Source organism: Sinorhizobium sp. (assembly GCF_059070375.1).
Window position 1 is genome coordinate 228531 of sequence record NZ_JCACWC010000001.1, and the last position, 55765, is coordinate 284295.

Consider the following 55765-nt stretch of genomic DNA (forward strand, 5'->3'; position numbering starts at 1 on the left):
AACCGGGCGAGCTCGACCTGAAGGAGGCGCGCCATGCGCTCGAGGCTGCCGAGCTCCAGGTCGTTCTCGCCGCCCGCGTCAACCTGCAGCGCAATCTTTCGTCGGATGATCCGGGCGCGCATCGCGCCGGCGTCGACTACCTCAAATATGCGGCCGATTGCGCCGCAGCTCTCGGCGCCACGATCGTCGGCGGGCCGCTCACGGGCAACCCGCTCGTCTTTGCCGGTCGGCCGCCGCAGCCGGTGAGCGAGGAGGAGCGCTTTTCCCGCAAGACTCGCTGCGTCGCGGGTTTGAAGGAAGCGGGCGATCATGCTGCCAGACTGAACGTCGTACTGGCGGTCGAGCCGCTCAACCGCTTCGAAAGCGACGTGCTCTGCACCACACAGCAGGCGATTGAACTGCTCGACGCTGTCGATCATCCAGCCATCCAGCTCATGCTCGACACGTTCCACATGCACATGGAGGAAGCCTCCATTGCCGAAGCGATCCGACTCGGCGGAAAGCGCGTCGTGCATTTTCAGGCCAACGAGAACCACCGCGGCTTTCCCGGTACCGGGGCGACGGATTGGGTCGAGGTATTCCGCGCGCTCCATGATATCGGTTATGGCGGCCCGATCTCGCTCGAACCCTTCCGTCGCAACGACGACCGCTTCGGCGTTCCCTTTGCGCAGTGGCGTGCTCCGCACGAGGACGAGAGCGAGCGTCTCGCCGCGAGTGCCGCATTCATCAAGTCCCACATCCTGCTTACGGAATTTCGTCGATGACACTCAAAATCGGTTGGATTGGCTGCGGCGTCCACGCCACTCAAATGCTGCTTCCGCAGCTCGTTCGCCATGATGTGCAGATCGGCGCGCTCTGCGATATCGACCGCAATCGTCTGACCTCCGCCGGGCGGCAGTTCGGCGTCTCAAACCTGACGAGTGATGCGGAGGAGCTCATACGCCGCTCCGACATCGACGCCGTCGGCATGGCGGTGGGGCCGGACCAGCATCTCCTGTTCGGCAAGATGGCGCTAGAGCGGGGCCTTCCCGTCTTCATGGAAAAGCCACCGTCCGGTAGCGCCGCCGGGGCACGCGAACTGCTCGCTGCCTCGGAAAAGTCGGGCAAGCCGCTGCTTCTCGGCTTCATGAAGCGCTATTCAGCAGGCAACAAGATTGCGGCTAACATCCTGCGGTCTGGTCATTTCGGGGAAATCTACGGCCTTACCGGCTACTACATGACCGCGCCCGGCTATTTCGCAGGCAATGTCGACTATACCGGCTTCTTCCTGCATCACTGTGTGCATTACATGGACCTCGTCTCCTTCCTCGTCTCGCCGGTCACCAAGCTGACGGCGCGCAAGGTCGAGAAGGGCAGGGGCAAGGTGCTCTTCCATGTGAACTTCGATTTCGAATGCGGCGCCATCGGCACGATCGCCATGGGCACCGCGCAATCGCGCGGCGCGCCCGTCGAACGCATCGAAATTATGGGCGATCACCAGCGCATCGAGGTCGACAACGTCATCGACGTACGCTGGAACCGCAACCCGCCCTTTAAGGTCGACGATCCCGCTGCCACGCTTAACGATGCCGTCGACACTTTAATCTGGAAACCCAACTTCACTGCGGCCGCCAACGAGGACCCAAAGGGTTACCATTCGCTGCTCGCCGACGTTATCCCGGCGTTAGCGGGACATAAAACTTCGGCCCCGACCATCGCAGACGGCGTGATTGCCATGGAACGTCTCGAAGCATTGCGCCGCGAGTTGGCGTTGTAGTGTTGGGTCAAGGCATGACAAGGTTGCGTCACAGCGGACACTGTCGAAGGGCGTCGCCGCGCGAGCGCATCGAGATCAACCTCAACGCCGTAACCTACGGCAGGGTGCCCGTCTCAGCCTCTCAGTGTTGCTAAGACTATGACGATCGCGAGAGCAGTGTCCAGCACGAAGCAGAACTCGGCCATCGACCGTACGACGACTTTGTTTTTGACGTGGTGATAGACGTCCCAGCCGGCATGCGCGACCAGTCCCGCCGCTACCAGCAGCGCTCCCACAAAGGGGCTGATAAAGAGGGCCACGGTGGCTAAACCGCCGAAGGCACTCATTGCGATGGCTTGCAGCGGCAGTTCGCGGTTAGGACGTCTCAGAGCGCGGATCACGCCATAGACCGCAAAGAGGGCGGCGAGGATAAGCATCGCCCATGTCGCATCGAAAGGTATGAGGCCGAACCTTGCGACGGTGATCACTACAACCGATAGCAGGAATACCGGCCAGGAAACCCACGGAATCTCCAAGGCAGCCGCTGCCAGGTACACGAGGCCCGAGGCGACGACGATCGCAGCCAAGTCCGTGCCGTGCTCCGAACCATTGAGCAGATCGACCGAAACGAAAGCCGCGAATGCCAGGCCGATAGCCGTGGGCCACCATTGTATCGACTGCCAGCCCGACGTGGGGGATTCGGGCGCTGACTTTGATGGTTGCGATGCTTCAGTCATGATTACTCCTCCCTGCGGTGGTGGTCCTTGGCCGACCACCAGTGTGAACACTAGCAGGCACACAGAGTTGGCAGGAATGACAAAAAGATGGTAATTCCTGCCAGTGCCTTATCATATCGTCATTGTCGTCTATCAAGACTTCGAATTGCTGGATGCGACCGGCCCGGCTTCCGTTTTCGCATCCGCCAACCACGCACTCGCAGAGGATGGAGAGCCTGGACGCTATGCCGTGCATTTGGCCTCGCCGACCGGCGGTGCGGTGCCGAGTAGCAGCGGGGTCATCGTCGAAACCAAAGCATTGGCGAAGGTGCCACGAGAGGTTGACACAATCCTGGTGGCCGGGGCCGACGCCGGCGCGGTCACGGCAGCAACCCGGACGCCGGAACTAGGGCGGTGGTTGTCGCGGATCGCCTCGTCCGTCAGACGACTCGGGTCGGTTTGCGCCGGCTCCTTTGTGCTCGCAGCGGCGGGACTGGTGGACGGTAAACGTGTTGCCACACACTGGAGCGCCTGCGAAGCGCTCGCGCGACTCTACCCCTCCCTTGCGGTCGACGCCGATGCACTCTATGTCGTCGACGGCAACGTCTGGACATCGGCGGGAGTGACCACCGGTATTGACATGGCCCTCGCCATGGTCAGCGAGGATCTCGGCAGCGCGCTTGCCAGTCGGGTCGCCAAGCGCCTAGTCCTCTACGCACGCCGTCCCGGCTATCAGTCTCAGTTCAGCCCGCTGCTGCTTGCCCAGGCGAAAGCCGATGCTCCTCTCGCAGATCTCCTGGTGTGGGCACAAGCCAATCTCGATACCGCGCTGGATGTGCCGAGCCTTGCGGCCAGGGTTGGCCTCTCGGAGCGGACGTTTTACAGACGGTTTGTCGCCGCGATCGGCGAGACGCCGGCACAGTATATCGAGACCGTCCGGCTGGACGCGGCGCGTATCTTGCTCTCCCAAGAACTTCCGTTGAAGGAAATCGCAAGGCGGGTGGGGCTTGCGCCGACCGCACGCTTCACGCAGGTCTTCCAAAGACGCTTCGGGGTGACGCCGCGACTCTTCCGTGAAACCCATACGAACAGGTGAGCCATGTTAGACGCAAAGCTCAGCTGAACTCATACTCAAACAAATGTCCGTCAATTGGCCTAATGAGGCGAGTGAAGTGAAACGAACGGAAATGATTATCTCTTCAAGCGCAGGACCATGATTAACTCGTCATTCTCCGCATCGTGACCCAGTAAGCCGTTCGGAATGCGGCCAACCTCTAGGAATCCGTGACGCTGATAGAAGCGTATCGCTGCCGAATTGTCGGCATTTACGGCAAGCTCCAGCTGCTGGGCTCCGCGGTCTCGTGCATGCTCCGTAACCTCATGCAAAAGGGTTGCCGCAACCCCGGTCCCTCGTTCGCCTTTCCGCACATACACGCTGACAAGCCTTGCACGATGCGCCATTTTCCTTGCACGCTCAAATCTTAGCCCCATCATGCCGACGGGCTGCCCGCTTCGGAACGCGACAAAGATCGGCTGGTCGAGATGTCGGCGCCACTCGCGGTCGGAGAGATGGACCCAATCGCCATATACACTCGCAAACGAAAGCGGTTCATGTGAAAGCGCCTCCAGGCGTATGCGGCGAAATACGTCTACGTCCCGGACTGACAGGCGTCTGATTGCCGCCTCTTCTTCAATCGACACATCGACCTCCAACAAAAGTTCCAGGTCAGGTCGGACGAAATCCCAGCATCGAAGCCGCTCAGCATCCTCGATCACGAGCCCGACCACTGCCACTCCTCGGACCCCAAGGTGATAGCTCCGCTGACGATGTGCCCTGAAAGGTCCGCCCAAATCGGATCGCTGATGAAACTTGCGAGGTCACCGCTCGATTGCACCAAAGGCATCGCCGCGTATGTTTCAAGAGGCGTCTCGGCTCCTCTGAAGAGCTTGATCTCCCGGAAGGGATTGCCGTTGAGAGGCTTCAAGACACGATGGCCCCAAAGCCCAGGTTGGTCGTCTTCACGCATTTCGGTCAGGAAATCGAAATCACCCGATTGCTCAAGCCCGATGACGGTGAGATAGCGCATAAGCGGGTAGTAGATCGTCTGGCGACATCCCCCAAGCGCTCTCACGCCGGGCAAAATGGAAGTCACCAGGAACACAGTATAGAGGCTCGGCACGATCGCTCGCTGCCGAAGCGCCGCAGCGATGCTGTCCGGCCGGAACTTCACTTCGAAGTCCGACGGACACTTGGCCCTGAGGGCGTTGTCCTGGAGGCGGAGCGGAACAATCCTCCCTTTTTCCATGCGCCAGAAGAGAATCGGTCGTCCTGCGGACCCAACCCTGCCACGGTCCAATGTTCAGGCGATCCATGGCATCCAGGATGCTCTCGGCGACCTTTCCGTCTCCGATGAAATCAGCCGACATCCAGGATCCAGCGTCTTCGAGATGGTCGGCGACCAGGTCTGCGATGTCGAAATCATCGAGCTGAAGCAGCTTGATGGGGGAGGGGAGCTTGCCGCGCCAGAGGGTTTGATTGGCCGCCCTGATTGCGTCGGCCGCAGAACCAAATTCCTCCGACGGCAGTTCGCCGAGGAGGCCGGCGGCAGTGGCATTTGGTGCCGGATCGCCTTTGGCATTCGAGAGCGCGAAGCGATAGGGACCATTCAACCCGCAGATGCTGAATGAATCCATTCGGCTCCGGGGTAAGCCGAAGACGTTGAGGGGCTCGTCTTGAAGCCAGAGCCAGCCCGGACCCTTCTTTGCCTTTTCCGAGAAACTGACCGTCGAGGCATGATAGGTGATGTACCATTCGCGGCCATGGGCCTGCAGGCCTAGCAGGCTGAACAGATGCGTGTAGAACGCATCCGGCTCGATCAGCAGCAGGCAATGCGGACCGGTCTGCAGTATCGGTGACCCCATCAACTGAAGGCTGGCGCTTCGAGCTTCCTCAGGGTCGTAACCGGATCTGAGAGCTGCCCGCTCGACGCAACGGCATAGCAGCTCCATTGCATGGCGACGCGCGCAACACTCGGAATGGAATTTCTCGACGTCGTGGGCAACCGACGCGTAGTGTCGAAGGGGACATTCCCAATAGGAGGTAAGATGCGGCATCAAGGCAGACAACGTGCGGCGCACGTCGGCTGCGCTGCAATGCTCGCCGGCCTTTCCGATTATCCTCATTTCATGACGCCGAGCTTGGGGGCGAGCAGCATCATGGTATTCGCGCTACGCCACGTCAGATCAGGAGCCAAGGCCTCTGCCTCGGTATCGATGATCGCCGCTGGCAATCGTTCGTAGCAATAGTTCGGTGGAATTGCCGGCTTCACCATCAGCGAAACCAGTTCCAACATGGAAGCGCGGGAGTTGGATGACACGATGGTGTAGAAATTCCCGCTGTTCCAGGTCAGCACTGAGTATCGGAAAAACGCCCGCAGAGCGGCTACCGTGGTCGCCAGATCGACTTGAAGATCCGTCATCGTGTTAAGGACTTCATCCTTTTTCTTGGAGATGCGACCTGTGGAGAAGAATCGGGACTTGAAAAGCTCGTCCTTCTGCCGCTCGCGTTCCTCATAGATGTCGCGGTCTTCATGCGCGAGCTTCTGCACCTGCACGAGGAGGCCGCCAGACCGGATGCGAGGAACAACGAACTCCAGCTGCTTTAGCCGATCACGGTCGTACATCTGAAACGTCGTGTCTTCCAACAGCACGTCAAAGCCGCCCCGAAATGGGAGAAGATCCTTGTCGGTCGCGTATCGATCGTCGTCCAACTCAAAGAATGGGCCGTGGAAGAAGTGCGCGTGCTCGCTTCCCCGGTTCGCGAAGAACGACGCTCGATTGGCTGCGGTTGGACTGCAGCAGAGCGCCTCGATGCGACCATCGCCAAGCGTGGCGAGCGTGCGCGCGAGGCAACCGGTGCCCGTGCCCAACGTGTATATTGTCGTTGGGGAGGCGTTGCGCGCCCAGGTCCTTAAGGCGAAGGAAAGTAGTGCAGCACCCAGACGGCACTCCTCTTCAAGCCTATAGGGAATACTGGCAAAGTAATGGCTGTCAAAATGGCCCCAAAGACGCCGATGCGTATCCGCGAAAATTGCACTCTCGAGATCAAAGTCGAGCAGGCTCATGTCGATTTTCGGTTCGGCAAGGTCCGGTGCTCCACCCTTTCCGCTGGCGGTTCTTTCGAAGAACTCTGCGAACGCGGTAAGTCTGGGAGCATTCCGCCAATGTTCAATAGTTATTCGATCCACCATCGCTACCTCCCGATATAGCCGGCGGGTGGCGTGCTTCATCTCAGCCATCGTCGAGATGTTTTATTTGCCGCCCGCATCTGCCATGCGTGAGCTTCTGATCTCATCTGTGGACCGAGCGGAGCGGGTAGCCAATCTACCTAATTCGGGAGGTTGACCGTTCCGGGAATGTCGAAAGAGAGGGACGGGCCGCGAATGCGATCGGGCGCGGTCAGATTTTGATCAACTCGAGGAAGCTTGCCTTGGCAACGGCGTGATAACTTGTAAAAGCACCGAGTTTTTGTCTTGCCGATCGCAGGTACAACTTCACCGCGTTTTCTGAGATGCCTAGATCCGCGGCTATTTGTTTGGAAATCCGACCTGTTGCAAGAAGCTGAAGGCACTGGCTTTCGCGCCTGGAGAGGTTCCGGTAGCGGCCAATCTCTCGAAGACCGCTTGCAGACAGCATCGTCTCATGAAGGTAGTGGGAAAGGATCTGCAGCTCGTGAATGCTCGAAGCGCGTAGCCGCGACCAGTCGCGCTTGGGCAGGTTCGAGGTCACGGAAAAGAGAGACCGTTCGCCTTTCGAGCCTCGGATGGGGATCGTCAAGCCATAGGGGCCAATATCGTACGAACGCGCTTCCTTAAACAATCGGTAGACCTGTGCTGACCGCCGATCAAGAGAGGACCAGTCCACCGGGAGGAACCCCCAACGGACGACGTCAATCACCGGGTCTATGTCGAAATAGCCCTTGTCGATGTATATCTCAGTCCACGTATCTGGATATGTCGTGCAGTAGTCAGGGTACAAACCCGACCTACCTCCGTTGCGAACCACAAGCAATGTCATGTGCGACAGGCCGTGTCGCACGCAAAGTTCGCACAATGCGGGGTGAAGGTCCTCGCGATGCTTCGCTGCGTGGAGCGTCCTCAGGGACAGTGAGAGTCTGCGGTTGTCGACCATCGGTGGAAATTTCAGTTTGCTGCCAACGCTCTGTGTTTCGACCCTGACTGTTCAGATCGGAGAACCGGATCTTAGTGGCAGCGCTCGGGCAGCGAAATTGTAGGAAGATGCAAGTGGCCGAACTCGTCGCCAGTGCGCAATCTCATTGGGTTCACGTTGGATGAGGTGCAAGGACTTTGGGTAAAAACGGGGAGCTGGTGTTCTTACCTTCGGCGTCGGCGTCAGAGCTAACAAGAACTCAGGAGGGGGTTCGGCGGGTAGGTATTGAGCTGGCATCCAGTTCTTTCGCATCGTCACGGTCGGGGTATTCAACCGCTCTCGAACCTCCAGGTAACGCTCGGCCACTTGGCCGAGCTGACAATCCTCTATCTCGAGCGGCAGATCACTGGCGAGGTACGCCCATGGCGCCGCTGCCTAAGCCAGCTTGCGGGGTTTGACCCGCCATGGCTGCGGCACCATCACCCGCGGTCGCGTCGGGAGCCTCGTTTCTCGTCCCTGAAGCTTGCGCCGAGAGGACAGATCATCCGGGCGCCCTAACGGGCGATCTCATAAAGCGTCGTTGAAAGGCGCCTCGGCAGCGCGCGATGCCTTCGCCACCACCACCCATCAAACGCCGAGGCTGTTGTTCTTCAACGGCAATTGTCGGATGCGCTTGCCAGTGGCCGCAAAGACCGCATTCAGAACCGCTGGTCCCGCTACCGCGATCGTCGGCTCGCCGACGCCGCCCCAGAAATTCCCCGATGGCATGAGAATGGTTTCGACGGCCGGCATCTGGTCCATACGCATGACCTCGTAGGTATCGAAATTCTCCTGTTCGACGCGACCGCCATTGATCGTGCACTCTCCATAGAGACAGGCTGAAAGACCATAGACGAACGAGCCCTCCACCTGCCGCTCGGCTTGGGCGGGATTTACAATGTGGCCCGGGTCCGTCGCCGCGACGATGCGGTGGATCTTAAGCTGACCGTCTGTGACCGAGACTTCCGCCGCGGCTGCGACGTAGCTGCCGAATCCCATGATCTGGGCAAGACCGCGATGGATCCCGTTTCCTGCCGGCTTTTCCCAGCCGACCCGTTCGGCGACTGCCTCGAGAACGGCAAGGTGCTTGGGATGGTCGACGAGCAGCTTGCGGCGGAATTCGAGTGGATCGATGCCGGCCTCATGCGCCAGTTCATCGATGAAGCACTCGACGTAAAGCGCGTTCTGATTGAGGTTGACCCCACGCCAGAAACCGGGAGGAACTGGCGGATTGCGCATGGCGTAATCAATCAGGAGATTGGGAATGGTGTAGCCAAAGGCGCCCTCCGTCCCGCCATCGTTCAGACCTTGGAAGACGGCCGGATCGCGACCGGTTTCGCGCACTTCGGCGCGAAGTGGCCACAGAATTGACTGGCCGCTGATCCGCATATGAAGAGCAGCCACGTTACCACTGGCGTCGAGCGCAGCTCTGAAACGACATTGCGTTACCGGGTGGTAGGCACCGTGAAGCATGTCCTCTTCGCGCGACCAGATCAGCTTCACCGGTGTGCCCGGGAGTTCCTTGGCGAGCTTTACGGCCTGACGGACGTATTCCTGATAGTTGCCGCGCCTGCCGAAGCCGCCACCGAGGTGGAGCTTGTAGACCTCGCATTGCTCGATCTGCAGGCCGGATGCTTCGGCCGCGGCGGCAAGGCTCATCTCTCCGTTTTGTGTTGGCACCCAGACTTCGCATTTGTCCGTCGTATATCGCGCCGTAGCGTTCATCGGCTCCATGGTGGCATGGGCTTGGTACGGAAAGGAGTAGGTCGCCGTGACCACTTTGGCGTCGCCGTCAAGCGCGGCTCGCGCATCGCCGATCGCCGTGCCAGCGACGACGTCCTCCGCATCCAGTCCTTCTCTCAGCATCGCGGCAATCATTTCGCTGGTGACGTTCGTGTTCGGGCCTTCATCCCAAACGATCGGCAGCGCATTAAGGGCGGAATGCGCCTGCCACCACGTGTCGGCAACGACGGCAACGGCCGTGTCATCGACCTGGACGACCTTTCGTACGCCGGGCATTCCAGATACGACCGTCGCGTCGAAGCTTGCAACTTTGCCTCCAAAGACCGGGCAGACCTTGATCGAGGCGTTCAACATGCCCGGTAACGTCAGATCGACGCCATAAATCTGTTTGCCTATGAGCTTGTCGCGCGTGTCGAGCCTCGGTAGCGGCTTTCCGGCGATCTTCCACTCCCGCGGTGCTTTTAGAGCGATGTTCGTCGGCAGCGGCATCTGTGCGGCTAGCGAGGTGACCGTGCCGTATGTGACGGTGCGACCCGAAGAAGCGTGGGTGATGACACTGTTCGCGGCCGAGCACTCGTCAGCGGGCACCTCCAAAGGCTCGCGGCAGCTGAGATGAGCATTTGCCGTGCGGCCGCTCCGCCCTCGCGCACATATTGGTGTGACTCACGAATACCGCGGCTGCCGCCGGTCGAAAAGCTGCCCCAAACGCGGTTTCGCCTTAGGCTGTCCCCGGGAGTGGGATATTCGGTGGTCACTTTCGACCAATCGCACTCGAGCTCTTCGGCCACAAGTTGTGCGAGACCTGTCAATGTTCCCTGGCCCATTTCCGAACGAGCGATGCGGATCACCACGGTGTCATCCGGGCGGATGAGCACCCAAGCGTTGATCTCAGGAAGGACGGCGGAGCGCCCCTCAGCCTGCGCCGCAAAGGGCACATGGAAGCCGAGCGAGAGGCCGCCGGCCGTGGCGGCGGTGCCAATGAGGAATTTGCGGCGCGACAAGGTTGCGACTGTCATGGTCAGGTCCTCATCTTTTCTGGGATGCGCTGGCGGTTTCAGCGGCGAGTTTGATGGCGGCGCGGACGCGGTTATAGGTCCCGCAGCGACAAATGTTGGTAATCTCGGCGCTAATATCGTCGTCGCTCGGGCTTGGCGTGCTGCTGATGAGGGCGGCGGCCGCCATGATCATGCCAGCTTGACAGTATCCACATTGTGGAACGTCGAGCGCCAGCCATGCCTGCTGGACCGGATGGGAGCCGTCCTCGGACAGGCCTTCGATCGTGACGATCTTTTGACCTGATTCTACTGCACTGACCGGCAACGCGCAGGAGCGCGTCGCAACACCGTCTATATGGACTGTGCAGGCGCCGCATTGCGCTATCCCGCAGCCGAATTTGGTGCCGGTCAGACCCACCTGTTCGCGTAGTACCCAAAGAAGGGGGGTCTCGGGATCTACCTCAATATTCCGCGTCTCGCCGTTGATGGTCAATTGAGCCATGATACCTTTCCTTGCCGGGTTAGCGGCGGCGAACCGCCAGCGATTGCTTGAACGTTGACCAGTCGCATGCTTGCCTCACTGGGTCGTCTCGCCAGGATTACTCCGCAGATAGGAGATGATCGCCGATCGCTGCGCCGCGTCGCGAATGCTGACGCTCATCGTGGTGCCCGGCACAGCCTGGCGTGGATTGTTTAAGTAGTCTTGCAGACGCTCTTCGTCCCAGACGAATCCCGATGCGCTGAGTGCCTTCGAGTAGCGAGCGCCTTCCACACTACCGGCTGAGCGGCCAACGAGCCCGGATAGATGCGGACCGACACGGTTTTCGCCCGGATTCAGGCTGTGGCAGGAGGCGCAGCGGGTGCGAAAAAGTCTCTCGCCTGCGGTAGCCGCCGGTTCCTGTGCCGGGCTCGCGCCAGGCCAGAGCAGGGCACCGAGAATGGGAGCGGAGATCAGATGCTTGTTTTTCATGAACAATCCTCGGAGTTGGCGGCTGCGAGGCAGGGCACGAACACCTCCCGTGCAGATCGCTTCGACAACCGAAGGATAGTTGGCGTTTGTCGCAGAGATTTGCCGGTGGAACTGCCGAGTTGTAACGAATTATCTCAAAGCATGCTGGACGAGGCCGCGTACGAGACAGGCTGGCCTGGTGCCACAGGCGCAGGGCGATCGAGTTCCCACGCCACGACGGTTGGTTTGGCGCTGCGGCTTTGCTCCGCCCGCGCGAGTTTCCCTGGTGAAAGTGTCAAGCTGAATTTCGGCTCTGCTGAGCTTTGTTTTTGACGCATATTAGGCCGCTACTCGGATTTGAATTATATTTCCGGCACCTTACACTAAGCTGTCCGACACATGCCGATACAATTTACCATAGAATCTGGGAAAATATTGCGACAAGTTGCGGCTAAGCTTCAACCGTCAAATAATCCCTCAAGAAAGTTCTGAAGCATGAAACGTAAACTCGTCGAGAGTGAGCCTGGGTATCTTCGTGATCGCCGTGAAGCTGGTGCGCGGCCAGCGGCGAACGTATTAGCGGGTTTACTGCTGAGTGCAGCTTCGATCCTTTGCGCCGCGATGATTGTTCTGGCGGCTGACCTTACCGAAGAGACTTGCGCGGCTCAGACAGCAAGTGCCGAAAAACAAGCGCCGTGCCTGAAGCTGGCGCCGGCTCAGGCCTACGGCGTGCAAACGTAATTGCGGCACACAAGCTGAAAAGCCGCCAATCAGGGAAGGGCGCGGCTGCACACATCGCCATTGCACCGCCGGCATGCGGTATGCGCTCGTCGCCGATCCGGACGGTAGGGTTGCCGCTATCCGCGCAAGGGCCGCCGGAACGCCTTATCCACAGCCAAGGTAGCAGCGCTTCAAGCGCCTCGATCCGACTTGGGAAGCGTTATCGTCGCGCTCAGGCCATTCTTCAGTCGCGACAGGGTGATGTCGCCGCCGTGGTGGCGAACGGTTGCCCGGGCGATCGACAGGCCTAGGCCAACCCCGCCTGTTTCGCGATTTCGCGAGGACTCCAGTCGGAAGAATGGCTCAAAAACACGCTCGAAATCTGCTTCGGGAATCCCGGGCCCCTTGTCCTCAATTACGATTCGAACGGAGGAGGGCGTCTCATTGAGCTGGACGCGAGCCTCGTTGCCGTAGCGCACGGCGTTTTCGATCAGGTTGCGGACGGCGCGCCTGAGCCCGTCCGGACGGCAGCGATAGGTGATCTTGGGGCTATCGAGAAATTTTACATTCTGCCCGAGGTCAGCAAGGTCGTCACAGAGGCTTTCGATCAAAGCCGTCAAATTGACGGTACGGGTTGGCTCCGTCACGGCCTCCTCGCGCGCAAAGGCAAGCGCTGCCTCGGTCATCGTCTGGATCTCGCCGATCGTCGCCATCATTTTCTGCTGAGCGTCGCTATCCGTCACGAATTCGGCCCGCAGACGCAGCGAAGTAAGCGGCGTGCGAATATCGTGACTGATCGCAGCGAGCATGCGCGTCCTATCCTCGACGAAGCGCGTAAGTCGCGCCTGCATCCGGTTGAAGGCCTCCGTCGTCCTGCGGATATCATCGGGACCCGTTTCCGGCAGTGGCTCAACGGACTGGCCTCTGCCGAGAGCCTCCGCGGCGCCGGCCAGCCGGCGCATGGGTCTTGCCATGCGGTTAGCTACGAAGACACCGATCAACGCAAGCGTTGTCGCGGTGACGGCGAGCGAGACGAGGGACTGCGTGTTCCAGAAAGGATTCGGCATCGTCTTGCGATAGACGGAGTTCAGCCAGCGCCCATCGCTGAGTTGGACCGCAAGCCCCATGCCGTGGGAATCGCCCAGCGGAAGAAACTTGGCAAACCGGGGCAGGCTCCATACGTCAGTCGAAAGTCGCGTCCAGCCCTCAGAGGCAATTGCCCTTTCGAAAAGCTGGAGGCCCTTGGCTGACGGCGTCTTGGCTGGCCCAGCCGAGGTTAGCTCAGGCGGGCGATAGGCTGGGAGCAGGTTGGGTAGCGGTTCCTCCAGTTGCGCGACTGCCTGTTTTCGCCAGGCGAGCGTATCGACGGGATCGTGTCCCGACATCCAAAAGCGTGTGTACGTTGTTCCGCTTGCCCGCAGGACATCGGTATGGAAACCTGGAGGAATGGACTCGAGCAGAGTTGCAAGCGACGCCGTACGGCTCAAGAATTCACCCTTCGATGCCGCACGCAAAGCCTTGTCGCGTTCGTCCCAAGAGATCAGAAACCCGATCGCTTGCGACAACACAAGCGCCATCAACAGAAAACAGATGAACTGAGCCGCGAGGCTCTTCCTCCACCACCGCATCAGTAGGTTTCTACCTCCGCCACGAAGCTGTATCCTCCACCCCAGTGCGTCTTGATCAAAGATGGATTTTTCGGGTCGCTCTCGATCTTCTTGCGCAACCGACTGACCTGGTTGTCGATGCTGCGATCAAAGCTCTCGGCCGCACGCCCAGCCGTCAGGTCAAGCAGCTGGTCACGGCTCAACACCAGACCGGGGTGCTCCAGGAAGGCATTGAGCAGCCGGAACTCCGCCGTGCTCAACGCCACGCTCACGCCATCGCGCCCGAGGAGCTCCCGGCGGCCAGTGTCGAGTTCCCAGACGTCGAAGCGAATCGATTTGGCCTTGATCCTTCCGCGCTGGGGCGGGAGGCTGTTGACGCGCCGCAGCACCGCCCGGATCCTTGCCAGGAGTTCGCGCGGGTTGAACGGCTTGGTGATGTAATCGTCGGCGCCGAGTTCCAGGCCGACGATCCGGTCCGTCCCGTCTGCCATCGCCGTCAGAAAGATGACCGGCAGCTCCGTCGTCGTGCGCAACTGACGGCAGACGGTCAGGCCGTCCTCGCCAGGCATCATGATGTCCAGCACGACGAGATCGGGGGCGCCCTTCTCCAAGAGGCGTCGAAGCGCTTCGCCGTTTTCCGCGACGGAAACACGGTAGCCCTGTTGTGTGAGATATTTCCCGACCAGGTCGCGAATATCGCGATGATCATCCACAACGGCGATGTGAGGCGTCGGTTGCATATCGCTCCAGTCCGGGGCGGAGTTGTCTTTACAAACACATATCGCCAGCGCCCAGGCTCCGCATTCAAAAAAGTGTATCAAACAGTGTCAACTGCGAAACCTCGGCCTCGACGATGGCATTCTGTTGTACGCCCCATATTGCCCGGCAACATGACTAAATCGGGAAATTTGCGGCGGCACGAGCATCCAAGACCACCCAACGGCGTTGATACACTTTGCCCCGAACAGCACATTCACTCGCATAACCACGCGACAACTTACCTCTAGGGTCTCTCCTGTCCGACGCCTCGCGGTTCCCTCGCATCTGTTCGGACTTCGTCGCCATCGCGCTCTGACACCTCCCGAGCCAGGGCTGCGATAGCGAACACGCACAAAGGAGAATTCAATGACTACCAAGCACTATATCGCAGCCGCCATCGTCTCGTTTGGGACGCTTACGAGCTTCGGACCCGCGCTCGCCGCCTTCGACTACTACGAAGGCGTTGATATCAATGCGAAGAGCCGAGCCGCTTCGCCCGCCAAGAAAACCGACGATAGCGCGACCGGCGGCATCAGGACAAATTCCGCCACATATGGCTTCCCAAGCACGGTGAAACCGGTTCAACGGGTCGTGAAGGGCGGTGAAGGTGGATACTACCAGGGACTCAGCCGCCAGCGTTGAGAGCATTCAGAAGAGCGTCGCTTGCTGACCAGCTTCTGTTTGCTGGCCAACCGGCAGCAACGTCATCGCCTCTACAGGGAACGGCCTCTGCAGCGCCTTGGCGTCCTTCCAATCGGCCATCAGCCACAGCTCGATTTCCTCCGGCTCGGTCAGGATGATGGACATTGCTTTCGGATGGATCGGCTTGACGACTGAGTTGGCCTCGCAGGTGAGAAGGCGAACAGTTCGTGCTCGCCGACCCGCGGGGCCAAGGGGAAGAGTCGAGGTTGCGAATGTTGGTGACGCCGTAATCGGGCCTACCATTTGTGACCGTCGGCGGCGACGGCATGCCCCAGGTCAGATTGACCAGCTCGCGCTCGCCATCGGCGTTGTTGCGGATCACACGCCCTACTTGTCGGGGAGTACCTCCGTTGTCGGGCTGGCCCGGTGGTCATGTCGCTATGCCGGCGCGCCGCATGCCACAACTCATCAAGTTCGACTTCGATGCGGTATCGATTGCACATCCACGCACTCCGAACGCGGCCGATCCTGCCGAGCCGCCAACCATTGTTGCTCTTGTTTCCGCAGCGTGAACATCGGAGCTTCGACCGTAATTCGTCACGGGTGCTCTGGCTGCCGAACCTGGAGGCGATCTCCCAGCGGTTCACCCAATTGCGAAAATCACACGCAGCGCGCGCCAAGGATTTTTGCAGGATGGCTCACCGCGTGCGGGCAAAGCAGACCCACGTATCACCGCAACTACGCGCTGTTCAGTCAGGCACTCGGTTGATCTTGTTTAAAACTGCGTGGACTCGCTTGTCAGACTCGACGGAGCGATCTGCCTCATCCACTCACCGTCCTATCGCGGCCATCGGCGGGCGGGTGCTGAAACGGCCAAGGACGCAACTGTCACCGCGACCGCACGGGCAGGACAGCATCTCACTCTACATCGCGCACGCCAACTGCCTTTATAGCGCTTGATACATAACGAAGGCGTCAACGTAGCCATGCGTCGGGTGCCTGAACGCGCCGGGCAATGTGCCCACGACTTCAAAACCCATTTTCTGCCATAGCGAAATGGCCCGCAGGTTGGTGCTCACGACGAAGTTGAACTGCATCGCCCGATATCCGTTGGCGCGGGCGGTTGCCATTGAGTGTTCGCACAAACTACGTGCGACGCCTTTACCGGTCGCATTAGGTGCTGTGACGTATCCACAGTTGCAAACGTGCTGACCACCGCCCGCCTGATTGGAACGAATGTAATAGGTGCCGAGGATGGCGCCCGCTTGCTCGGCTACGTACACTTCCTTGTCTGCTCCCATCCAGTACGCGAGAGCCTCTGCCCGGCTCAGGTTGGGATCAAGCGCATAGGTTTCTCCCGCTCGGATTATGGGTTCAATAATCGACCAGACGGCGGGAGCGTCTGCGGATGAGGCGGGGCGAATATACATGGCGGCATCATTAGCCTTGGCGGTAGGCGCTGAGAAGCGGGTCATGGTGTTTTATCCTTTGCGGACTGGCAAATGGCGGCTCCGCCTCGGCGCTTCGAGGTTGCATCACCCCTCCACGCGAAATCGAAAGAGCCAACCTGACCTTTCGTCCCGAGTTTGTGCTGATGGGCCGAGGAATCCGGCCGGTACGCGGCTGAGGCTCTGCGGCTTGAGCGTCATCCGCACCGTCATGGCATCGACCAGCATCTTGTCCCAGCCGGAGAGGAAGCACCCGAGATGGTGCTTGCTCCGCGCCGAACCGGCGGCGGCGGCATCCACAGCGTCGCTTGGCCGGTTATGGGCGCGGAGCGCTGGTCAGCGTTGATCGAGCAATTTGATCTGGAGATCTTCCCAGTGCTCCTGGAACGCCTCCCGCGCCGTATCGTAGTGTCGGCTTTTTAAGCTGTTGATGAGCCGCTCGTGTTCTTCCGCCATTTCTTCGGCAGTGGCGTAGAAATCCTGCCGCTGTGCGAGGAGCAGCTCGATCTCGCCCTCGAGGTCTGAATAGGTTCGCTTCAGCCGAGGGCTGCCGCTGGCGGCGATAATCGCGCGGTGGAAGTCACGGTCCGCGCCAACCAACAGGGATCTGTCGGTGGATAGAGTCGACCTGTGCATAACCTCGACCGCCTCCAGCGCCTGAGATGGGATGATGCCGGTCAGCACGATCAGACGAATGGCCTCGCCTTCGATGGCGCCGCGCACGCGTGTGATATCGACGATATCGTCGGGCCCGAATTCAGGCACCACAAAGCCTCTGTTCGGTATCTGCCGCAGTAGGCCCTGCGTGACGAGCACCTGGGCTGCTGTACGGAATGTATGCCGCGAGGTCGAATGCTCCTCGCACATCCTCACGTCGCGAAGGAACTCGCCCGGATGGAAATCTCCCGACAAGATGCGCCGTCGCAAGGCGTGTGTCAGGGTTTCCACCGCGCTAGCCGGCATGGGCTCGACTTTCATCTCAAGATCATCGGCTTGATTCGTGGCGTGCAGCGTCGGCATGGCTGTGGCTTTGCTCGTTGATTTTGTTTTCATACCTACGCCACATGCGGCGGCATAGGGCAAGGGAGATGATATTGTGCCCCCCGGCTGCATGGGGGTGAGATCCTAGATCTGCACGGACCGAAGCGCCTCGTCGACGCCCTCGAGGAGACGCGCCGCGTTGGCCGATGTGAAGATGAGCGGGGGCCTGATCTTCAGGATATGAGCGTCCGCTCCCGTCGCGGAAATGAGGATGCGCCGGTCGCGCAATGCATTGACGGCAGCAAGTGCACGGTCCATGTCCGGCGTTTTCCGGTCTCTGTCCCCGACGAGTTCGACGGCGAAATAGAGGCCGGCCCCGCGAACATCGCCGACGAATTCATATTTCTTCTGCAAGTCCCGCAGGCCGTCGAGGATTTCGCCGCCGACCTTGGCGGCGTTGTCCAACAGGCCCTCTTCGAGGATCGTGTCGAGCACGGCCCTTGCAGCGGCGATAGCGACGGAGTTGCCGCCAAACGTGTTGAAGTAGCGCATGCTGGAACCGAATTCGGCGATGAGTTCAGGCCGCAGGACTACGCCGGCAACGGGATAGCCGTTGCCCATGGGCTTGCCCATTGTCACGATGTCCGGATCGACCTTGTGACGGGAGTGACCCCAAAAATGGGTGCTGGTCCGCCCGAATCCGGACTGCACCTCGTCGGCGATGAACAGGCCGCCTGCCTTGCGCACCACTTCCGCCACTGGCGCCAATACGTCCGTCGGATCGACATAGAGGCCATCGGAGGAGAAGACGGAGTCGGCGATGAAGGCCGCTAGGCCGCCGCCGTGCCGCTCGATGTCCGCGATCTGCCGTGCGACGTCCTCCGCCATCCGCCGGCCGATTTCCTCGACGGGTAGGCGGTAGGAATCGGGCGCGGCGACCGTGCGGACATAGGGATCCAGAGCCGACTTCTTGCCGAGCGACGGCGAGATTGCCGCCACCGCGCCGCTGTTGCCGTGATAGGCTTCGGCCGTGACAATGACGCCGGTCTTGCGTGTGTGGTAACGCGCGATACGCAAGGCGAGATCGTTGGCTTCCGAGCCGGTGCATGTGAACATCGCGCATCCGGTTCGGCCGAGTTCGCCACCGAACGTATTGATCAGGGCTTCGGCATAGTCCAGCAGGGGCTCCTGCATGTAACGCGTGTGGGTACAGAGTATCTCGAGCTGCTTCTGGATCGCCTCGATGACGCGTGGATGAGAGTGACCCAGCGATACCACGTTGTTATAGGCGTCGAGATATTCGTCGCCGTGCCTGTCATAGAGGAAGACGCCCTTGGCACGGAAGATCTCAACCGGCGACTTGTAGAAGAGCCGATAAGCGGGCCCGAGCAGCCTTTGCCGCCTGGCGATATGCGCCAAATCTTCACTTGTGAGATGAGACGTGTCCTGGGGGTTGAAGCCATTTGGCATGTCGCCACGGAAGCCCTTGGGCAGGGTAGTCGATTGCTGGGGCATCACGGTTCCTATCGTGTCAGAAGATCGGAAATCTGTGCGGTCGAAATCGAGTGGAACCACTCGAGGTGGGTCCAGCCGACTTCGGTATTGCGCAGGATATAGCGGCTATTCTCGGGGAATATTCCGGCGCGCCAGCACGTCAACAGCGCACGGACCGCAAGACGGCCCATCGACAGGAAGGGGATGAGCCGGAGTTCCTCGTCCGTCAGTTCGGCGTGGCGGAGATAGCCGCGCAGAACGTCGCGCGGTTCGTCGAACAGGTCACGCCGGTTCCCATGGTCGAACGTTTTTGGCATTTGATTCATCAACGCCGTGGAGACATCAACGGCGACAGCGGTACGGACCGCATCGCCGAAGTCGATGACGCCGGTCAGGAACTGCGGGCTGGCGTGATTGACGACTAGGTTCGACGTATTGAAGTCGTTGTGGAGCACCTGCCGCCGGCACAGGTCGAGGCTCGGCTTGACTTCGGCAAACCGCTCGAGCGCGCGGACGGTCCAGGCCCGCTTGCCGCCCCTGGGGATGAAACTCAACAGATCGGCGAGATCGAGCAGATGGGTGACGTCCCATGCCAGCGCCCGGCCGTCTGCGGGATGCGAGAAATCGGCCATGGAATGACGCAGCTTTGCCAGGATTTCACCGATCCGCTCGCGCTGTGGGGCTGTGGCAGATGTCCGGTCGAGCGGCGTACCGGGGAGGAAGGTGATGAGCCGCACCACCCGCCGCTCGCCGGCCCTGGTGGTGACGCTGGGCAAATCCACACCGTCGGCGTCGCGAAGTGCACGGGGGACGGGTAGATCTGGCGCCCGCTGCTCGAGATGACGCAGCAGGGCGACCTGAAAATCGAGCTCCTCCATCCGCTCGGAAGGATGAGCGATCTTCAGCACAAACTTCCCCCGGGCCGCGCAGTTGAGGAGGAACGTGTCGTCTTTCTCGGTTTCAAAGCGCGTGGCCGAGCCTCGCGCGCCATATAGCCGTTCGGCGATTTCTTCGGCTTCCGCAGCGCCCACGGGGTGGCACACCTCGGAAAGCTCAGGGACGCGGGCTGGCCCGCACTGATGCTTGTGACCCATCTTTAACTCATTCAGATACTGCCTCTGGAATGGGCAGCTCGAGGCCTTAGTATCTCACTTTCCAATTTTTGTACAACAATTTATTTTTTGATTGAAATTTCTTGCCGTTTGAATGGTCTTTCTCTGCCCAAGGAAGATTAACGAATTCGCGAGATTTTTGGTAAATCCGTACACCAAAACAAGCGAATACCAGGGATTTGCGTCGCATCACCGCGCAATTTGTGTTGTGTGAATAACGACGCACTCAAGCTGCCGGAAAGCAGCAGGACGATCAGTCTTGAAAAATTGTTGGACAATTTAATTGCCATTGCCACAAAGTTATGCCAATGTCCTCCCCACTGGCCGGAGTGCAGCAAGCAAGTTGGAGTGCTCCGCTGGGTGAATTGGCCCGATACCAAAAGAGGCGAAGGCAATGAAACTGATCAGATACGCTGCCGCATTGCGGTCTATCGGCACCGCGACTCTTTAGACGAGGCGGCATGCCCAGCAACCTGACCTTGTATAGGCACACTGTGCCGTGAAAATTGGAAGGAATACACGCCATGACTCGATTTCGACCGAAGTACGTCACCTTCGACTGCTACGGCACACTCACCAATTTCGATATGGCCGGCGCTGCGCGACGCGTCTACGCCGAGCGCCTCTCCCCAGAAGCGATGGCCGGCTTTGTCGAGGCTTTTAGAGGCTATCGCCTTGACGAGGTGTTAGGGCCATGGAAACCTTTCCTCGAAGTGGTGCACAATTCCATCGAACGCACTTGCAAACGCATCGGTATCCCGTTCAAACCCGAAGACGCGCAACGCGTGTATGACGAAGTGCCAACCTGGGGTCCGCACCCGGACGTCCCGGCTGGCCTGTCCAGGGTGGCCGAGGAAATTCCGCTGGTCATCCTGTCGAACTCCATGAACAGCCTGATCATGTCGAACGTGGAAAAGCTGGGCGCGCCCATCCATATGGTCATCACGGCGGAAGAAGTCGGGGCATACAAACCTCTGATGAAGGGCTTCGAATACATGCTCGACAAGCTCGGCTGCGGGCCCGAAGACATTACTCATGTGTCCTCATCCTTCCGTTACGACCTGATGACCGCCTATGACCTGGGCATCAAGAGCAAGGTCTGGGTCAACCGCGGCCATGAGCCAGCCAATCCCTATTACGAATATACCGAGGTCGAGGATATCGGCGGGTTAGCCGCCGCCGTTGGCCTGGAGCCCGCACTCAAGCGCGCCTGAAAAAATAACGCTCAGGCACTGTTGCTACGATGAGACCGGGGCGGTTCATTCGCCCCTTCTCTTTATCGTTCGAAGGGGAGCAAAGCACGGCCTTTCCGGGGACCCCTTCCGCACGAGTGACCTGCTGGCGTTAGAGGATGGTGTGATCCGAACGTGACGCAACGGCACGTCGCTCTCGGGACGCGTTCGTTGCACGGCCGCTATCGAGTCCGCTTCGAATAACAGGGGCTGTTCCTCAACGACCGGGGCGTACAGCGGTCGTCCGCGAAGGGTGCGGGAATGACTGGACCGGGTGGCAAGCGGTCGCTCGCAGCGATTAGCATGAAGGGGCGCGATGCGAGACGAGCCGCCGTTCAGCGTGACCTGCTTCATTTCGGATCTGCGAGGATCCTTGGGGCGACGGCAAAGATCAGAGATTTGCCAAGGTGGAATTCTGGGAACCTATGACTGCAGAAGGAAGCGAGCGGGCGCTAAACCAAAGTTTTTCCAGGCCCGGACGCACCTCTTGGAACGCGATGTCGATGCCCGTTTGCTCGAGAAACTGGCACGCAAATTGCCACTGTCATACTCCAGTTAAGGCACCCGGTCAGGTGCAACTATACCGCCTTCATTCTCAAGAATGTCGATGCGTTTAGCTTCTGATCCAGTAAATTTCAGGCGCACACCAATGCCGGCGCCATTGTCAGGAATGAAGACGGCGCCGGCTCTTTCCAGAGCCGATTGCAAGGCAAACATTTCATCATCACCCGGTTTGTCGAGCTTGCGCTCAAAACGAAGCACGGTTTCCACGCCCACGCCGGCAGATATTGCGAGACGCTCGGGCGAGAGGTCGGTAAGTGCACGTGCCGCACGACATTGGGAGCCAGTGATCATGGTTATTCTCCTTTTCTACAAACAAGACCGCCCCAGCATCGGGGCGATCAATCGTAGCCATTCGGCCAGCAAGGTGGCGAATTTGCCACGCTCGAGCTGATCGGGGAAAGGATCCCGATGCCAGCGATAATCGTTCTCTACTTTATGCAAGAAGGCTTGACGTCTCGGAGGAACGGAGGACTTCGCTTTCCGCCCGATGTTGAGTAACCGCAAACACCGTCAGCTTGTGCCCCCTATCATCCCGTCCGCTCCAATCCATGGTCTTACCGGCGGACAAGCCGAGAAGGCCAGTTCCGATGGGGGTCAGGATGGATATCCTGCCTTCGGAAATATCTGCGTCTATCGGGAACACGAGTGTCACTGTTCGCCCATCAACGGTGTCAGCTTCATACTCAACCGTCGATCCCATTCGAACGACATTCGGAGGCCCCGAGGTGCCCGCAACCACGAGTGCGCGTTCGAGCTCAATCAAGAGACCATCGGAAACCTCGGGAAGGCGATCAGCCGCAGCAAGAGCAAGTTTATTCAATCGCTGGTGATCCGTCTCGCCAATCACGATCGAAGGCTTTTGTGAGTTCTGGAGGTGCTTCTTCATTTCCGTTCCTCAGTGTTCATCTTAGTGCCACCGAATGCGCGACATTGGTCCGCCATGGGATACCGTTGACCTGCCTTGCCTCGATCATAAAAATCGCCATCACCTCCTCGGGGGATTGGGCCAGCCGGAGCCCCTCCCTGATCAGCGGCGCGCGCACCATACGGAATAGTCGCGACAGCGCAGGCAAGAAGGTACGAGCCTCAGAGCGGGGCCAAAGCACGGTAAAGACGAGATCGACGGGATCGCTGTCGGGGGTGTTGAAATCTATCGGAGGAGCCAGTCGCGTAAATGACGCTACAGGCGACGAGATTGAGCGCAGCAATGCGTGCGGGACGGCGATGCCACGCCCGATGGCGGTTGAGCCGAGCCGCTCCCGCCTCCAAATGCTCCGAAGAATCGCTTGGTCATCAAGCCCGGTTCCTCGCGCAAATTTGACAGCGATCCTGGACAGCGCCGAGTGCTTTCCCTTTGTCGCAAGGTCAAGAGTAATATTTTCTTCTGACAGGTTGCCGAACGTCATCATGGTTGCTTCTTAGCCGATACGCGCGAGCGCAAACGAACTGCGTTTGGCACGCCGTCTGCTGCGCTTATTGATTGAATCGAGGATGTGGCTGACCCGGACGCGAAGCCGGTAGAGTTCACGTCCGGGCTAGAGGCCTGCTTTGAGGCGTTGTGGCTCTCTCTGTGGTGCGAAAGTATTCATAGTAACTAAAACATGGGGACGGAATTCTCGAAATCAAGCGCGCGGCTAGGACGTGGATCGCTCTGAATTCGTGGATATCTCGCGTTCAGTAGACTTCCGGCCATCAGAGGGCGGTGAGGCCGAAAATTCGGAGGGATGCAGAAATACTGCACTGAAATGCCAGTTTATTTCATTGGACTAATATTACCGCCTGGTTCTTGAATGGCTGCACGCGACAGGTCGTACGAGCAGCCATTAGCCGCCGGAATTTCCGCGATCTCGGCTTTGAACGGAGAAAAGGATCTCCCCGATGAAAAAACTCTTCCTCGTTCCTGTTCTGACACTGGCCAGCACGCTTGGTGCCATGGCTGCGGATGAAGCCGCAAAGGCGCCGCCGGCCGCCCCTTATCAGCAGGTCAGCAAGCTGGTGAAGTTACCCGATTTCCTCCCCGGCATTGGCCAGCTCTTCGTCGATCCGGCGACACTGCCGGCTGGTCCGTTCCTCGCATATAATCATGACGGAAAGCTTGTCAGCACGATCTACATGCTGCCGACCAAGGATCTCAATCCGGACAGGTCGTTCGATAATCTTGCAGCGCCCGGAGGCAGCGTCGACCATGTCGACGTCTACTACAATGCCGGCCATCCAGGCGTGGAAGAGCCGCATGTCCATGTCGTCCTGTGGCATGTTGCAACTGCCGGCGAAGCGAGCGTCGCCAAATGAGTGTCGCGCGGCGTGAAGTGCTGGGTCTCGGTGGCGGGCTCGTCGCCGTCCTTTCCCTGTCCGGGCGGGACGTATGGGCCGAGGAGGTAGTGGAGATCCGGATGCAAGGGCGCGCCTATGGCTCACATGCCTGGTTTGACCCGATCGGTCTCCTGATCAAGCCGGGTCAGATGGTCCGCTGGACCAACACCAACCCCGGCAATTCGCATACGACGACCGCCTATCATCCAGCAAATTTCGGGAGGCCGCGGCGCATTCCTGAAAGGGCTAAGTCCTGGGATTCGGACTATCTCCTGCCCGACGCGAGCTTCTCGGTAACCTTCACCGAGCAAGGAGTTTATGACTACTATTGCGTTCCACATGAGCTGGCGGGAATGGTCGGACGCATCATAGTCGGCGAACCAGAACCGCATGGCGGCTGGATGGAGGCGATCGCTTCAGGGAGCGGCCTACCGGATCAGACCCTCAAGGCGTTTCCAACGGTCGAAGAAATAATGGCAAAGCGGATAGTCCGGCGGGTTTAGAGCCCCCGCGTTTCGACGCTGGCCAGCCAACAAGCGAACAAATGAGTCCGATGGCGAAGGGACCGTAGTCCGCGCACCGGCAACCACGAGGGGCTACCATGACAGACACTGCGTTTCGGGCAGACCTGCAGCCGCAGGCGGGAAGCAGCGGCGGGACAGTGGCAGCCAAACAGCGCGAAGGCGCAATGCGTCGGCTTCACTCCTTGGGCGAGATGACCGGCGGTATTGCCCATGATCTCAGAAACATCCTGGCGATCGTTGACTCCGGCCTGAGGCTCGCCGCACGAAGAGCCGACCAGCCGGAGAGCGTGCGCGCCTATATTGCCGCGGCGCAGGAAGGCGTCGACCGGGGTGTCGCATTGATTACGCAGTTGCTCGCTTTTGCAGACCATAGGGAACTCGACCTCAGAGTGCGCGACCTGAACGCGTGCGTCAGCGCTGCCGCGCCATTCCTTAGATATGGTGCGGGACCCGACGTCCGCGTCAGGTTCGAGCTGGGTTGCGACGTACCAAGCTGCCAGATCGAACCAACGCTTTTCGACGCCGCGGTTCTTAATCTTGTCCTCAACGCTCGCGATGCCATGCCAGGCGGCGGCGAGATTTGCATCGGAACGGAGCGGCTGGTTGAGCCCGACAGTGCGCCTGGCCTGCCGGCGCCGGGAACCTATGCCCGGCTTCGCGTCGACGACCACGGCTGCGGCATACTACCGGACGTTCTGCAAAAGGTGCTGGACCCGTTCTTCACGACCAAGGGCGAGAACGGCACCGGAATGGGATTAGCGCAGGTGCGCGCCTTCATGCAGATGGTCGGGGGTCATCTCCGAATTGCCAGCGAGCGAGGCACCGGAACCACAGTCGATCTGCTATTTCCATCGACCGACGCGGCCGCTTAGGCCTCGATGTTGCCTTCGGAGATCGCGCGCAAGCCGGCAAGCGCCGGTCCCACAACACTCTCGTCGGCATTTGCCGACCTCACCGAGTAAATCGGATAGGAGAATTGCGGCATGTCGGGTACGAGATGGAGCTCACCCGCCGCTAAATGGGGCTCCACCGCGCTCATCCTGAAGTAACCTGAGCCGCCGCTCGCAAGGACATAGCTAAGTGCCAGCGGACCGAGATCGAAGGCGAGGTCCGGTGCGACATCCGGGAAATTCGTGTCGTGTTGTCGCCCGAAATCCGGCCCCCAATCCATGTAGACGTAACTCGTCTCCTCAAGGCGCTTCGCTTCCGGATCGGTTGTCATAAGCACGAGCTTTTCTTCCATCAGCAAATCGATCTGGAGGCCGGGGCGAATTTGGGGCGCATACATGATCGCCACATCGACCATCCCCGAGGCGACCTGATTATTCAAATCCTGGGGCACGTCGACATGGACGCGAAGCGAGATATCCGGAAGGGATTGACGAATCCATCTGACCCAGTTCAGCAGGAGTGGTTGCGCAAGCGTGACTTCGCTGCCGACCGTCAGCACTGCTCGGCGCCCTGCCGGCACTTTGACCTGTTGACGAGTGCGCTGCCATAACTGGACGAAAGTCGGCGCGTGGCGCAGGAACTGCTCGCCCGCCGGGGTAAGAGACGCGCCACCCTTGTTCCGAACGAACAGCGGCCGGCCAAGCAGTTGTTCGAGGTGGCGAATCCGCGCGCTGACCGTGGTCTGAGCAACATTCAAGCGCTCCGCGGCGCGAATAAAACTTCCCGTTGAAACTATTTCCAGGAAAGTACGGGCGAGCTCAATATCCATTTTGATATAGCATAAACGTTGCTCTTAAATGTCAATCAAATTCGTTTGCTATATATTAGCTCGTCCGTAAGAGTGGGTGGAAGCCGCCAGGCGAGCGCGGAATGCGTAACCAGTCTCATGAGCTCGGCGTGGCTAGGCAGTGAGCACTGCGCCGAGGTGTTGCCGGACAAGCCGGTTGGCTTGGCAGACAACACGTACTAACCGCACAGCCAATGACCGACGGCCAAGTCGATCCTCGGCGACCTCGACACCTCTCGGTAGGCATTTTATCGATGTGCCAGCAAGATCTCCTTGATGACAACAGCATCGTTGTGCTTCTCGTCGCGCGCCGCGTAGACAAGTGTGATCGGACCGTTGAGCGCCAGGTTGCGCAACCGATCAAATTCCTCGCGATGCTCCTTGATCTCCTCGGCATACCGCCGGCGGAATTCCTCCCATCGGGAGGGATCGTGAGCGAACCATTTCCGCAGCTCGGTGCTTGGCGCCAGTTCCTTCGCCCAATAGTCAATTGCCGCATCGGTCTTGCTCACTCCGCGCGGCCACAGCCGGTCAACCAGGACACGCTTGCCGTCACCGTCCGTCGGACTCTCATAGGCACGCTTCAGTTTGACGTTCTTCTCGGAGATTTTGGCGCTCATGCACGTCGCTCCTGCCCTGCCTTCACGGAGATAGGGCGCGCAATCACATCTGCTACGGCCCAATCGACTTGAAGACGGCGTTGCCCACGGATCACGCGACTATGACAGGAGAAAAGCGATGAAGTTCTTTGTCGACACCGCCGATATTGCCGAAATCCGCGGGCTAGCCGCGGTAGGTGTTGTAGACGGAGTGACCACGAACCCCTCGTTGGTCGCAAAGACCGGTCGACCGATCCGGGAGGTTGTCAAGGAGATCTGCGAGGCGATCGAGGGCCCCGTCTCAGCGGAGGTCACCGCGACTGATTTCGACGGCATGGTCACCGAGGGGGAGCGCTTGGCCAGCATAGCTGCGAATGTGGCCATCAAGGTGCCCTCCACCTGGGATGGGTTCAGGGCTTGCCGGGCACTCTGCGAACGCGGGCTGAAGGTCAATGTTACCCTCTGCTTTTCAGCCAACCAGGCATTACTCGCGGCAAAAGCCGGTGCGGCCTATATTTCCCCTTTCGTCGGCAGGCTCGAAGATATCGGCCTCGATGGCATAGACGTCGTCCGGGAAATTCGGGCGATCTACGACAACGACAAATCCTTCAATACGCAAGTTCTGGCTTCCTCAATTCGCACGCCGCGGCATGTCACGCAGGCTGCAATGGCGGGCGCCGATATCGCGACGGTGCCACCGGGAGTGCTTAGGAAGCTGGCCAACCACCCACTCACGGAACAGGGGCTGGCTTCCTTCCTTGCCGACTGGGGCAGGACGGGTCAAGCCATTCGTTAGTTATCCTGTTGCCGTTTGTCCTGACCGGTGCAGCAGAAAAACTGCACACAACAGGCGACTAAATTCGTTTGCTTCATAGGCGCAGCGGTAACAAGCTGCCGTGTGAGATCAAAAGACCCGACCTGCAAAGGCGCTATCAGCAGTCACGGCGAAACCCCATCTCGATACCGAAAGGAGATACGAATGGCTCCTGGACACACAAGCATGAGTGGGCCTGATCTGGCGCGCGGTATCAGGCTTGCCGATCTTCCCGACGGCAGCAAGCTCGTCGGCCATTGCGGCGATGCGCAGGTGTTGCTTGTGCGCCGCGGGGCCGAGATCTTCGCCGTCGACGCGCATTGTACTCACTACAATGGCCCGCTCGGCGACGGACTGGTTGATGGCGACAGCGTCCGATGCCCATGGCATCACGCATGTTTCAGCTTGAGGACCGGGGAGGCCCTGCGCGCGCCCGCCTTCAGGCCGCTGGCATGCTGGTGGGTGGAACAGCGCGACGGCCATATCTTCGTCGTTGGCAAGCGCAAGCGTGCAGAAGCGGCAACAAGCGAGCGTCCTGTCGAAGCAATGCCCGAGAAGATCGTCATCGTCGGTGGCGGAGCGGCCAGCTTTTCCGCCGCTGAAATGCTGCGGCGTGAGCAGTATGCCGGCAGCATTCTCATGCTCAGCGACGACGAAGCGCCGCCTGTCGACCGGCCGAACCTTTCCAAGGACTACCTTGCCGGCAAGGCGCCGGAGAGCTGGGTTCCGCTACGGGGGGAGAGCTATTACTCCAAGAACCAGATCGACCTGCGTCTCGCTACGAAAGCGGTTCGCATCGAGCCGCAGAACCGCGAGGTCATCCTCGCTGGCGGAGGCTCGATCCCCTATGACAGGTTGCTGCTTGCGACCGGTGCAGAGCCGGTTCGCCTGACGATTCCGGGTGCCGACCAGCCCCATGTTCATACGTTGCGCTCGCTCGCCGACTGCCGCGCCATAATCGAGCGGGCCGCGACGGCCCGCCGGGTGGTCGTGCTTGGAGCGAGCTTTATCGGTCTCGAAGTCGCCGCGGCCCTGCGCGCTCGCGGTATCGAAGTCCATGTCGTCGCCCCCGACAAGCACCCGATGGGGCGGGTCCTGGGTCCGCAGATGGGCGACTTCATCCGGACCCTTCATGAAAAGAATGGCGTCGTTTTCCACCTCGAGGAGACTGCTAGCAGCATTAATGGAAGCGAGGTGAAACTGCGCAGTGGCGAAACGCTGGCCGCGGACCTCGTGGTCGCCGGCATCGGCGTGCGGCCACGCACGGAGCTCGCCGAAACGGCAGGGTTGGCAACGGACCGCGGCGTCGTCGTGAATGGTTTTCTGGAAACCAGCGAACCGGGGATCTTCGCGGCCGGTGACATCGCGCGCTGGCCGGATCCCCATAGCCGAGAGAACATCCGCGTCGAACATTGGGTGGTGGCCGAGAGGCAAGGGCAGACCGCGGCGCTGAATATGCTCGGCCGGAGCGAGAAGTTTGCAGCCGTGCCGTTCTTCTGGAGCCAGCACTACGACGTCAGGATCAATTATGTCGGCCATGCGGAGCGATGGGACGAGATCATGGTCGAAGGCGACATCTCGGGCAGGGACTGTCTGCTGCGATTCAAGCGCGACGGACGCGTACTGGCTGCCGCCTCGATATCCCGCGACATCGAAAATCTGATGACCGAGGTGGCGATGGAGCACGAAACGGCCTTCTGATGACGAGGCGGGCGCCGAACGCTCGCACGCCACAGCGATGAAGAGGAGTTGAACTATGTCAACGTCGCCCGACCGCAACCCGCCTCCCGGCGTGCACACGCCCACGCCCGCCAGGCATTACTCGAGGTCAATCATTTTCATAGACGAGATCGCCAAGCATGAGCCGCACCCCACCTCGGTCGAAATTTTCTCACACGATGGCAACAAATGGTATTGCCAGGTCCGCTGCGGCGAACAGAAAACTCAGCCAATGGGACCCTTTACCGAGCGACAAGCGGAGCGAGTTCAGGAGGCCCGCAGGTCGAGGATCGCAGAAAAGGGCACCGCGTGGCTCGTCTTCGAGCGAACCGGAGAGGATTGGTGATGAGGCAAGTTACGCGAGTTGCAGTGAAAAAAATCCTGGCCCGAACGGAAACGCCATGTCCAGAAAGCCTTGCGTTGAGTGTGACCAGCCTTCGTCTAGGGAGGCGACGTAGCGCGGATAGCGCATCGGCTGTCTATCGTCTGCTGCCTTGCAGAAGACCCGGATTTCGCCCTACTTTCGCAACGACTCCATCGTGTTCTGGCTGAGGGCGGTAGCTCCGTCTCAGGAGCGGGAGCCCTGGCGCCATACCGGCAGCCAGGGGAACCGAACGGAGATCCAGTTGATTTTGCCGGGGCGGATCTGCTCCCGGGAAGTTATGCTGAAGCTCGCGCCTTTAGGAATGTCCCCGACGTCGTGACGATAAACAGTCGCGTGACCTTCTGCGTTGATGCAGGTGTCCCGAGAACAGCTAATCTGGTCCGCAATGAGAGCCAGGACTTTCCTAATTACACTGTCTCGGTAGGGTCGCTTTTGGGGTTGGGGCTGCTCGGCTTGAGAGCGGGTCGGGCAATTGCCGTAGACGCAGAAAAGGGTGGCTTACAGAAGATCACCGTGATCCGGATTGATTTTCAAGCTCTTGCGTTTCCAGGTACCCCAATGGTGATCACCTCGACGTTATCGCCAAGGATCCCGTTGGCATCGCAGTCAGGAAGTCCCCAAGGATGAGGAGGCCCATGTTGAAATCCGGAAATGCAGGACCTGCAGTGGGCCGATTGATTCCAAGCCATATCATCCTGGCAACCGACTTCAGCGCAAGATGCGACCGAACGCAGGACCGCGCGTTCAGCTAGCGACGATCGGCATCCACACCGCAAGCACGATCTATTTCGAGGCCGCCTTGATCATCGGAGTCCTGGGGTCCGTCTCGAGCGTCGCGCTGGCAAAGTTCCTTATGCGGCGCGAGGTGATCGATGACGCATGCCGAGATTTTGCCCGCGTGGGCGCCGTTGCTAACGGCTTTCCTCGTGCTTCTCGGCGCCGGGCTGACGCTGATCGGAGCCATCGGAACCCTGCGGTTCGGCACCTTTTCGAGCGCGTGCATGCACCGACTCTCGGCACAAGCTGGGGAACCGGAGCCATCGCGCTCGCGTCGATCATCTGTTTTTCTGCGTTGGGTTTGAGGTCTGTGGCGCGAGATCCTGATCGGCGTCTTCATCGCCATTACCACGCCAGTCACCCTCATCCTCCCGCGCGGCCCTCTATCAGGACCGGACCGAAGGGATCAAGGGCATTCCGGCACGATCAGTCATGCGGCCTCCGCAAGGAAACGACCGGCCGGGCGGGGTTTGAACCGGCGGTGACGAGCCGCCGCCGTCTGCGCCAGAGAGAGACCGCTAGCGCCCGTCAAGCGAGTCCGGCCCGCGAGCGCCGTGTCGGCTCGAGCTGCGGATTCGCGCGAATTGCAATTGTCTAGCCAGCGTCCAAAGGCCGCATCTCGACCGATGGAATCCTATACCTCAAGTGACCATATCGAAGTCATGACTACTTCACGTCGACACAAGAAATACCTGGTCCTCTCAGCGTCTCTTCTGACGCGACCGTAACCCCGAGCGGCTCGAACGCAAGCGTTCGCCGCCTCGGGGATCCCCTCTCACATAGACAGTCTGGCACGCGGCTACGCGCGTGCGGCGCTCAAGCGGGCGCCGCCGCGTCTGCAGACCGCTGATGCTTCCCGAACGCCCGTTCGCCGCGTCGCTTCTGCGGACCACGCGACCGGGCCGATCAATACTGCTCATGGAGGGCAACAATGTCCGCACACGAACACTCACCAACCGAAGTCCGCCAGGATCCGACGCTTCGCAGTCCCAGGGTGACTGTCACGGGATTTTTTCTACGTGCGCTGCAACGCCGGCAGCGGAGGCGGGCGGCCGCCGCGCTTCAAAACCTCGACGACAGGCTGCTCGAGGACATTGGTATAACGAGAAATGACATCCCGCGGATTGTCGAAGGACTCTTCCGGCCGTCGGGACAGGTACAGGCGGAATCTCCGGCAACTGTCTCGCAGCCCGTCGGCCTAGTATCGAAAAGCGGCCTGAATGGCTGCCGCGCGTCAAGGCCAGCGAGGCATCGCGCCGTACGGTGGCCTGCTGGAGGCAACGATGGATAGGACAACGAAAGCGATCATCGCGGTGGGCATCTTTGGCTTGATGATCGTCGCTTTCGCGATGCTCTGAGACTGGGCCCGACTTTCCGGCGAAATTTCGTCGGCTGTAAACGATAGGTCCATAGGCCAGGTGGATGTCATGTGCATGGAGACTTTCGCCAGGATTTCGAGGCTTGCCGGGGAGGGACGAGTCCTTTCCCGGAGCAGGCTCTCTAACCTCGAATTCCGTTCCCGAGGCGCCTCGCGGCGCCGCACGAAATGGAGCAAAGCATGAGAAGATTCCGTTCAAGGCGCTCCTGCCTTTCCTGCAGCCGTTAGGTAGCAAGAGCGGCCGTCCGGTGCCCTTGGTGGATGGCCTCGGTTGTCGTGCCTGCGGCGTTTACGGACCCACCGGGACCGCGCCCTCGTCCATCGGGCCGTGCGACCTAGTCATTGTTAAAGGGTGGTCCGGTCCGCGTTTCCCGAGCCTTGCATTTCGCCCGGACACGAAATCTGCTGCTGCGGACAGAGTTTCTGAAGAAAACATAGCCAGTCCGGATCAGGCCCGATGGCTAAATGTGCAGAATGATGAAGACCAGTATCGCTATGGGGAGCGCAACGCACAGGGTGAGAAGCGTATCGCGGCCAACGGCTTCGCTGCGGCTGCGCGCATTCGGGTCAGGACGACGCATGCTCGTGTCCTCCGTTTTATTTGTTGTATTTTACCGCCGTTCTCGATGAAAATCACGGAGACATGTATCCCGTCAGCCGCCGCGGTTAATCTTGACGGAAGGACAGAGTGGTGACCGGATCATTCCCGACACATTGCTCGATGCGCTGACAACGCCAAAAGGGATGACGAGAAGGCCGAACAACAGCACCATCCAAGGCATGGTGCGATCGTCCAGGCCGCGGTTACAGTGGTGCTCGTGCCCTATTCGAACAGTGTTAGCGGCCTGCCAGTATCTCTACCGCGCAACAAAAGCAGGTGAGCCGTTGTGGCGAACCTTCTGGACCGGCGGTCCGGCACATCACGGCTTCCTGCCCACGACAAGGCAGGTCGACGTGCCATGCGCGTAGATCCGACCTTGAGCGTCCTCGATGCAGCCTTCCAGCGTGATGACGGTCCGGCCGCCGGACACCACGTGGCCGGTCACACGCATTTCGCCGGAGTCGGCGAAGATCGGGGACAAACTTGGCGGTGGTTTTGTGCGACGGGCAGGTTTCGCCGACCGAGAGCGTCGTCTGGGCGGCAAGCGCCATGACGGTGTCGAGCATCATCATGATCCAGCCGCCGTGAACCGTATTCGTCAGGTTAGAAAAGCGCGGCTCGGGCGGGCCAGCAGCCCGACCTTGCCTTCTTCCGGAGGGAGCAAGGTGAACGGGAGTATTTCCGCCATCGGTGGTCGGCGGATGCTCCCGTCCGCCAGTTTCGCAATGAGCTCCAGCCCGGAGCAGAGCTCCTGGTCGGCAGTTGCGCTGTGCGCTTCGGCCGGACGCATCGTCATCGGCGAGCTCCCGGTTCTGTATCCCCCGCAGACGACATCAGCACGCTCTCGGCGGCCGCCTCCAGGAACCGCTTCGACATCTGCTCGTCGTTGACAGCGCGCGAAAGGAGCACCGCACCGACCATCGTCGACAGAATGGCCATCGCTTTGCCGTCCGCCTCCTCGCTGTCGGTCGCGCCAATCCAATTACCAAGCATTTCAAGGTATTCCCTGATCCCGGCTTCGAATGACGCTTTCACGCCGACGCCTTGCCTGGCAGCATCCGAGCCGAGCGCAACGACGGGGCAGCCGTCCATCTTCTCTTCTCGATGTGCCATGCTGAGATAGAATGCGACCACCGCGCCAAAGGGATCCTGCGGATTGGCCGCGGCAGCAGCGGACCATCGACGAAAGGCGCTCTCCAGCGCCCGCCTGGACGCCTGCGCCGCCAGATCATCCTTGGATTCGAACTGCTTGTAGAATCCGCCTTGGGTCAGGCCGGCTCCCTTCATCAGATCCTTGAGCCCGATGCCATCAAAACCGTGCTTTCGAAAAAGCCGGCTCGCCACATCGATGACCGCTTCGCGATTTGCCTCCGCCTGGGCGCGACTAACTCTCATGTTCGACCTCGCAATTAGATTTCACTTGACATCTATATCACGTTTAGATTTAGATCGCAATCCAAATAGAGGCAGCACCCGCCAACAAGGGTCATCGGACATGAACCGCAAACTTCTTCTCACATCGATCGGCCTTGTGGCTGCCGCCGGGGGCGCGGCGTTCGCCTTCGTTTTCGAAACGCCAGCACGGTATGCGGAGGCCGCCGATCCCCGCCTCGCGCCACCGCTTGTAAGAATGGCTGAAGCCACCAGACCGGAAAGCGCCGAGCGGGCCTTCACAGGTACGATCGCCGCCCGAGTGCAGAGCAACCTTGGCTTTCGCGTATCTGGCAAGATCATTGAGCGAATGATCGACGTCGGTCAGCAGGTCAAGGCGGGTCAGGCTCTGATGCGCATCGACGAAACCGATTTGCGTCTTGCGCTGACTGCCAAGCGCAATGCGGTCGCCGCGGCCCGAGCGGTCCTCGTTCAGGCAAGCGCGGACGAGAGGCGCTATGCCGCTCTTGTCAAAGGCGGAGTCGCTGCTACTCCCCAGCGTTACGAGCAGGCCAAGGCGGCGCGCGACACCGCCGCGGCGCAACTCGCCGTCGCGGAAGCGGAAGCCAAAGTTGCAGAGAATGAAGCGACGTACTCGATCCTTGTGGCGGATGCGGACGGAACGGTGGTCGCGACGCTCGGCGAACCCGGACAGGTCATCGCGGCGGGACAGACGGTAGTCCAACTCGCGCATGCAGGCCCGCGCGAGGCCTTGGTCGCGCTACCCGAAACCGTTCGTCCCGCGATCGGATCGGACGCCGAAGCAAGTGTCTATGGAAGTGATGGGCGACGCGGAAGAGCGCGTCTGCGGCAGATCTCCGATGCCGCTGATCCTCAGACCCGCACATACGAAGCGCGTTACGTGCTCGATGGCGACGCCGCCTCGGCGCCGCTTGGTGCGACGGTTACGATCAGCATCCTAAACGGAGAAGGGCAGTCGGAGGTCGCGGTGCCGGTCGGCGCCGTGTTGAATGACGGCAGCCGAACCGGGGTTTGGGTTGTCGACCAATCCTCTGCCACCGTGCACTTCGCTCCTGTCGAGGTCAAACGGCTTGGTGAAGAAACAGCATTTGTCACCGGGATCGAGTCTGGGGAGCAGGTCGTCGCCCTCGGGGCGCATCTCCTCAAAGATGGTGCGCCCGTCCGGACCGAGCTCAAGGCGGAGGTGTCCAACCGATGAGCTTCAATCTTTCCGCGCTCGCGGTTCGCGAGCGAGCCGTCACCTTGTTCTTCATTGTTCTGCTGGCCGTTGGCGGCGTCTATGCGTTCATCAGTCTTGGGCGCGCGGAGGATCCCTCTTTCACCATCAAGACCCTGACGGTCACTACCGTATGGCCAGGCGCTACGGCGCGGGAAATGCAGGATCTTGTCGCGGAGCCGCTCGAAAAGCGCATCCAGGAACTGACCTGGTACGATCGCGTCGAGACGACGACAAGGCCGGGCTACGCCTTTCTGACCGTGACGCTAAAAGACAGCACGCCAGCCACGGCTGTCGAAGAGGAGTTCTATCAGGCGCGCAAGAAGTTGGGGGACGAAGCCCGCAACCTGCCTTCTGGCGTCTTCGGCCCCTTCGTAAACGATGAATATTCGGACGTGAGCTTCGCGCTTTATGCGCTAAAGGCCAAGGGCATGCCCATGCGCGAGCTTGTGCGGCAGGCAGAGGTGATCCGCCAGGATCTTCTGCACGTTCCGGGCGTCAAAAAGATCAACATTTTGGGGGAGCGACCGGAACAGATCTTTGTCGAGTTCTCGTATGCAAAGCTCGCGACCCTTGGTATTTCAGCACAGGACATCGCTGCGGCTTTGCAAAGGCAAAACACCGTGACGCCGGGAGGCTCGATCGATACACGCGGGCCGCAGGTCTTTATCCGGTTCGATGGCGCCTACAACAGTGTGCAGGCAATTGCCGACACGCCGATCGTCGCTGCCGGACGCACGTTGAAACTCTCTGATTTCGCGAAGGTGCGGCGCGGCTATCAAGACCCCGCGACCTACATCATCCGCCATGAAGGCGAGCCCGCCATCATGTTGGGCGCGGTGATGCAGCAGGGCTGGAACGGTCTGGAACTCGGAAAGGCGCTCGAAGAAAGATCTGCCGCGATCGCACAGACGCTGCCGCTCGGTATGACGCTCGCCAAGGTCAGCGACCAAGCCGTCAACATCGACGCCGCGGTCGGCGAGTTCATGCTGAAGTTTGCGATGGCGCTCGGGGTTGTGTTGCTCGTGAGCCTACTCAGCCTCGGTTGGCGTGTCGGGATCGTCGTGGCACTGGCCGTTCCGCTGACGCTTGCCGTCGTCTTCCTCATCATGCTGGAAACCGGCCGGTTCTTCGATCGCATCACACTCGGCGCTCTTATCCTGGCGCTCGGCCTTCTCGTCGACGACGCCATCATCGCCATTGAGGTGATGGTGGTGAAGATGGAAGAGGGCATGGACCGCATCAAGGCGGCCGCCTATGCCTGGAGCCATACGGCAGCGCCGATGCTCTCCGGTACACTCGTGACCATCATCGGACTAATGCCCGTTGGTTTCGCCAGATCAACCGCGGGCGAGTACGCCGGCAACATCTTCTGGGTCGTGGGCTTCGCGCTCATCGTTTCCTGGATCGTCGCGGTGATCTTCACGCCTTACCTCGGCGTCAAGATGCTGCCGGCGATCAAACCAGTCGAGGGCGGCCACCACGCTATCTACGACACGCCAAATTACCGGCGCCTGCGGGGGGTCATCAAGTTTGCCGTGCGCCACAAGTTCGTCACGTGCGCCGTCGTCGGCGTCGTCATGGCGCTTTCGGTTGTTGGAATGGAAGGGGTGAAACAGCAGTTCTTCCCGACGTCAGATCGTCCCGAGGTGCTGGTCGAAGTCCGCATGCCCGAAGGTGCGAGCATCGAGACGACGACAGCCGCGGTCGAGAAGGTCGAAGGCTGGCTGCAAAACCAGCCCGAGGCAAAGATCGTCACCAGCTATGTCGGGCAGGGCGCTCCCCGCTTCTTTTTTGCGATGGCACCGGAATTGCCGGACCCCGCTTTCGCCAAGATCGTTGTGCTCACCCCTGACTCTCACGCGCGCGAGGCTTTGAAGCTGCGCCTTCGGGCTGCCGTTTCAGACGGGCTGGTTCCCGAAGCCTACGTCCGTGTCACCCAGCTTGTGTTTGGTCCGTATACGCCGTTTCCGGTCGAGTTCCGCATCATGGGGCCGGATCCTGCGCAATTGTACCAGATCTCCGAGAAAGCCCTCGAAATCATGCAAGGCGTACCGGACGTCCGTCAGGCAAACCGCGACTGGGGCAATCGTACGCCCGTGCTTCGCTTTGTCCCCGAGCAGGACCGGCTGAATCTGATTGGCCTTTCGCCGGCTGAGGCAGCCCAGCAGATGCAGTTGCTGCTGAGTGGCATTCCGGTGACGCAGGTTCGCGAGAACATCCGCAACGTGCCCGTCGTCGCACGCAGTGCTGGCCAGAGCCGTCTCGATCCGGCGAGGCTCGCCGACTTCTCGCTGATGAGCAGGGACGGCCGTCAGGTTCCGCTCGATCAGATCGGCCATTCCGAAATCCGGTTTGAGGAACCGATCCTGAAGCGTCGCGATCGAACGCCGGTCATCACGATCCGATCGGACATTAACGAGGCGACGCAGCCCCCGGAGGTCTCACAGCAGATCATGAAAGCACTTCAGCCGTTGATCGCCTCGCTCCCCGTCGGATATCGCATCGAGATGGGTGGAAACATCGAGGAATCGCTCAAGGCCAATGTCGCGCTGGTCAAAATCTTCCCGGCCATGATTGCCGCCATGCTGATCGTCATCATCCTCCAGGTTCGCAGCCTCTCAACGATGACCATGGTCATGTTGACGGCGCCGCTCGGTCTTGCCGGGGTGGTTCCGGTGTTGCTCCTCTTCAATCAGCCTTTCGGCTTCAATGCCATTCTCGGATTGATAGGACTGGCGGGAATCCTGATGCGCAACACCTTGATTCTGACCGAACAGATCAAAGAGAACCAGGAGGCGGGCCTCGACGACTATCACGCCGTTATCGAGGCGACGGTACAGCGGACACGCCCGGTGATCCTGACCGCACTTGCCGCCGTCCTTGCCTTCATTCCGCTTACCCATTCGGTGTTTTGGGGATCGATGGCCTATACGCTGATCGGCGGCACGGCGGTCGGCACGGTGATGATCCTGCTCTTCCTTCCGGCACTGTACGCGGCGTGGTTCAGGATCAGGTCGACTGCAGATGACATCCATGAGGAGCCGACCGGGGAGCCGGAATTGCGAATAGCAATGGCTGCCGAGTAGCGTCTGTCGCGGGCTCGATGGCCTTGCCCGAACGAGCTGGGCCAGCCTCGCGACTCTACCGCTCGTAGAGGCGTCACGGCCGGACCGTTTCGTTCATCCAATCTGGGGACATCTATGGATTATCCCGTCCGGCCGGGGGCAGATACCGAGCGCATGCGTGCGCGCATCCTGGAGGTGGCGGAGGAGCACTTCCGCCGCATAGGTCATCATAAGACTTCGGTAGCCGACATTGCCTCCGAACTCGCCATGAGCCGGGCGAACGTCTACCGTTTCTTTCCTTCGAGGGATGCAATCAAGGAATCCATCTGCAGGCAAGTCTTGAACGGTACCGCCGAGGTCGCCCTTGCCATCGCACGCAGGAGCGCGCCGCCCTCGGAGAAACTCGAGGAACTCCTGACCGCCGTTCACCACCACAACAAGACGAAACTGCTCAACGACAAGCGCATGCACGACATGGTTGTAGGGGCGATGCAGGAGAACCGGCCGGTCACCAAGGCGCATGCTGAGCAGATGGTGACGATCTTCGAGACAATCATCCGCGAGGGCATCGAAACGGGCGAGTTCGAGATCGAAGATCCCGCCGAAGCGGCGCGCGCAGTAAAGACCGCATTCATGCCGTTCTTCCATCCGGTTCTGATCGAGCACCGCCATCGACACAGAGAAGATACCGAAGCGGGCCTGCGTGAGCAAATTCGGTTCATCCTAAAGGCCCTCGGAAGGTCCGACCATGCCCGCTGACCAGCCCGATGCGGACCTAGCCGCCTCAGTATCTGACAGTCGGCTTAGGGTCGCACTTTGCCGTCTACAGGAAGACTACCCAACGGCTGTTGTGTCGCGAAACCCTGCCAAAAAGCCCTGCCGCGGGAAAGTTGTCAGGGTCACTAGGGTGCACCGCCCGATTGCTTAAAACCTGCTGAATTTTTTTGGGCGATCGTCAGATCAGAAAGGGCGTTACAGGCGGAAATTGTGCCTGCGTGGAGACCTGAATTTTCACATAAACGAAGGCTTGTCGAAATAGCCTTGAAATTCCGCCTGTTTTCTCAGCGCGAGCGAAAAGCGCCGCGCAGCCGCAATGTCGGTGCGCCGAGTTCTCAACGCGCTGATTGCAACGATGCTCGCGCGTTCGCCACCGAGTCATGTTAAGGCGGACGCAGGTGAGGTTGCGAGCCGATAGCCGGTCGCGCAATCCACGCCTTGAGAAGCACCCCCTCTCTCTGGGAAGTGGTCTCAGCGGAGTTGGAGTGCTTGCCACAGAGGGCGCAGTTTGCTTTCGTTCCTGCGTTTCAATTTGGGAAGAAACCAATGACGGTGCAGCGGCGGAGGCGGATCATAAAACGGCGGCGGAGTTCTGTTGGTCTTGCGCTTGTCGCTGCAATATCGTTCCTGGCGGGCATGACCGACGCCATAGGACTCATGTCCATCGGAGACTTCGTGTCCTTCATGAGCGGCAACACGACTCGTGCGTCCGTCGCCCTCGTCCAAGGCGATGCCGCTCAAGGGTTGCTTCTCATCGGAGGGCTGGTCAGCTTCGTATTCGGGAACGCCGCGGGCGTGATCGTATCGATCCGGCTTAGACCGCAAGCCGCCTTGTTGTTTGTATCGGTTCTCCTCGCATGCGCCGCGTTGCAAGAAGGCCAACCAGAACTCCGTTTCGTTTTGCTCATTTTCGCCATGGGAGCGGTCAACGCCTCTGTCGAGCAGATCGAAGGTCTACCGGTTGGTTTGACGTACGTCACGGGGGCACTCTCGCGCTTCGGCCGTGGCCTCGGGCGGTGGGCGATGGGCGTCCGCAACACGCAGTGGATCATTCAAATCGTGCCGTGGCTCGGCATGTTTGCAGGAGCCATCATGGGCGCGGCCCTGGTGCGAGAAGCAGGGGATCTCGCTCTGTGGGTGCCGTCGCTTGCCGCCCTGTTGCTTACTGCCGTAGCGTTCCAGATACCCCGCCGCTGGCAAAGTAGGTTCATCCAAAATCGTTAGGGCGAATGTGCCCGTGCTGTCCCTCTGCACCGCATCCAAGTCAGGGTTGCCAGCCAGGTCGGGCGGCCCTGGTTTGTGCGGGCCACCGTCTCGCTTCTGAGGCAACTTTTCTCGTGGAAATGCCCTTCTTTGATGCCCGTCAAGGAACGCTGGCTCGCCCAGCCGCTAAGCTCTTGCTCGTTAGCGCTGCTCGAAGGAGGTGCGCAATGCCGGCTCCGCCGGCGCCAACATCGAGCTTTGGAGTATATCGACATGACGATGACAGCCGCTGTGGTCCGAGAGTTCGGCAAGCCGCTTGTGATTGAGGAAGTTCCGGTTCGCAGCCAGGACCCGGACAGGTCCTGATCAAATACGAGGCCACGGGCGTGTGCCACACCGACCTGCATGCCGCCAAGGGCGACTGGCCGGTGAGACCCAATCCGCCTTTCATTCCCGGTCACGAGGGCGTGGCTACGTTGCCAAGCTCGGGGCCGGCGTCACGCGCCTGAAGGAAGGGGACCGGGTCGGCGTGCCGTGGTTGCACACCGCCTGCGGCTGCTGCACGCCGTGCCGCACCGGCTGGGAGACGCTCTGCGGCAGCCAGCAGAATACCGGCTACTCGGTCGACGGCACTTTTGCCCAATATGGCCTAGCTGATCCCGATTACGTCGGGCGGCTGCCAACGACGTTGGAATTCGGACCGGCCGCTCCGGTGCTCTGTGCCGGCGTTACAGTCTACAAAGGCCTAAAGGAGACGGAGGTCAGACCCGGAGAATGGGTTCTGGTCTCCGGCATCGGCGGCCTCGGCCACATGGCCGTCCAGTACGCCAAGGCCATGGGCATGCATGTCGCCGCAGCCGACATATTCTCCGAAAAGCTCGCCCTTGCCGAGAACCTCGGCGCCGATCTTGTTGTCGACGCGCGGGCGCCCGACGTCGTCAAAGAGGTGCAGAGGCGAACGGGCGGCCTGCACGGCGCGCTGGTCACGGCAGTCTCGCCGAAGGCCATGGAACAGGCCTACAGCATGCTGCGCTCGAAAGGTACGATGGCACTGGTCGGTCTGCCGCCCGGCCAGATCTGCCTGCCGGTGTTCGACACGGTGCTGAAGCGTATCACGGTGCGGGGTTCGATCGTCGGCACCCGCCAGGATCTCGAGGAGGCATTAGAATTTGCCGGCGAGGGCAAGGTCGCGGCCCACTTCTCCTGGGACAAGATCGAGAACATCAACGCCATCTTCGAGCGGATGGAAGAAGGCAAGATAGACGGCCGTATCGTTCTCGATCTGAACGGTTGAGTCTTCGATTACAGACCGCGGTGTCGACGAGACTACCGTCTGGCCACCTATCCGGTAGACAGACGGTAGTCTCACTCTTGGTCTAAGCGGCAGCGATATGAGTCGCGCGCGAGTGCTGGGAAGGCCTGGTGTCAATCTAATTCACTCTCACGCCAGGTATGTAACTGGGGAGAGTGCAAAGCTTACTTAGGATTCAACGAGTTCCCCGAAGAGCAGACCAATTATTAAAACATGCGCTCCCAACACTCGGCTGTCGCGGCTTCATTTTCTTACCGGCCGTCAGGGTCGGATACGGAGAGGACGGCGCGTGTCACGAAGAACACACCGATCTGTACCGCGGGCGTGCTTTTGCTCCTCCTGGAGCGCTTCGAAAAGAGAACTCATCTCCCCAACAGCGATGGTCTGAGACATGACGATGTCCAGTGCCGCTTCTCGCCACGGGGTTCGCTTCAAGGCGTTCATACAGTCCATCCCTTCATTATACTGAGTGGCTTTACTCATCGATGCCAGCAGACGCGCAACTGGCGCTTTCGGAAATCTCCTTCACCATGTCGCTTGCAAACCGAAGCTGGCGCGATTGTCTCAACAGACTTGAACCCAGTTCTGCGGTCGCGGCGATGTCGCCGAAGAGCAGGCCGGCTTCAACAATCATGCCGTCGTCCAGCGCCGCGGGTTCGTTCGAGTTCGAAATCAGCAAGCAGCACGAGCAGCGCCTCGATCCTTCGCCGTTGCTCAGCGGCAGCGGCCAGCAGGCGCTGCGCGATTCGGTTCCGTTCAAGTCTTTCCAGGTCGCGCAGCGCCCCGTCCACTCGGTCGCGGCATTCACAATCGATGGCGCTGCTCAGGACCGCGCCACGCATGCGCCCGACTGCGCTTCTGATCTCCTCGTTTGCTTGTGCGAAGGTCGAGGCGATTTCCAATCCGGAATCGTTGGCTTTCATGTGTTTGCTCTGTGTGCAATGTTGCGTGCGCGGGCGACCCAGGCGGCGCCTTCCTGTCCGTGGTGAAACCCGTTGGAGAACGGGGCGGCGGGATAGATCTGCCGCAGCCGGACGAGACCGTCTTCAGCATCCACGCGGCCCTGCAGGACCTCGTCGTAGAGATGGGCGACCGCCACCATGTCACAATCCTGTGGCGAAAGGCGAAAGCGCCTCACTCCGGAACCGATGAGGTCCGACAGATCGGCTAGGAGCGCCTGACAGGTGAAGGAAACCGTCTGCACGCCGTTGAGTGCCAGAAAGGACTGCCCGTCGAGCGTGTTCACGGCCAGTCCGTCAGGATCGTCCTTGCAGACGAACTGGCAGTTGTCCTTGATGTGCCCCTTGGCGCGGGCATGAGCGCAGCGGGCAGAAATTGCAAGTGGCATGCGGCCGAAGGAGAGCACTTCGAAGTCGACGCCCGTCGTTTGCGAAACGATCTCGTCGATCGACCTTGCCGGAAGTTCTGGGGGCAGGCATATGCTCCTTGCGCCCCGCCGCGCAAGCACACGGGCGGTCGCAGCGTTGTAGACGTTGACAAGCGGCCCGATCCAGTGCGGCTCGCCTTCAAGCAGGGCCAGAGCGGAGAGATCGTTCGCCTCGACGGGGTAGGGGCTGTCGGCAACCAGACTGCGCACATACTGGCTCTCGCGCTCGAGCGTCACGAGGGCGAGGGTGGAAAAGACGATGCGTTTTCCCGCCGCCAGGAGCCGTTCGATCACCGGCGGGAGATGGGGATCGGTAAAGTGCAGCCGCTTCGAGCAGACGGTCTCTCCGATGACGACGTGGGTCACCGGAGCCTCGTCTGCGATGCGAAAGTAGAAGTCCCGCCACTTTTCCCCCTCCCAGAGATAGAGGACCGGACCGAGCGTCAGCGTGGGTTTGCCGGCATTCATGCCTGTTTACCTCCAGCGTTTTTCGTAGGCGCCGGACGTCGTCCGCTGCCCCTCGCTCAACAGCTTGAGGCGGGCCAGAAGCGTACGGCGCTCTTCCGGGCGAGCGCCGAGTGCCTTGCGTAAGGTTGCGACGACTTCGGCGACATAGGCCTTGCCCCGCTGCCGCCCTTCGATCTTGAGTGCACTGACACCCGCCTCCCGCAGGGCGTCGATGTGATCCATTACGTCGAGCGAGACCGGATCCTCGAAGGCGTAGCCGCGGGCATTCGCAATGTCGAACCTCCCCTTGCAGAGCGTCGGATAGCCGGCCGCCTCGTCACGGGGAAAGCGGTTGATGGTGTAGGCGCCAAGCTCGGAGACGAGATCACCCCGGTCCTGCCGATAGCGCACGTGGCTCGCGGGGGAGCACACGCCGTTCATGTTGGGCGACTTGCCGGTGGCGTAGGATGACAGCGAGCAGCGACCTTCCGCCATAACGCAGAGCCCGCCGAAGACGAAGACCTCGATCTCGCAGCGGATCTGGCGGGCGAGCCGGGCGATGTCGGAGATCGTCAGCGTGCGCGGCAGCACGACCCGCTTTGCGCCGAAGGCCCCCACCAGGAAATTCACCGCATCCGGATTGGACGCGGATGCCTGCACCGACACGTGCAGCCGCTGCTCGGGATAGGTCTCCGCGACATGGGCCATTAGGCCGAAGTCCGCAAGGATGAGCGCGTCTGCGCCAAGCCGGACCGCGTCCGCCGCTGCCTGGTACCACAAGCCTTCATGTCCGGCGCGCATGAAGGTATTGAGCGCGACGAAGGTCTGAGCGCCTCTCCGATGGGCATAAGCGATGGCTTCGCCAAGTTCCTCGCGCGAGAAGTTGAGGCCGGGGAAATTCCGCGCATTGGTCTCGTCGCGGAAGCCGCAATAGACCGCTTCCGCACCGGCATCGACGGCCTCGCGGAAAGCGGCAGGCGTCCCCGCCGGGCAGATCAGTTCCATGCGGCATTCTCCCCGGCAAGTGCGCGGCGGCGGATTGCTGCCGCGGTGCGGCTGACGAGCGGTCCGAGCGGCCCGGCGGAAGCGCCAAGGTCGCGCGGCAGGTCGATCTCGCAGCCGTCGAGTGCGTTGCGGAGGGCCAGCATCGCCTCCATGTCTCCGCCGACTGTGAGCGCCCGCGAGAAGAACAGGGCGTCTGCGTCGCAGCGGCCTTCGAGAAGCGCCAGTAGCAGGAATAGGGGGCCCTCCACGAGAGCATCTGCAGCGCAATCGGTTGGCTTGCGCGTTACCGACACCGCCGCGCGTGACGGCTCCACCACAAAGACGAGCGGCACGTCGAGCGGACAAAAGGCATAGCGCTTCCCCCTGTGCTCCCCGAGGCGGTCGAAGAGCGCGGGATGCCTGTCGAGCAGGCTTTTGAACATCAACTTCACCACCCCGTCGATCAAGGCGATCGGCACGACGGCAAGAGGTGCGGCCAGCGGGCGTGGGCATTCCATATCTCTCGCCTTTGCAAATGAGCGACTCGGCTACTTCTGCGAAGAACCTAGCGGCAACCTCCGTGGGCAATTTGCGCTGGAGCAAAGACAGAAGGGTTTTCGCGGGCGAGACACCTCGCATGTATCGCAGCGATCAAGTCATCCGCCGCTTTTGCGACCTCCAGGACTTTGCCGCCATGCTCGAGCGGCGTGGCCGCTTGCGCCGTATATCGCGGCCCGTTTCGCTCGTGCATGAGGTCACGGAAATCCACCGGCGAGTGCTCCTCGCGGACGGGCCAGCCCTGCTGTTCGAGAAGCCGGTCGACGCTTCCGGCCGCATTTGCGACATTCCGCTGCTCGCCAATCTGTTCGGTACGATCGAGCGGATAGAGTGGGGTTTCGGGCTGCCCGCAGGGGGTCTTCCGGGCCTTGCGGAAATGCTGGCGGAACTGCGGGAACCGAGATCGCCGCGGTCGCTGTCGGACGCCTGGGGAAAGCTGCCCCTGCTGAAGGCCGCGCTTGCGATGCGGCCGCGAACCGTCGCGCGACCGCCGGCGCAGGAAACGGTGTGGCGCGGCGCGGAGGCCGACCTTTCGCGGCTGCCGATCCAATGGTGCTGGCCGGGAGAGCCGGCGCCGCTCGTCACCTGGCCACTGGTGATCACCCGTGCGCCGGACGATCCGAGCGACATCAATGTCGGCATCTATCGCATGCAGGTGCTCGGACCGAACCGGCTCATCCTGCGCTGGCTCGCGCATCGCGGCGGCGCTCGACACCATCGCATGTGGCAACAGCGCGGCGAAGCCATGCCGGTGGCGGTCGCCATCGGCGCCGACCCGGCAACGATCCTCGCCGCGGTGATGCCGCTGCCGGAAGGCATGAGCGAGCTTGCCTTCGCCGGGCTGCTGAAGGCGGAGCGGCCAGCGGTCGCGGCGGCGGTCACGGTACCGCTGTCTGTTCCGGCCAATGCCGAGATCGTCCTCGAGGGGGTCGTCGCGGCAGACGACACCGCCGAGGAGGGTCCCTATGGCGATCACACGGGATACTACAACTCCGTCGAACGGTTTCCGGTAATGTCGTTGTCGGCGATCACAATGCGCCGCAGGCCATTCTATCTCTCGACCTTTACCGGCCGCCCGCCCGACGAGCCGTCGAAGCTCGGCGAGGCTATGATGGAGCTCTTCCTACCGCTGGTGAAGCGGCAGTTCCCGGAGATCGTCGATCTTTACCTGCCTCCGGAGGCCTGCTCGTATCGTGCGATGGTCGTCTCCATCGACAAGCGCTACCCCGGTCAGGCGAAGCGTATCATGATGGGGCTCTGGTCGATGCTGCCGCAGTTCAACTATACGAAGCTCATCGTCGCGGTCGACCCCGATATCCACGTCAGGAACTGGAGCGACGTCATCTGGGCGCTGTCGACCCGGTTCGACGCCAGCCGCGACGTGACCATCCTCCACGACACGCCGATCGACTACCTCGATTTCGCGTCTCCGAAGCCGGGGCTCGGTGGCAAGCTCGGGCTCGACGCGACGCGCAAGCTCGAGCCGGAGACAGCCCGCGAATGGGGACGCGTGCTTGAGATGCCGGCGGAAGTTGTCGGGAAGGTCGATCAAGTTTGGACTGAACTGGGCCTGGGAGCAACGCCATGAGTAAGAAACATGTCGTGGTCGGCGTCTCGGGGGCATCGGGTGCCGCGCTGGCGCTCCGGGTCGTCCAGCGCCTTGCGGAAATCCCTTCCGTCGAGACGCATCTGATCGTCTCGGATCCCGCAAGGCGCACGCTGCTCCACGAGGTCGGCCCGCACGCGCTGCATCAATTGCTGACGATCGCTGATCGTAGCTATCAAATACGGGACATCGGAGCGGCAACGGCTAGCGGCTCGTTTAGGACTGCCGGTATGATTGTCGTTCCCTGTTCGATGCGGACTCTGGCGGCGATCGCTGCCGGTCTTGCGGACAATCTCATCGTGCGAGCGGCGGACGTGCACCTCAAGGAGCGGCGAAGGCTCGTGCTGATGACCCGCGAGACGCCGCTGCATCTCGGTCACCTGCGCAACATGACGGCAGTTACCGAAATGGGAGCGGTCGTGATGCCGCCGGTGCCGGCCTTCTATCAACGGCCGCAAAGCGTCGAAGAGATCATCGACCATCTTGCAGCGCGCGCGATCGATCTGGTCGGCCTGCCGGGGGAGCCACTTGCAACCGAATGGGATCCGCAGTCCCACCGTCAGCACACTGCGGCGAGATAGGTTCCGGGTGGACAAGCGCTGCATTACCGCTGGTGGCGAGCTGCATGAAGCCAAGCAAGACGGTTGAAGCCGCTACGTCCGAAGTTCGGGTCGGGAGGCCAGTGAGATGGACTGAGGCATGGCTAACTATTGTGCCGTCGCGAGGAGGAGAGGGTCGGCATAGAACAGGGCGGCATGGCCTCCGGCAAGCAGCCATAGGGTCAATACTGCCGTTGCCGCGGTGGCGATGGCGATTGGCGTGTCGCCGGACAAAAGGGTGCGCCCGGAGAAGAGGGCGACGAACGGCAGAATGGAGGTCTTCGCAGACTGGTGCTGCCATTGATCTCCAAGTCGGCGCCGGGCGCGCTTTTCGATCATAGGTATGGTGCCGAGAGCAAAAAGCGCAAAGCCGCCGAAGAGGATCAGCGAGCGCACGTCGCCGTTGGCGACGAGATGGCCGATCGCCCAGATGGCGAACCCCCAGAGAACCGGATGGCGAGTAACCGAGACGATTGAGCCCGCTCTCTGTCCTTGGCGGATCGAGACCGATAGCGGATTGCTACTGAAGAGACCGGCAAGCACGAGAAACACGCCGACTGGAGCGGCAATCAAGGTCACCCAAGCCTGCCAAGCCGCAGGCTGCCAGAGCGGGATATAGTCGACATCAAGCGCCGCGTAGAGCACCCAAGCGAGTGCGAGTATGGAAGCGAGCGAATAGATCGAGAAATAGGCCGCCCTGCCGAGCAGGATTAACAGCCGCTCGCGGATGGCGGGGATCGCCGGAACTGAGTGAAGGATGAGAAAGACAAACAGTGCCAGAAGGAACTCGGCCATAGTCGTCTTCCTCAGTGCGCTGTATTCGACCGCTTTATCGCGGCGATGATTGCCTGTTCCGCTGCAACATGGTGGCGGAGCCCCTCGAGGAAAGCGTGTAGCATCAAAGCGACTGTCTCCCAAGAAACTGCGCATCGATCTGATGCTGCCGATCGGAGCGTGTCTGCGACGTGGCTACCGTCTAAGGCGACTGCTCGACCCGCACGGGTCGTACGTACATCAAGCGGCAAAGGCTGCGGCTCATTGGACGTTTGTCCAAGGCTCAATGACCGGATCTTTGCCGCGGTCGCTATGCAGAGGTCCCGGTCCATGGGGCCCCCAAGCGAATCGATGATGGACTCGACCGCATCGCAAAGCGCGAGCAACTCGCCATACTTCGCCTCAAGTCGATGGAGCGGAGATGAGATAACCACGTTGTTTGTCCCGCATTCAGCGTTCAATGAACAGCACGGCGGCGCAGGCGAGCGACGCCAGCACGGCGGCGGCCGTTCCAGTCCGTTGCAGGACACCCATGCGATAGAGCACGAGCGCGAAGATGATGATGATCGGGGTGGCTACCGAGAGGCCGATCTGCGCATCAGACATGGTGATCTCCTTTTCGTCGGAACATAGCGGGTCGGCCGGACCGGTCTTTGATCGAGAGCAAAGAACCGGGCGCTCCTTTCTCCTATTCCGCTTCGGCAACCGATGCGGAGATGCGGCATGGAAAACGTGATGACGGCCGGCGCGGCCGACGAAGAGGAAGCCGATACGTTCATCCTCTGGGTCCTGATCTGGAGCGAGCTCGCCGCCTTCGGGATCCTTATCGCCGCCTTCCTGGTCGCCTCGCTGATTGCTGCCGACGATTTCGCCGTCGCACGGCTGCACCTCAAACCGGCTATAGCCGCCTTCAACACGCTCGTCCTGCTGACGAGCGGCTGGCAGGCGGCGGTTGCGGCAGGAAAGGGCGCGTCAGTCGCCAGGCGGCGCCGGGCACTTGTGCTGGCGGCGCTTCTCGGCTTCGCCTTCGTTGCCATCAAGATCTACGAGTACGGCACGGAGATCCGTTTTGCTGGCGAGGTCGCGTCTCACTCATTCTTTGAACTCTATTTCCTCCTGACCGGCTTTCATCTCGTCCATGTCGGCTTCGTCGCCATCGTGCTGCTCGTCGTCGCCTGGAAGCCGCGCCGCGCCAATGTCGACCTCGTTACCACCCTCTGGCATGTGATCGATCTCGTCTGGATCGTCATGTTCCCCATTCTCTATCTGGTTTGAGCACCATGACCGACCACGACCCCCGACAGTTGCAGAAGACCTGGATGGTCCTTGTCCTGATGGTTCTCGCCGGCATGCTGCTCTCCCTCAAGGCCCGGGATCCCGCAGCTCCGCTGGTGGTCACGCTCGCCTTGCTGACGCTCGCGTTGTTGAAAGCCCGTCTCGTCGTGCTGGACTTTCTAGGCTTGCGTTCGGGACCGCGGGTCTTGCAGGTCGGCCTTATCGCCTGGCCGTTCTTCTTTGCGCTCGCGGCTGCGGCAAAAGCGCTCATCGCGACCGTCTCGCCCGTCGGTTGAAGGGCTCTTCGTCACTTGTTTGCCGAAACGCAAAGAACGCCGGCGCGCAGACCTTAGAAGAGATCGCGTTTACCGGTGGGCGGAGGGATCCGCGGCCGACCGGCGGGAATTGCTCAGGCCGGCCCGCGCAATGCGGCCTGCGGGAATTGAAAGGACCACGGGATGGCAGAACGCCTTACCAAGACAGGGGCACGCAACGTCTTCTACGGCGGCTCCATCTTCTTCTTCGCGATCTTTGTCGGCCTGACGGCCCACAGCCACTACTACATGAGAACCGTATCCACCGACGAGTCGACGCTGACCGACTCCGTGGCGCGCGGCAAGCACGTCTGGGAGAAGAACTCCTGCATCAACTGCCACACTCTCCTCGGCGAAGGCGCCTATTTCGCGCCGGAGCTCGGCAATGTCTGGAAGCGGTGGGGCGGCGAGTCCGACCCGGAAGGCGCGCGCGAGACGCTCAAATCCTGGATGGCGGCGCAGCCCTCCGGCGCCGAGGGGCGGCGGCAGATGCCGCAGTTCGATCTCACCGAGCAGGAACTGAACGACCTTGCCGATTTCCTCGAATGGACGAGCCGCATCAAGACGCAGAAGTGGCCCCCGAACGAGGCCGGCTGAGACGACGGGACAAGGAGAAAAGACATGAAATATCAAACCCAAAAGGTCGCGATGCTGTATTTCTACGGTGCGCTCGGCCTGTTTCTCGCCCAGATCCTCTTCGGTGTGCTCGCCGGCACCATCTATGTGCTTCCCAACACGCTCTCCGAACTGCTGCCGTTCAACATCGTCCGCATGGTGCACACCAACGCGCTGATCGTCTGGCTGCTGATGGGTTTCATGGGCGCCACCTATTACCTGCTCCCGGAAGAGGCGGAGACGGAGCTCTATAGTCCCAAGATCGCGGTCGCACAGTTCTGGATCTTCCTGGTGGCCGCGGCCGTTGCGGTCGTCGGGTATCTCCTCCATATCCACGAAGGCCGCGAATTTCTTGAGCAGCCCTTCGCGATCAAGGTCGGCATCGTCGTCGTGGCCCTGATGTTTCTCTTCAACATCACCCTGACCGTACTGAAGGGTCGCAAGACCACGGTTACGAACATCCTGATCTTCGGCCTCTGGGGCGTGGCGATCTTCTTCCTCTTCGCCTTCTACAATCCGGTCAATCTCGCGCTCGACAAGATGTACTGGTGGTACGTCGTCCATCTGTGGGTCGAAGGCGTCTGGGAACTGATCATGGCCTCGGTTCTGGCCTTCCTGATGATCAAGCTCAACGGCATCGACCGCGAGGTCGTCGAAAAGTGGCTCTATGTCATCGTCGGCCTGGCGCTCTTCTCCGGCATCCTCGGTACCGGCCACCATTATTACTGGATCGGCGCACCGGGCTACTGGCAGTGGATCGGCTCGCTCTTCTCCACGCTCGAGGTCGCCCCTTTCTTCACCATGGTGGCCTTCACCTTCGTCATGACCTGGAAGGCCGGCCGCAAGCATCCGAACAAGGCCGCGCTCCTGTGGTCGATCGGCTGCTCGGTGATGGCCTTCTTCGGAGCCGGCGTCTGGGGCTTCCTGCACACGCTTTCGTCGGTCAACTATTACACCCATGGTACCCAGGTCACCGCTGCGCACGGGCATCTCGCCTTCTTCGGCGCCTATGTGATGCTCAACCTCGCCGTGATGGCCTATGCCATCCCGGAGATCAAGGGACGGGCGCCCTATAACCAGTGGCTGTCGATCGCCAGCTTCTGGGCCATGTGCAGCGCCATGTCCGTCATGACCTTCGCGCTCACCTTCGCCGGCGTCGTCCAGGTCCACCTGCAGCGGGTCCTCGGCGAGAGCTTCATGGCCGTGCAGGAGCAACTGGCCCTCTTCTACTGGATCCGCCTCGGATCCGGCGTGGTCGTACTCATCTCGGCGTTGATGTTCTTCTGGGCAGTCCTTGTGCCCGGCAGGAGCGCCAGCGCGGCCCTCAACCAAGCCGTCCAACCCGCCGAATGAAGGGAAATGGCCGGCCCACTTGGCCGGCCGCCTCGTTTGAAGTTAGAACTCGGAGATTGTTCATGAACATCGCCCTCAAGACTCCGCCCATTCCTGACTCGGCTATCCCGGCCTATTCCCCGTCAGGCCGGGAATGCGAGCTCTTTGAAAGCGCCTGGACGCGCCAGCTTCCGCTCCTGCTGAAGGGCCCGACCGGTTGCGGAAAGACGCGCTTCGTAGCCCATATGGCGTCGAAGCTCGGGCTGCCGCTTTCGACCGTGTCGTGTCACGACGATCTCGCCGCCGCAGACCTGACTGGCCGCTATCTCCTCAAAGGAGGCGACACCGTCTGGGTCGACGGCCCCCTGACCAGGGCCGTGCGCGAGGGCGGCATCTGCTACCTCGATGAGATCGTCGAGGCCCGCAAGGATGTCGCGGTGGTGCTGCATCCGCTCACCGACGACCGGCGCATCCTGCCCCTCGAACGCACCGGCGAGCTCCTGGAGGCGCCCCCCGGCTTCATGCTGGTGGTCTCCTACAATCCCGGCTACCAGAACCTGCTCAAGGCCCTCAAGCCGAGCACGCGGCAGCGCTTCGTTGCCATCGAGTTCGACTTCCTGCCGAGGGCGAGCGAGATTGCCGTCGTTTCCGAAGAGAGCGGGCTCGACGAGAGCCGGGTCGCGCAGCTTGTCGATCTCGCGCATCGGCTACGGGGTCTCAAGGGGCATGATCTCGAGGAGGGTGTCTCGACGCGCCTGCTCGTCTATTGCGCCAGCCTTGTCGAAAACGGAGTGTCGGTGCGCGACGCCGTTTTGGCGACGATGATCGAACCGCTCACCGACGAGCCGGACGTCAAGGCCGCGCTCATAGAGATCGCGGACGCGGTCGTCCGCCAGGGATAAGAAAATGCTGGACTTCCTCGAACTCGAAGAAACGGTCGGCCGCGCCTGGCACCGCTTGATCGGCAATACGCGGACCTGGCCGCGCTTCCCGGACGAGGTGGTCCGGCTCGATGAGGTCCAGGCCGTGCTCGCCGTGTACTTCCGCGGTCTTGGCGGCGAGCGGGCGGTGCAGATCGCACCCGCCCGCGGCCGTACCTCCGCGCACCGGCTGCGCTTGCGCCAGCGCATGGGCCTTGGCGAGGAGAAGCTCGTCCAGCCGGCGCGCGACCATGCGACGCTGATGCTGCCGGCAGAGGTCGATCTCTTTCCCCTGCGGCGTCTCAACCGCGACCTGTATTTCTGGCTGGCGGCGATGATGGCCGTCATGCCGCTCAAGCCCGTCGGCGCCGCCGACCCGCTATCGCGCGATCTGGCACTCCTTTCGCGTGCCGGTGAAACGGTAAGGTCGGTGCTCGCCACCTATCCCGCAATGCGCCAACGCTATCGTCGTCTCTGCAGGGCGGTGCTCAAGGTCCGACAGCGGCGCTCGCTTCCTTCGGTCGAGCAGCATGTCGAAAACCGGATACTCTACATGCTGAGAGACGGCGCCGGCCTGAATGACGACGTGCCGCCGGTCATCTTTCCCCGGAATGCCCCACCCGGCTACCTGCCAATGCTTCCAGTGCCGCTCTGGCCCGACGCGCTCCTGCGTGAAGAGACGGAGCGGCGACACGGCGAAGACGAGCCCGCTCGCGGTGGCGACAGAGCAGGAGGGCCGGAGACGACGCGCCATGTGGCGACACGCGAGGCACAGCGCCAGTCCGAGCGGAGCCCGTTCATCCTCAACCGCTTCGAAAAGATCCTCGCCATGGCCGAAATGGTCAATGTCGATCGTCCGGCGGACGACAGCGACGACCACGACGCCAGCGCCGCCGACGAGCTCGACGACATGACACTCGGCGAACGCAACGGGCGCCCGGCCGCTCGCTTTCGCTTCGACCTCGACCTTCCCCCGGAAGCGCTGGACCGCACGCCGCTCATGGCGGAAGTCACCTATCCCGAATGGGACTATCGCAGCGGCGGCTACCTTAAGGATCATTGCCGGGTGCTTGCGGCGCCCGCCTCAGCGGAAGGCCTGCCGGGAGAAGCGGATCCGACGACGAAGAGCCTGATCCGGCGTGTGCGTCGTCAGTTCGAGGTGTTGCGGCCGCGACACGAGATGTTGAGGGCGCAGATCGACGGCGCCGATCTCGATCTCGACGCGGTTGTCCGGACTCGCACAGACATAAGGGCCGGAGGGCAGGGCAGCGACCGCATCCACATGATGAGCCGCCCCCAGGAGCATGACCTTGCGGTGACGATCCTCGTAGACGTGTCGCTCTCGACCGACGCCTGGTTCGACGATCTTCGCGTCCTCGATGTCGAGAAGCAGGCGCTTCAGGTGCTGGCGCATGGGCTTTCGGCCTGTGGCGACGCCCATGAAATCCTCACCTTCACGTCCCGACGGCGGGATTGGGTGCGGATGGAGACCGTGAAGGCCTTCGACGAGGTGATGAGCGCGACGATCGAGGCGCGCATCGCGGCGCTGAAACCCGGCTACTACACCCGCATGGGCGCGGCCATCCGCCACGCTGCAGCGGGGCTTATCGAACGGCCGAATCGCCGCAAGCTCCTCATCGTCCTGACCGACGGCAAGCCCAACGATGTCGACCACTACGAGGGACGTTTCGCGCTAGAGGACAGCCGCCGCGCAGTCGGCGAAGCGCGCCGCTCGGGCATCAGCGTCTTCGGGGTGACAGTGGATCGCGAGGCGAGATCCTATCTGCCGGTCATATTCGGTCAGAACGGCTACGCAGTCGTCAGTAACATCAGCAGGCTGCCTGCAGCCCTGCCGGCGATCTATCGCGGCCTTGTAAGATAGGCGGGGGCAGGCCGCGAGACGGAAGGCCCGGCATGCGCGTACATGCCGGGCCTCTCTGTTCTCAGCTTGAGGCGGCCTTCACGCCGCCTTGCTATGGGTCCGTCCCGGTTGATCGATATAGGCGTCGAAGGCTGCAGCGGCGGCACGGATAAGGAAGCGTCCCCCTTCGCGCAGCCGTATGACGCCGTCGGCGATATCAAGGATGCCGTCACTTTGCAGCATTGCGAGCCTGGTATTGCCGCGGAGCAGCATCTCCGGATCGAAGCCGTGCGCGGTGGCGAGAGCGGGAACATCGACGCCGAAGTCGCACATCAGCCGCTCGATGATGCTTGCCCGCAACCTATCCTCCCGCGTCATCCGGTAGCCTTTCACCGTTGCAAGCCGACCCGAGGCAATGTGTTGCGCGTACAGGCCCGGCGGCACCTCGTTCTGCACATAGCCGTCGTCCATCCGCCCGATCGCCGACGCACCGAGGCCGATGAGAGTCTCGCAGGCATCGGTCGTGTAACCCTGGAAATTTCGGTGCAATCGACCGCTTGCCTGCGCGATCGCCAGGCTGTCGTCCGCGAGGGCGAAATGATCGAGCCCGATGCGGCGGTAGCCGGCGGCGGCAAGTGTCGCCGCTATGGCCTCGGCCTGGGCGACGCGGCCCTCCGCATCAGCAAGCGCCTGCTCGTCGATCAGCTTCTGGTGCTTCTTGAACGTGGGGATGTGGGCGTATCCGAAGACTGCGAAGCGCTCGGGTCCCATCCGGATCGCCGCCTCGGCGGTCGCGATGCAGGATTCGACAGTCTGGTGCGGCAGGCCGTAGATGAGATCGAAATTGATGCTGTTGACGCCGGACTGACGCAGGTGCGAAACGGCGTCCATCGTCTGCTCCTCGCTCTGGATCCGGTTGATCGCCTTCTGTACCACCGGATCGAAGCTCTGCACCCCGAGGCTCGCCCTACGGACACCGGCTTCGCCGAGGGCCGTAGCCATTTCGTGCTCGAGCGTTCGCGGGTCGATTTCCACGGCGATTTCCGCGGTGCTCCCGAACTCGAAATGCTCGCGCAGCAGTGTTATCAGTGCACGGAATTCCTCCGGCTGCACGATAGTCGGCGTGCCCCCGCCGAAATGCACGTGGTCGATGCTGAGCGGCGAACACGTGATTGCCGAGACTAGACGAACCTCCTCTCGAAGCATGTCGAGGTAGTCGAGGATCGGCTGGTCGCGCTGTGTGATCGTCGTGTGGCAGCCGCAGTACCAGCACATCGATCGACAGAAGGGGATGTGCAGGTAGAGCGACGCCGGCTTCCCCGGAGCGATGGCTGCGAGCCAGTCGGCATAG

At 61.0% G+C, this 55765-nt stretch carries 54 protein-coding genes and 6 pseudogenes (2 of these 60 only partly in view); 29 read left to right on the top strand and 31 right to left on the bottom strand.

The genetic code is table 11. The annotated features are described in order from the left end of the window. On the top strand, nt 1-764 hold the 3' portion of the coding sequence (locus AC5J09_RS01100) for a sugar phosphate isomerase/epimerase family protein (protein ID WP_494296622.1). 118 nt of this gene lie to the left of the window's left edge; 764 of the gene's 882 nt are visible here — the last part of the coding sequence; its start codon lies off the left edge, out of view; it ends in the stop codon at nt 762-764. Then, nucleotides 761-1756, top strand: coding sequence for a Gfo/Idh/MocA family protein (locus AC5J09_RS01105; RefSeq protein ID WP_494296623.1), 996 nt, complete (start codon nt 761-763; stop codon nt 1754-1756). The genes AC5J09_RS01100 and AC5J09_RS01105 overlap by 4 nt, the downstream gene beginning before the upstream one ends. A 113-nt stretch (nt 1757-1869) precedes the next feature. On the opposite strand, the gene AC5J09_RS01110 is transcribed toward AC5J09_RS01105, so the two are convergent. Further along, the gene (locus AC5J09_RS01110) at nt 1870-2472 is read right to left on the bottom strand and encodes a hypothetical protein (protein WP_029961246.1); all 603 of its coding nucleotides are present in this window, start codon (nt 2470-2472) and stop codon (nt 1870-1872) included. A gap of 103 nt (nt 2473-2575) precedes the next feature. Between AC5J09_RS01110 and AC5J09_RS01115 the strand changes: the two genes are divergently transcribed. Further along, the gene (locus tag AC5J09_RS01115; RefSeq protein WP_494296624.1) at nt 2576-3547 is read left to right on the top strand and encodes a GlxA family transcriptional regulator; all 972 of its coding nucleotides are present in this window, start codon (nt 2576-2578) and stop codon (nt 3545-3547) included. Nucleotides 3548-3642: 95 nt separating this feature from the next. Here the strand turns inward: AC5J09_RS01115 and AC5J09_RS01120 are convergent, their stop codons facing one another. From AC5J09_RS01120 to AC5J09_RS01150, 7 genes and pseudogenes are all read right to left on the bottom strand, one after another. Then, nucleotides 3643-4164, bottom strand: coding sequence for a GNAT family N-acetyltransferase (locus AC5J09_RS01120; protein ID WP_494297041.1), 522 nt, complete (start codon nt 4162-4164; stop codon nt 3643-3645). A gap of 59 nt (nt 4165-4223) precedes the next feature. Further along, a pseudogene (locus AC5J09_RS01125) lies at nt 4224-5460 on the bottom strand (hypothetical protein). 170 nt (nt 5461-5630) lie between these two features. Next, complete coding sequence (locus tag AC5J09_RS01130; RefSeq protein ID WP_494296625.1) at nt 5631-6701, bottom strand: class I SAM-dependent methyltransferase; 1071 nt, start codon at nt 6699-6701, stop codon at nt 5631-5633. Between the two features lie 208 nt (nt 6702-6909). Then, nucleotides 6910-7641, bottom strand: a complete 732-nt coding sequence (locus AC5J09_RS01135) for a helix-turn-helix transcriptional regulator (RefSeq protein WP_494296626.1) — start codon at nt 7639-7641, stop codon at nt 6910-6912. A gap of 606 nt (nt 7642-8247) precedes the next feature. Then, nucleotides 8248-10418, bottom strand: a pseudogene (locus AC5J09_RS01140) (xanthine dehydrogenase family protein molybdopterin-binding subunit). A gap of 10 nt (nt 10419-10428) precedes the next feature. Next, nucleotides 10429-10899: a (2Fe-2S)-binding protein gene (locus AC5J09_RS01145; RefSeq protein ID WP_275598376.1), complete on the bottom strand. Its 471-nt coding sequence runs from the start codon at nt 10897-10899 to the stop codon at nt 10429-10431. A 75-nt stretch (nt 10900-10974) separates the two neighbouring features. Then, on the bottom strand, nt 10975-11367 hold the full coding sequence (locus AC5J09_RS01150; protein WP_494296627.1) for a c-type cytochrome: 393 nt from the start codon (nt 11365-11367) through the stop codon (nt 10975-10977). Nucleotides 11368-11841: 474 nt separating this feature from the next. Here AC5J09_RS01150 and AC5J09_RS01155 point away from each other — a divergent pair, with 474 nt between their 5' ends. Further along, on the top strand, nt 11842-12087 hold the full coding sequence (locus tag AC5J09_RS01155; RefSeq protein ID WP_494296628.1) for a hypothetical protein: 246 nt from the start codon (nt 11842-11844) through the stop codon (nt 12085-12087). Between the two features lie 170 nt (nt 12088-12257). Here the strand turns inward: AC5J09_RS01155 and AC5J09_RS01160 are convergent, their stop codons facing one another. Together AC5J09_RS01160 and AC5J09_RS01165 are read right to left on the bottom strand one after the other, a co-directional pair. Beyond that, nucleotides 12258-13694: a sensor histidine kinase gene (locus AC5J09_RS01160; RefSeq protein ID WP_494296629.1), complete on the bottom strand. Its 1437-nt coding sequence runs from the start codon at nt 13692-13694 to the stop codon at nt 12258-12260. Continuing rightward, nucleotides 13694-14413: a response regulator gene (locus AC5J09_RS01165; protein ID WP_494296630.1), complete on the bottom strand. Its 720-nt coding sequence runs from the start codon at nt 14411-14413 to the stop codon at nt 13694-13696. The genes AC5J09_RS01160 and AC5J09_RS01165 overlap by 1 nt, the downstream gene beginning before the upstream one ends. Nucleotides 14414-14798: 385 nt before the next feature. On the opposite strand from AC5J09_RS01165, the gene AC5J09_RS01170 reads away from it, so the two are divergent. Further along, nucleotides 14799-15074 carry a hypothetical protein gene (locus tag AC5J09_RS01170; RefSeq protein ID WP_494296631.1) on the top strand — a complete coding sequence of 92 codons (276 nt, stop codon included), beginning with the start codon at nt 14799-14801 and terminating at the stop codon, nt 15072-15074. Between the two features lie 6 nt (nt 15075-15080). Here AC5J09_RS01170 and AC5J09_RS01175 read toward each other — a convergent pair whose 3' ends face one another. The 5 genes from AC5J09_RS01175 to AC5J09_RS01195 form a co-directional block, all read right to left on the bottom strand. Beyond that, entirely contained in the window at nt 15081-15377 is a 297-nt protein-coding gene (locus AC5J09_RS01175; RefSeq protein ID WP_494296632.1) for an SOS response-associated peptidase family protein, read from the bottom strand. 644 nt (nt 15378-16021) lie between these two features. Next, the gene (locus AC5J09_RS01180; RefSeq protein WP_494297042.1) at nt 16022-16504 is read right to left on the bottom strand and encodes a GNAT family N-acetyltransferase; all 483 of its coding nucleotides are present in this window, start codon (nt 16502-16504) and stop codon (nt 16022-16024) included. A 354-nt stretch (nt 16505-16858) separates the two neighbouring features. Beyond that, the gene (locus tag AC5J09_RS01185) at nt 16859-17542 is read right to left on the bottom strand and encodes a GntR family transcriptional regulator (protein WP_494297043.1); all 684 of its coding nucleotides are present in this window, start codon (nt 17540-17542) and stop codon (nt 16859-16861) included. Nucleotides 17543-17647: 105 nt separating this feature from the next. Then, on the bottom strand, nt 17648-19018 hold the full coding sequence (locus tag AC5J09_RS01190; RefSeq protein ID WP_494296633.1) for an aspartate aminotransferase family protein: 1371 nt from the start codon (nt 19016-19018) through the stop codon (nt 17648-17650). A gap of 8 nt (nt 19019-19026) precedes the next feature. Further along, nucleotides 19027-20028: a phosphotransferase gene (locus AC5J09_RS01195; RefSeq protein WP_494296634.1), complete on the bottom strand. Its 1002-nt coding sequence runs from the start codon at nt 20026-20028 to the stop codon at nt 19027-19029. A 605-nt stretch (nt 20029-20633) separates the two neighbouring features. Here AC5J09_RS01195 and AC5J09_RS01200 point away from each other — a divergent pair. Further along, complete coding sequence (locus AC5J09_RS01200) at nt 20634-21323, top strand: haloacid dehalogenase type II (protein ID WP_494296635.1); 690 nt, start codon at nt 20634-20636, stop codon at nt 21321-21323. 573 nt (nt 21324-21896) lie between these two features. On the opposite strand, the gene AC5J09_RS01205 is transcribed toward AC5J09_RS01200, so the two are convergent. The 3 genes from AC5J09_RS01205 to AC5J09_RS01215 all read right to left on the bottom strand — a co-directional run bounded on the left by AC5J09_RS01205 (nt 21897) and on the right by AC5J09_RS01215 (nt 23314). Beyond that, nucleotides 21897-22196: a helix-turn-helix domain-containing protein gene (locus AC5J09_RS01205; RefSeq protein WP_324765209.1), complete on the bottom strand. Its 300-nt coding sequence runs from the start codon at nt 22194-22196 to the stop codon at nt 21897-21899. A gap of 142 nt (nt 22197-22338) precedes the next feature. Then, nucleotides 22339-22791, bottom strand: coding sequence for a nucleoside diphosphate kinase regulator (gene rnk, locus AC5J09_RS01210; protein ID WP_494296636.1), 453 nt, complete (start codon nt 22789-22791; stop codon nt 22339-22341). A 16-nt stretch (nt 22792-22807) separates the two neighbouring features. After that, a complete protein-coding gene (locus tag AC5J09_RS01215) occupies nt 22808-23314 on the bottom strand; it encodes a PTS sugar transporter subunit IIA (protein WP_494296637.1) in 507 nt (168 codons plus the stop codon). A gap of 469 nt (nt 23315-23783) precedes the next feature. Here AC5J09_RS01215 and AC5J09_RS01220 point away from each other — a divergent pair, with 469 nt between their 5' ends. From AC5J09_RS01220 to AC5J09_RS01230, 3 genes are all read left to right on the top strand, one after another. After that, on the top strand, nt 23784-24197 hold the full coding sequence (locus AC5J09_RS01220; RefSeq protein WP_324765212.1) for a DUF5602 domain-containing protein: 414 nt from the start codon (nt 23784-23786) through the stop codon (nt 24195-24197). Next, nucleotides 24194-24721, top strand: coding sequence for a plastocyanin/azurin family copper-binding protein (locus AC5J09_RS01225; protein WP_440853857.1), 528 nt, complete (start codon nt 24194-24196; stop codon nt 24719-24721). The genes AC5J09_RS01220 and AC5J09_RS01225 overlap by 4 nt, the downstream gene beginning before the upstream one ends. A 98-nt stretch (nt 24722-24819) precedes the next feature. Beyond that, nucleotides 24820-25614, top strand: a complete 795-nt coding sequence (locus tag AC5J09_RS01230; RefSeq protein ID WP_338280703.1) for an ATP-binding protein — start codon at nt 24820-24822, stop codon at nt 25612-25614. Here AC5J09_RS01230 and AC5J09_RS01235 read toward each other — a convergent pair. Then, the gene (locus AC5J09_RS01235; RefSeq protein ID WP_494296638.1) at nt 25611-26462 is read right to left on the bottom strand and encodes a LysR family transcriptional regulator; all 852 of its coding nucleotides are present in this window, start codon (nt 26460-26462) and stop codon (nt 25611-25613) included. The two genes, AC5J09_RS01230 and AC5J09_RS01235, sit on opposite strands and share 4 nt — an antisense overlap. A gap of 266 nt (nt 26463-26728) precedes the next feature. Next, nucleotides 26729-27100: a DUF488 domain-containing protein gene (locus AC5J09_RS01240; RefSeq protein ID WP_379939624.1), complete on the bottom strand. Its 372-nt coding sequence runs from the start codon at nt 27098-27100 to the stop codon at nt 26729-26731. Nucleotides 27101-27218: 118 nt separating this feature from the next. Between AC5J09_RS01240 and fsa the strand changes: the two genes are divergently transcribed. From fsa to AC5J09_RS01275, 7 genes and pseudogenes are all read left to right on the top strand, one after another. Then, entirely contained in the window at nt 27219-27875 is a 657-nt protein-coding gene (gene fsa / locus AC5J09_RS01245) for a fructose-6-phosphate aldolase (protein ID WP_494296639.1), read from the top strand. Nucleotides 27876-28058: 183 nt separating this feature from the next. Further along, entirely contained in the window at nt 28059-29594 is a 1536-nt protein-coding gene (locus tag AC5J09_RS01250; RefSeq protein WP_494296640.1) for an FAD-dependent oxidoreductase, read from the top strand. A 718-nt stretch (nt 29595-30312) separates the two neighbouring features. Further along, on the top strand, nt 30313-30624 hold the full coding sequence (locus AC5J09_RS01255; protein ID WP_494296641.1) for a hypothetical protein: 312 nt from the start codon (nt 30313-30315) through the stop codon (nt 30622-30624). A 115-nt stretch (nt 30625-30739) separates the two neighbouring features. After that, nucleotides 30740-30871: pseudogene (locus AC5J09_RS01260) on the top strand (monovalent cation/H+ antiporter complex subunit F); the annotation flags it as partial. After that, nucleotides 30870-31248: pseudogene (mnhG, locus tag AC5J09_RS01265) on the top strand (monovalent cation/H(+) antiporter subunit G). The pseudogenes AC5J09_RS01260 and mnhG, both read left to right, overlap by 2 nt. A 457-nt stretch (nt 31249-31705) precedes the next feature. Further along, nucleotides 31706-31879 (top strand): annotated as a pseudogene (locus AC5J09_RS01270) (YjiS-like domain-containing protein); the annotation flags it as partial. Nucleotides 31880-31994: 115 nt separating this feature from the next. Next, nucleotides 31995-32132 carry a hypothetical protein gene (locus AC5J09_RS01275; protein WP_324765222.1) on the top strand — a complete coding sequence of 46 codons (138 nt, stop codon included), beginning with the start codon at nt 31995-31997 and terminating at the stop codon, nt 32130-32132. 940 nt (nt 32133-33072) lie between these two features. Here AC5J09_RS01275 and AC5J09_RS01280 read toward each other — a convergent pair. The 3 genes from AC5J09_RS01280 to AC5J09_RS01290 form a co-directional block, all read right to left on the bottom strand. Continuing rightward, nucleotides 33073-33198 (bottom strand): hypothetical protein, encoded by a 126-nt coding sequence (locus tag AC5J09_RS01280; protein WP_494296642.1) that lies wholly within the window; start codon nt 33196-33198, stop codon nt 33073-33075. Between the two features lie 153 nt (nt 33199-33351). Beyond that, complete coding sequence (locus AC5J09_RS01285; RefSeq protein WP_338280716.1) at nt 33352-33549, bottom strand: hypothetical protein; 198 nt, start codon at nt 33547-33549, stop codon at nt 33352-33354. Then, nucleotides 33546-34148: a TetR/AcrR family transcriptional regulator gene (locus AC5J09_RS01290; RefSeq protein ID WP_494296643.1), complete on the bottom strand. Its 603-nt coding sequence runs from the start codon at nt 34146-34148 to the stop codon at nt 33546-33548. Before AC5J09_RS01290 ends, AC5J09_RS01285 begins: the two co-directional genes overlap by 4 nt. Nucleotides 34149-34248: 100 nt before the next feature. Between AC5J09_RS01290 and AC5J09_RS01295 the strand changes: the two genes are divergently transcribed. The 5 genes and pseudogenes from AC5J09_RS01295 (at nt 34249) to adhP (ending at nt 41724) form a co-directional block, all read left to right on the top strand. Beyond that, on the top strand, nt 34249-35364 hold the full coding sequence (locus AC5J09_RS01295) for an efflux RND transporter periplasmic adaptor subunit (protein WP_494297044.1): 1116 nt from the start codon (nt 34249-34251) through the stop codon (nt 35362-35364). Beyond that, complete coding sequence (locus tag AC5J09_RS01300) at nt 35361-38471, top strand: efflux RND transporter permease subunit (protein ID WP_494296644.1); 3111 nt, start codon at nt 35361-35363, stop codon at nt 38469-38471. Before AC5J09_RS01295 ends, AC5J09_RS01300 begins: the two co-directional genes overlap by 4 nt. Before the next feature lie 114 nt (nt 38472-38585). Then, nucleotides 38586-39209, top strand: coding sequence for a TetR/AcrR family transcriptional regulator (locus AC5J09_RS01305; protein ID WP_494296645.1), 624 nt, complete (start codon nt 38586-38588; stop codon nt 39207-39209). A gap of 564 nt (nt 39210-39773) precedes the next feature. Next, nucleotides 39774-40451, top strand: coding sequence for a YoaK family protein (locus AC5J09_RS01310; protein ID WP_494296646.1), 678 nt, complete (start codon nt 39774-39776; stop codon nt 40449-40451). 252 nt (nt 40452-40703) lie between these two features. Beyond that, nucleotides 40704-41724: pseudogene (gene adhP, locus AC5J09_RS01315) on the top strand (alcohol dehydrogenase AdhP). Nucleotides 41725-42217: 493 nt separating this feature from the next. Here adhP and AC5J09_RS01320 read toward each other — a convergent pair. From AC5J09_RS01320 to ubiT, 5 genes are read right to left on the bottom strand one after another with little or no spacing between them, the layout of a single operon-like run. Then, a complete protein-coding gene (locus AC5J09_RS01320; protein WP_494296647.1) occupies nt 42218-42376 on the bottom strand; it encodes a hypothetical protein in 159 nt (52 codons plus the stop codon). Then, a complete protein-coding gene (locus AC5J09_RS01325; protein ID WP_494296648.1) occupies nt 42366-42665 on the bottom strand; it encodes a hypothetical protein in 300 nt (99 codons plus the stop codon). The genes AC5J09_RS01320 and AC5J09_RS01325 overlap by 11 nt, the downstream gene beginning before the upstream one ends. Next, nucleotides 42662-43597: a ubiquinone anaerobic biosynthesis protein UbiV gene (gene ubiV, locus AC5J09_RS01330; protein WP_494296649.1), complete on the bottom strand. Its 936-nt coding sequence runs from the start codon at nt 43595-43597 to the stop codon at nt 42662-42664. The genes AC5J09_RS01325 and ubiV overlap by 4 nt, the downstream gene beginning before the upstream one ends. Before the next feature lie 6 nt (nt 43598-43603). After that, entirely contained in the window at nt 43604-44581 is a 978-nt protein-coding gene (ubiU, locus tag AC5J09_RS01335) for a ubiquinone anaerobic biosynthesis protein UbiU (protein ID WP_494296650.1), read from the bottom strand. After that, nucleotides 44572-45078 carry a ubiquinone anaerobic biosynthesis accessory factor UbiT gene (gene ubiT / locus AC5J09_RS01340; protein WP_494296651.1) on the bottom strand — a complete coding sequence of 169 codons (507 nt, stop codon included), beginning with the start codon at nt 45076-45078 and terminating at the stop codon, nt 44572-44574. The genes ubiU and ubiT overlap by 10 nt, the downstream gene beginning before the upstream one ends. A 119-nt stretch (nt 45079-45197) precedes the next feature. Between ubiT and AC5J09_RS01345 the strand changes: the two genes are divergently transcribed. Continuing rightward, on the top strand, nt 45198-46706 hold the full coding sequence (locus tag AC5J09_RS01345) for a UbiD family decarboxylase (protein ID WP_494296652.1): 1509 nt from the start codon (nt 45198-45200) through the stop codon (nt 46704-46706). Further along, nucleotides 46703-47305, top strand: coding sequence for a UbiX family flavin prenyltransferase (locus AC5J09_RS01350; RefSeq protein ID WP_494296653.1), 603 nt, complete (start codon nt 46703-46705; stop codon nt 47303-47305). The genes AC5J09_RS01345 and AC5J09_RS01350 overlap by 4 nt, the downstream gene beginning before the upstream one ends. A 126-nt stretch (nt 47306-47431) precedes the next feature. Here AC5J09_RS01350 and AC5J09_RS01355 read toward each other — a convergent pair whose 3' ends face one another. Both AC5J09_RS01355 and AC5J09_RS01360 read right to left on the bottom strand, forming a co-directional pair. Next, a complete protein-coding gene (locus tag AC5J09_RS01355; protein ID WP_494296654.1) occupies nt 47432-48118 on the bottom strand; it encodes an NnrU family protein in 687 nt (228 codons plus the stop codon). A gap of 429 nt (nt 48119-48547) precedes the next feature. Beyond that, nucleotides 48548-48703, bottom strand: coding sequence for a hypothetical protein (locus AC5J09_RS01360; RefSeq protein ID WP_011970971.1), 156 nt, complete (start codon nt 48701-48703; stop codon nt 48548-48550). Between the two features lie 117 nt (nt 48704-48820). Here AC5J09_RS01360 and AC5J09_RS01365 point away from each other — a divergent pair, with 117 nt between their 5' ends. The 6 genes from AC5J09_RS01365 to AC5J09_RS01390 all read left to right on the top strand — a co-directional run bounded on the left by AC5J09_RS01365 (nt 48821) and on the right by AC5J09_RS01390 (nt 54435). Continuing rightward, nucleotides 48821-49372, top strand: coding sequence for a cytochrome c oxidase subunit 3 (locus tag AC5J09_RS01365; protein WP_494296655.1), 552 nt, complete (start codon nt 48821-48823; stop codon nt 49370-49372). 5 nt (nt 49373-49377) lie between these two features. Beyond that, nucleotides 49378-49668 carry a cytochrome C oxidase subunit IV family protein gene (locus AC5J09_RS01370; RefSeq protein WP_338280764.1) on the top strand — a complete coding sequence of 97 codons (291 nt, stop codon included), beginning with the start codon at nt 49378-49380 and terminating at the stop codon, nt 49666-49668. Nucleotides 49669-49830: 162 nt separating this feature from the next. Continuing rightward, nucleotides 49831-50283 carry a c-type cytochrome gene (locus tag AC5J09_RS01375; RefSeq protein ID WP_102763141.1) on the top strand — a complete coding sequence of 151 codons (453 nt, stop codon included), beginning with the start codon at nt 49831-49833 and terminating at the stop codon, nt 50281-50283. A gap of 24 nt (nt 50284-50307) precedes the next feature. Then, a complete protein-coding gene (locus AC5J09_RS01380) occupies nt 50308-51654 on the top strand; it encodes a nitric-oxide reductase large subunit (RefSeq protein ID WP_324765251.1) in 1347 nt (448 codons plus the stop codon). 62 nt (nt 51655-51716) lie between these two features. Beyond that, nucleotides 51717-52535, top strand: coding sequence for a CbbQ/NirQ/NorQ/GpvN family protein (locus AC5J09_RS01385; protein ID WP_338280767.1), 819 nt, complete (start codon nt 51717-51719; stop codon nt 52533-52535). Between the two features lie 4 nt (nt 52536-52539). Continuing rightward, complete coding sequence (locus tag AC5J09_RS01390) at nt 52540-54435, top strand: nitric oxide reductase activation protein NorD (protein WP_494296656.1); 1896 nt, start codon at nt 52540-52542, stop codon at nt 54433-54435. Nucleotides 54436-54513: 78 nt separating this feature from the next. Here the strand turns inward: AC5J09_RS01390 and hemN are convergent, their stop codons facing one another. Continuing rightward, nucleotides 54514-55765 carry the 3' portion of an oxygen-independent coproporphyrinogen III oxidase gene (hemN, locus tag AC5J09_RS01395; RefSeq protein ID WP_494296657.1) on the bottom strand. 101 nt of this gene lie beyond the right edge of the window, so 1252 of the gene's 1353 nt are visible here — the last part of the coding sequence; its start codon lies off the right edge, out of view; the stop codon is at nt 54514-54516.

Bases quoted from the DNA above. Each gene is read 5' to 3' on its own strand.
- AC5J09_RS01355 (WP_494296654.1), bottom strand. From the start codon at position 48,118: ATGGCCGAGTTCCTTCTGGCACTGTTTGTCTTTCTCATCCTTCACTCA.
- AC5J09_RS01320 (WP_494296647.1), bottom strand. From the start codon at position 42,376: ATGATTGTTGAAGCCGGCCTGCTCTTCGGCGACATCGCCGCGACCGCA.
- AC5J09_RS01130 (WP_494296625.1), bottom strand. From the start codon at position 6,701: ATGGTGGATCGAATAACTATTGAACATTGGCGGAATGCTCCCAGACTT.
- AC5J09_RS01305 (WP_494296645.1), top strand. From the start codon at position 38,586: ATGGATTATCCCGTCCGGCCGGGGGCAGATACCGAGCGCATGCGTGCG.
- AC5J09_RS01180 (WP_494297042.1), bottom strand. From the start codon at position 16,504: ATGTATATTCGCCCCGCCTCATCCGCAGACGCTCCCGCCGTCTGGTCG.
- AC5J09_RS01310 (WP_494296646.1), top strand. From the start codon at position 39,774: ATGACGGTGCAGCGGCGGAGGCGGATCATAAAACGGCGGCGGAGTTCT.
- AC5J09_RS01365 (WP_494296655.1), top strand. From the start codon at position 48,821: ATGGAAAACGTGATGACGGCCGGCGCGGCCGACGAAGAGGAAGCCGAT.
- AC5J09_RS01105 (WP_494296623.1), top strand. From the start codon at position 761: ATGACACTCAAAATCGGTTGGATTGGCTGCGGCGTCCACGCCACTCAA.
- rnk (WP_494296636.1), bottom strand. From the start codon at position 22,791: ATGAAGAAGCACCTCCAGAACTCACAAAAGCCTTCGATCGTGATTGGC.
- AC5J09_RS01285 (WP_338280716.1), bottom strand. From the start codon at position 33,549: ATGACGATGCGTCCGGCCGAAGCGCACAGCGCAACTGCCGACCAGGAG.
- AC5J09_RS01215 (WP_494296637.1), bottom strand. From the start codon at position 23,314: ATGATGACGTTCGGCAACCTGTCAGAAGAAAATATTACTCTTGACCTT.
- AC5J09_RS01390 (WP_494296656.1), top strand. From the start codon at position 52,540: ATGCTGGACTTCCTCGAACTCGAAGAAACGGTCGGCCGCGCCTGGCAC.
- AC5J09_RS01225 (WP_440853857.1), top strand. From the start codon at position 24,194: ATGAGTGTCGCGCGGCGTGAAGTGCTGGGTCTCGGTGGCGGGCTCGTC.
- ubiT (WP_494296651.1), bottom strand. From the start codon at position 45,078: ATGGAATGCCCACGCCCGCTGGCCGCACCTCTTGCCGTCGTGCCGATC.
- AC5J09_RS01380 (WP_324765251.1), top strand. From the start codon at position 50,308: ATGAAATATCAAACCCAAAAGGTCGCGATGCTGTATTTCTACGGTGCG.
- AC5J09_RS01230 (WP_338280703.1), top strand. From the start codon at position 24,820: ATGACAGACACTGCGTTTCGGGCAGACCTGCAGCCGCAGGCGGGAAGC.
- AC5J09_RS01350 (WP_494296653.1), top strand. From the start codon at position 46,703: ATGAGTAAGAAACATGTCGTGGTCGGCGTCTCGGGGGCATCGGGTGCC.
- AC5J09_RS01290 (WP_494296643.1), bottom strand. From the start codon at position 34,148: ATGAGAGTTAGTCGCGCCCAGGCGGAGGCAAATCGCGAAGCGGTCATC.
- AC5J09_RS01165 (WP_494296630.1), bottom strand. From the start codon at position 14,413: ATGCAACCGACGCCTCACATCGCCGTTGTGGATGATCATCGCGATATT.
- ubiV (WP_494296649.1), bottom strand. From the start codon at position 43,597: ATGAATGCCGGCAAACCCACGCTGACGCTCGGTCCGGTCCTCTATCTC.
- AC5J09_RS01385 (WP_338280767.1), top strand. From the start codon at position 51,717: ATGAACATCGCCCTCAAGACTCCGCCCATTCCTGACTCGGCTATCCCG.
- AC5J09_RS01150 (WP_494296627.1), bottom strand. From the start codon at position 11,367: ATGAAAAACAAGCATCTGATCTCCGCTCCCATTCTCGGTGCCCTGCTC.
- AC5J09_RS01240 (WP_379939624.1), bottom strand. From the start codon at position 27,100: ATGAGCGCCAAAATCTCCGAGAAGAACGTCAAACTGAAGCGTGCCTAT.
- AC5J09_RS01135 (WP_494296626.1), bottom strand. From the start codon at position 7,641: ATGGTCGACAACCGCAGACTCTCACTGTCCCTGAGGACGCTCCACGCA.
- fsa (WP_494296639.1), top strand. From the start codon at position 27,219: ATGAAGTTCTTTGTCGACACCGCCGATATTGCCGAAATCCGCGGGCTA.
- AC5J09_RS01345 (WP_494296652.1), top strand. From the start codon at position 45,198: ATGTATCGCAGCGATCAAGTCATCCGCCGCTTTTGCGACCTCCAGGAC.
- AC5J09_RS01200 (WP_494296635.1), top strand. From the start codon at position 20,634: ATGACTCGATTTCGACCGAAGTACGTCACCTTCGACTGCTACGGCACA.
- AC5J09_RS01160 (WP_494296629.1), bottom strand. From the start codon at position 13,694: ATGCGGTGGTGGAGGAAGAGCCTCGCGGCTCAGTTCATCTGTTTTCTG.
- AC5J09_RS01170 (WP_494296631.1), top strand. From the start codon at position 14,799: ATGACTACCAAGCACTATATCGCAGCCGCCATCGTCTCGTTTGGGACG.
- AC5J09_RS01375 (WP_102763141.1), top strand. From the start codon at position 49,831: ATGGCAGAACGCCTTACCAAGACAGGGGCACGCAACGTCTTCTACGGC.
- ubiU (WP_494296650.1), bottom strand. From the start codon at position 44,581: ATGGAACTGATCTGCCCGGCGGGGACGCCTGCCGCTTTCCGCGAGGCC.
- AC5J09_RS01370 (WP_338280764.1), top strand. From the start codon at position 49,378: ATGACCGACCACGACCCCCGACAGTTGCAGAAGACCTGGATGGTCCTT.
- AC5J09_RS01155 (WP_494296628.1), top strand. From the start codon at position 11,842: ATGAAACGTAAACTCGTCGAGAGTGAGCCTGGGTATCTTCGTGATCGC.
- AC5J09_RS01300 (WP_494296644.1), top strand. From the start codon at position 35,361: ATGAGCTTCAATCTTTCCGCGCTCGCGGTTCGCGAGCGAGCCGTCACC.
- AC5J09_RS01360 (WP_011970971.1), bottom strand. From the start codon at position 48,703: ATGTCTGATGCGCAGATCGGCCTCTCGGTAGCCACCCCGATCATCATC.
- AC5J09_RS01175 (WP_494296632.1), bottom strand. From the start codon at position 15,377: ATGGTAGGCCCGATTACGGCGTCACCAACATTCGCAACCTCGACTCTT.
- AC5J09_RS01275 (WP_324765222.1), top strand. From the start codon at position 31,995: ATGGCTGCCGCGCGTCAAGGCCAGCGAGGCATCGCGCCGTACGGTGGC.
- AC5J09_RS01250 (WP_494296640.1), top strand. From the start codon at position 28,059: ATGGCTCCTGGACACACAAGCATGAGTGGGCCTGATCTGGCGCGCGGT.
- AC5J09_RS01325 (WP_494296648.1), bottom strand. From the start codon at position 42,665: ATGAAAGCCAACGATTCCGGATTGGAAATCGCCTCGACCTTCGCACAA.
- AC5J09_RS01235 (WP_494296638.1), bottom strand. From the start codon at position 26,462: ATGGATATTGAGCTCGCCCGTACTTTCCTGGAAATAGTTTCAACGGGA.
- AC5J09_RS01145 (WP_275598376.1), bottom strand. From the start codon at position 10,899: ATGGCTCAATTGACCATCAACGGCGAGACGCGGAATATTGAGGTAGAT.
- AC5J09_RS01220 (WP_324765212.1), top strand. From the start codon at position 23,784: ATGAAAAAACTCTTCCTCGTTCCTGTTCTGACACTGGCCAGCACGCTT.
- AC5J09_RS01110 (WP_029961246.1), bottom strand. From the start codon at position 2,472: ATGACTGAAGCATCGCAACCATCAAAGTCAGCGCCCGAATCCCCCACG.
- AC5J09_RS01185 (WP_494297043.1), bottom strand. From the start codon at position 17,542: ATGCCGACGCTGCACGCCACGAATCAAGCCGATGATCTTGAGATGAAA.
- AC5J09_RS01295 (WP_494297044.1), top strand. From the start codon at position 34,249: ATGAACCGCAAACTTCTTCTCACATCGATCGGCCTTGTGGCTGCCGCC.
- AC5J09_RS01205 (WP_324765209.1), bottom strand. From the start codon at position 22,196: ATGATCACTGGCTCCCAATGTCGTGCGGCACGTGCACTTACCGACCTC.
- AC5J09_RS01190 (WP_494296633.1), bottom strand. From the start codon at position 19,018: ATGCCCCAGCAATCGACTACCCTGCCCAAGGGCTTCCGTGGCGACATG.